Raw genomic sequence first — 53901 nt, 5'->3', positions numbered from 1 at the left:
GAGGTTCGGATCCTTTTCGGCTTCCGTGACCTTCTTGGCGGCGGCGGCGAGTTCGTCCCAGGTCTGCGGCGGCTGGATGCCGTGCTTATCAAGCAGATCCTTGCGGTAGTAGAGGAACATGGCATCGGCGAAGGCCGGCAGCGCGACAACCTTGCCGTCAACCGTGTTGGCTTCCGCATAAGCCGGGAGATAGCGCTTCATGTAGTTGGCGGCATCGCTACCGAGGGTATCATTGAAGGGAACGGTCCAGCCGGCGGCTGCATACTGAGCCGGGCGGATCACGTCGAGGATCATCACGTCGAGGGAGGAGTCCTTCGCGGTCATGACCGTATTGAGGTACTGAGCCTGCTGCTCGGAGGTGTTGCCGCCGGTCTCGATCGTCACCTTCACATTCGCGTTCTTGGCCTCGTACATATCGAAGGCCTTGCGCCACACGTCGGGGCGGTGCTGGCTCGAGACGAAAACCCGCAGGTTGGTCTGCGCCATCGCTACAGATGCGGACAAGGTCACAGCCGCACCTGCCAGAAGCAGTGTCATGGTCTTGTTCAAAGTCATCGTTTCCTCCGTCGAAGTTTGACGGCGCCGGTTCCTTGCCGACACCGTTTATTGACCCACGCCTTTCAGACCAGGGCCCGTTCCGTTGCCGCATCGAACAGGTGGATCCGGGAAGGATCGACACCGATGGAGAGGGTCTCGCCGGTGCTCGGCCGCATCTCCGGCGCTACACGTGCGGTCAGCATGGACGAGCCGAGCATGAAGTGTATGAGCGTGTCGGAGCCCAGCGGCTCGACGACCTGCACACGGCCCGACAGCGCGTGCCCCTCGCCGGCCGGCACGAAGTGCTCCGGTCGGATGCCGACAATGACATCTCGCCCCTCGAGGCCGGCGGACTTACCGGCGGAGTGGCTCTGGAGAGGAAGGCTGGCGCCACCATCGAATGTCACCCGACCGCTGTGGATCGTACCCTTCGCGAAGTTCATGGCAGGCGAGCCGATGAAGCCGCCGACGAAGACGCTGGCCGGAGAGTTGTAAACCTCGTCCGGAGTGCCGACCTGCTCGATCTCGCCGCCTTTGAGAATCACGATGCGGTCGGCGAGCGTCATCGCCTCCACCTGATCGTGGGTCACGTAGATAATGGTGGTTCCGATGGCTTGGTGGAGACGCTTGATCTCCGTGCGGACCTGGCCACGAAGCTTGGCATCGAGATTTGAGAGCGGCTCGTCGAACAAGAACACCTGGGGACGACGTACAATGGCGCGCCCCATGGCGACGCGCTGGCGTTGGCCGCCTGAGAGCTGAGACGGCTTACGATCGAGAAGCTGCGTAATCCCAAGCATCTCGGCCGCCTGAGAAATGCGCGGCTTGATCTCGGCCGATGGAATTCCGCGCACCTTCAGGCTGAACGCCATGTTCTCGAAGACGGTCTTGTGCGGGTAGAGCGCGTAATCCTGGAACACCATGGCGATGTCACGCTCGCGCGGTGGCAGCTTGTTCACCACCCTCTCGCCGATGCGGATCTCGCCCCCGCTGATGCTTTCGAGCCCCGCGAGCATGCGCAAAGTCGTCGACTTGCCACAACCCGACGGCCCCACAAGCACCACGAACTCACGGTCGGCAATTTCCAAGTCGATGCCCTTCACGATTTTCAAGGCACCATAGGTCTTCTCAAGCTTGCGGAAGCTGACGGACGACATGCTCCCTCCCTGTTGCTTCGCGGCACGCTCAGTTCCGGCACGCCTGCACATTCGCCCCTGCGATGAATCTCAGGTCATTCTGGCCTAATTTCACTATCATAGCGCTACGATCAACAGGTTGCAAGCTACTTTCAGAAGGACGTTTCAAGAGAATCTTCGAGCTTACCCAGCTAAGGAAATGCATATTTCCTTGGTTAAATGCCTTATAGGCGCTATATTGCTGGAAAGTTTTCTTTCGGAGCGCTACGAAAAGGAAGGCATATGGACGTCGGCAGCAGCTTGCAGAACCGGGTACCGCGTAAGCGGCGGAAGATGCAGCGCGTGACGATGATGGACGTGGCCAAGCTCGCTCAGGTCTCCCCTTCCACCGTCTCGCTCTACCTTCGCAAGCCTGCGGCCGTTTCCCCCGCCGCAGGCCAGGAAATCGCCCGTGCCATCTCGACCCTGGGCTATGTTCCCAATCTCGTGGCCGGAGGACTGGCGGCCGCCTCCTCGAAGGTCGTCAGCATCATCGTACCCTCGATCCGCAATGCCTTCTTCGCCGAGACGGTATCGACCCTACAATCCGAACTGGCGGCGGAGGGCCTGCAGGTCATCCTTGGTCATAGCGAGTATGGCGAGGAGCAGGAGGAGGCTCTGGTTCGGACAGCCCTCGCCTGGGCTCCGGCCGCCGTTGTCCTGACGGGCCTGTCCCACAGCGCCGAAACGCGCAAGCTTCTGCAGGCGAGTGGTGTTCCCGTCGTCGAGATGTGGGAGATCGGCGGCAACCCAATTGACATGGCCGTGGGTTTTTCCCATCCGCAAGTGGGCGCATCCGCCGCCCGGCACCTCCTGTCCAAGGGGCGGCGCTCCCTCGCCTTTTTGGGCGCCCGAATGCAGGAGGACCATCGTGCAGCCAAGCGTGCGAACGGCTTCGCCGAAGAGGCCAAGCGCACGGGGCACGCAACCTGCGAGGTCATCAACCATCCAGGGGCAGCCACGGTCGAGGCTGGGTCTCTCCTTCTGAACCGCGCCCTCCAGCAAGTCCCGAACCTCGACGCGATTGCCTGCTCGAATGATCTCATCGCCCTGGGGGCTCTGTTCGAATGCCAGCGCCAGGGGCTTGCTGTGCCAGACAAAATTGCCGTGGCCGGTTTCGGAGACCTCGATTTCAGCGCCTCATGTATTCCATCCCTGACGACGATCCGCCCTTCCGGCGACCTGATTGGAAAGGAGGTTGCCCGCCTGATTCTCGCCGGCATCCATGGCGCGCAACCTACAGGCCCCTCCCGCATCATCGACACGGGTCATGTTCTGGTCGAACGGCGGAGCACTTGAGCAAGCCTGAAGGTTCCACACATCTCAAAGACATCTCACAATCTATAGCCGCACTCCGCCTCTGGTGTTCCGGCATAATCTGCGGCAGCCTGTGCTCGGTTTGAAGCTGGAGGAGCCGTTCGCATGGCCAATCGCCTGATCGCAGACCGAGACCGCTTCGCGGCTCGCCACCCTGAGCAACGGATCCTGATCAACGGCCGCGAATGGGGATATGTGTCAGTAGGAGATTCTGGCCCGGCACTGCTGCTCATTCCGGGAACGTTGGGCCGCGGTGACATCTTCTGGCAGCAGATCGAGTCCTTGGAGGGCCGCACCCGCATTCTCGCCGTCACCTACCCTCAAAGCGGGGGCATTACCGAGTGGGCGAGCGATCTGGCGGAATTGTGCGGCAGGATCGGCCTCGACCGCCTCACGGTGCTCGGCTCCTCTCTCGGAGGGTACCTGGCTCAATACTTCGCGGCAGCGTACCCGCACATCACCGAACGGTTAATCGCGGCCAACACATTGAACTCGGTTGCCGGGATCGCGGCCCGACCACCCTACTCCTCCGACCTCGACAATGCGCCGATCGAGGAGCTCCGCGTCGGTTTCGGCCGTGGCCTCGGCGCCTGGCGGGACGCTCATCCGGATCAGGCGGAGCTGGTCGATCTTCTTATGGCTGAGGTTGGCGGGCGAATCTCCGAGCCGGAACTGCGCGCACGGCTCAACGCGCTTAAGCATGGGCCGGAACTGCCTCCCCTCAACCTACCGCGAGAAGGGATTGTGACAATCGAGAGCGCCGACGACCCTCTCATTCCGCCGCCGATGCGTGAAGCCGTGCGAGCCCGCCTGAAACCGACGTTCGCCTATCGTTTCGAATGGGGCGGGCACTTTCCCTATGTGGCGCGCCCGGATCTTTATGTGTCGCTGTTGGAAGAGCAACTCGGTCTGCCTGTTACACAGCAGAGCTGGGGCGAAGGAGAGATGCGGGCTAGGTGACTGCTCAGCCCTGCGGCTTGGCCTCATGGCAGAACTGCGGGGTGTTGATGTTCCAGTTACCGCACTTGTCACAGGCCGTGGCTAGAAGGCCGATGCTGATGATGAAAGCGGCACGAACAAATTGTTTCATGTGAAAGCCCCCAGATGTGCCGCAGCATATGGGAAACCATACCCCGCCGCCAGCACAGCAAGCCCCAAGCTTTATCATACAGTTGTGTGACACTGAGCGGCGGCCAGTTCAGGCCGCCAGTCTCGCCTGCTGCATGTGAACGATCCGGCGGACCTCGTCGCCCTCGATCGTCTCGTGCTCCAGCAACGCCTCCGTCAGGGCATCGACCGCATCGCGATTGTCTTTGATGCAAGTCTTGGCCGCCTCATACATCTCATCGATAATGCGCCGGATTTCCTGCTCGACCTCGCGCGGAAGATTGTCACCCGAGCGGGCGACGCGCACCATGCCGATGGCCGGGCTCATGCCCCACTCGGTCACCATGCGGGTCACGATGTTGGTGGCGTGCGCGATGTCGCTGGCGGCGCCCGTCGTGACCTTCTTCGGGCCGAATACGACCTCCTCGGCCGCCCGGCCGCCCATGGCGACGATGAGATCAGCCTCGAGCTTTTCTACCGGGATGCAGAATCGGTCATGCTCCGGCAGGCGCATCACGAGGCCAAGCGCTTGGCCGTGGGGGATGATGGTGGCGCTGTGCACTTGGTCGGAGGCGGGTAGCAGGGTCGCGCAGAGCGCGTGCCCGGCCTCGTGCACAGCCACCAGTCTGCGCTCCTCATCCGTGATCACAAGGGAGCGGCGCTCGAGTCCCATGATGATCTTGTTGCGGGCGGCCTCCAGATGCTCGCGGGTCACCGCTTCGACGCCCTCGCGCGCCGCGAAGATGGCAGCTTCGTTGAGAAGATTGCCGAGATCGGCGCCCGAAAAGCCGGGCGTGCCCTTGGCGATGGCGGCAAGGCTCACGCCATCCGCCATCCTGACATTGCGGGCATGAACGTTGAGGATGGCCTCACGCCCGCAGATGTCGGGCAGTCCGATATGAACCTGCCGGTCGAAGCGGCCGGGGCGTAGCAGCGCAGGATCGAGCACATCCACGCGGTTCGTTGCGCCGATGACGATGACTCCTGCCGTGGTATTGAACCCGTCCATCTCCACAAGGAGTTGGTTCAGGGTTGCCTCGAACTCGCGATCAGCGGCCGATCCCCCACCCCCGCGCTTGCGGCCGATGGCATCGATCTCGTCAATGAAGATCAGGCAGGGAGCCTTCTTGCGGGCCTGCTCGAAGAGCTTCGACACGCGGCCCTTGGCGATGCCGATCAGAGGCGCCGAGAAGTCGCTGCCCGACACGGCCATGAAGGAGACACCCGCCTCCCCAGCCAGCGCCTTGGCGATCAGGGTCTTGCCGGTCCCCGGAGGCCCCACCATCAGGAGGCCACGGGGAATACGGGCGCCGACCTTGGTGAAGGCTTCCGAATCTTTCAGGAAGGCGATCACCTCCTGCAGCTCGGCCTTGGCCTCCTCCTGGCCTGCCACGTCGTCGAAGCGGTTGGGAATGCTGCGAACCACCTTAGGCCAGCGGGAGGTTGGCTTGAAGTCGGTCTGGATCGCCAGCATGGCGAGCACGGCCAGAACCAGCACGATCGGCACGACGATGCTTGCCATATGGGCTGGATCGAAGCCGGGCTTCCTGAAGTCCACCTCGGCGCCGGATGCAGTGATCCGCTCGATGTAATCGGCGCTCACGAGCCCATTCGGCATACGGACGAAGACATTCCTGTCCGCTAGGGAGACTGAAAGTCCGCCGCTCTCGATCAAAACCTTCTGGACTTTCTTCTGGCCTAGCTCCCGAGTGAACTCCGAATAATTGATCTCGGCGACCGGCTGAGCCAAATAGCGGGGGGCAAGGAATACAGTGGCTGCGATCACCAGAGCAATGATGACGGCTGAAACAGCCACGCCTTTCTTGGACAGCAGCTGTCTGGCTTTTTCGAGAACGTTGGTCACCGGCGGCGCCCCCATAGCGCAGTTTGAATTTTTTGGAGGAGCCGCTGTTTAGTCTATTTTGACGCAGTTCGCAGTACGGCGAATGGGCACACCCGATAAACAGATAGTGTGCCGCTCAATTCAGGAGATCACTGTACTCCTTGTGGCGCCGGATCCAGGCGAAGGCATAACCGCACAAAGGCGTGATCTTCCGCCCCTCTGAACGGGCAATATCAGCTACACCTTTCATCAACTCGCCGGCAGCCCCGGTTCCGCGCAGGGGAATAGCCGCTTCAACGTGGCGAATCACGAGATCGGACCCGCGCCGCTCATAGGTCGCGAAGGCGATCTGCCCATTTCGCTCCAACTCGAAGCGATGACGGTCAACATTGTCCCGAATGTCGCTGCTCATCTCTCAACTCACCTGATGGATATTGCTAGAAGCCAACGTGATCCGCCGGGCGGCGTTCCGCAAGAGGCCAAGCTTGGACTCAGCCTGGCAGGAACAATCCCAATCCTGGTCGGTTTCGGCCTAGCAGATGGGAGGACGACCCAGCATGCCAACAGTGTTCCTGGATTGCGATGGTGTCCTGGCTGATTTTGACAAGGGTGCCGCCCGGATCCTCGGCATGCCGCCCGCCGAGTATGAGCGGCGGTTCGGCCTGAAGCGCTTCTGGTCGGAGCTCGCCTCAGCGGGGAATTTCTTCAACAACCTGGACACTCTGCCCGACGCCATGGAACTGTTCGAAGCCGTGAGGCACCTCGACCCTGTGATCCTGACGGGCCTGCCCCGCGGCAACTGGGCCGAGCCGCAGAAGCGGCGCTGGGCGGAGCGGCACTTTCCAGGCACCGAGGTGATCACGACAACGGCCGCTCTGAAGCGGGAGTATTGCCGCCCCGGAGACGCCCTGGTCGACGACCGCGACAAATATCGCCTCCTTTGGGAGAGCGCCGGCGGCGTCTTCATTCACCACAGCAGCGCGGCCACTTCCATCCGCCACCTACGGGAACACGGCTTCATCTGAGAAGCGGCTTCTACTCCACGGCCATCTTACGTTCGAGCCTGGCTTTCACCTCAGGCCACTCGTCACGGACGATGCTGTAAACCGCCGTGTCGCGGATGTGGCCATCAGACATGATCATGTGCTGCCGCAGAATCCCATCGAGCTTGGCGCCGAGGCGCTCGATGGCGGCACGCGATTGGTCATTGAGACGGTGGGTCCGCAGTTCCACGGCGTTGCAGCCTAGCCCCTCGAAGGCGTGCCGCAGCATGAGGAATTTCGCATGGGTGTTGACGAAGGTCCGCTGCCAGGACTGCGCGATCCAGGTGGTACCGATCTCGACCCGGTGATTGGCCGCATCGATGTTCATGTATCGCGTCGAGCCGACGACCCGGTTGCCCGCGTTGACAACGGTTGTGAAGGGTAGCGCAAGTCCGGCACCCTGAAGTTCCAGGGCCTTCTGAACATAGGCTTTGAAGCCTTCCGGCCGAGGCACCGTGGTGGTCTTCTTCTGCCAGAGCTCTCCGTCGCTGGCAGCCTCTCCTAGAGCCGGAACGTCGGCGAGGCACAAGGGGCGCAAGGTGAGACGGTCCGACGAGAGCGTCACGGGCTCGATATGCAGCATGGTGAGGGTGCCTTTATCCGATCTGCAGCTTTGTCTCCGATTCAGAGCAAGCCCGCAACGGCCAAGGCAGAATCAGGAGACGGTCAGTCTCCTGATTCTATGGTCGACATCCAATGCGATCCGGTCAGCCCAGCAGATAGACGAGGCCCGGCAGGCTCACGGCCAGAGCCGCTAGCACCCAGGCGCCAACCGCCGATTCCCAGGCGACGTTCCCAGTGGCGTTCCGCAATCTCTGCGCACAGGTCGAGGCGTCCATCGTCCGTCCGCTGAGGCACGAACACAGGGCATAATGGGCCTGTCCGTCGGAGAGAGCGAAATAGCGCATGACATCGCCGAGCCTGTCGCTGGCAAGACCATCGGCTCGCAAGATCGGATCCTCATAAGCGACCGTCAGCGGAGAGTTGTCCTCGCGGATCAGGGCTCTTTCCGCCGGCGGCTTGTACTCGATTTCACCAAGGGAGTTCAGGGAGCGCTTCGGATCGCGCTCGAGCAGGTCGATCCAACGCTGAAGTCGCTCCTCGCGGGACAAGGGTCTCGGCTGAACGTCGGCTACGCTACGGAGCTGATCAAGATGCTTGTGTTCCATCGATCTCCTCCTTGCCAGAGCATCGGACCCAAAAGTGTTGGCCACTTTCGGGATCCATCCGATGCTCACTCCATAATACTCAGACAACCGGATGGCTGAGTGAGACAATCAATGCTGCGCCTGCCGCACGGCGAAAGTGCGACGGGGTGGGAGATCGAATAGCCCTAAGCTAAGATGGATACCTCACGCATGGACGCAGCAGGCTATGGTGGCGGGGGCGGAAAACGGCAGTGGACAGCGCAGGCCATTGTGGAGGTTCGTGCCCTGGATGGTTGCGGCGCTGCTCTTGCCGCTGCCTTTGGCTGCGATGCGGTTCACCCATGAGGTGAACTGGGACAGAGCCGATTTCACAGTGTTCGGCGCCATGCTGCTCGGCGCCTGCGGGGCCCATGAACTGGCCACAAGGATGACGGGGAGTACCGCCTACCGAGCCGCCGTGGCTGTTGCGGTCATGTCGGCTTTCATCCTCATCTGGATGAACCTTGCCGTCGGCATCATCGGGTCTGAGGATAACCCGGCCAACCTCATGTATGCCGGAGTGCTCGCCGTAGCGGTTCTCGGCGGCCTTATTGTGCGTTTCCAGCCTCACGGCATGGCGCACGTTTTGGTCGCGACGGCGCTGGCTCAAGTGTTAGGCGGGGTCATCGCCCTGGCTGTCGGGCTGGGTTCCACTGGAGCGAACTGGCCACAGGCGATCGTCGTCCTGACCGGCTTCTTCTCCGCGCTATGGCTCCTGTCGGCTTGGCTGTTTCGGAGGGCGGCGCGGGAGCTCATGTCCGCAGGCGCAGCGCCTTAGTTTTGGCTGCCAACGCCTGCGCCTATCCTTCGAGTGTTAATCTTCCGGCGCCTCGACGATGGGGTCGTACTGGCTCGTATCCAGGCCGAGCAGGTTGAAGCTCTGCTGCATGTGCGGCGGCAGCGGCGCCGTCACGTCGATAGGCTTGCCCGTCCGCGGATGGGCAATGACGATGCGGCGCGCAAGCAGGTGCAGCTTGTTCTGGATGCCGCCGGGCAGCTCCCAGTTCTCGATGTCGAAATACTTCGGATCGCCGACGATGGGATGGCCGATATGCGCCGTGTGGGCGCGCAGCTGGTGCGTGCGTCCCGTGACGGGCTTCAACGACAACCAGGCGAGCTTCTGCGCCGCCGTATCAATGACCGCGTAATAGGTCAGCGCATGGCTTGCGCCCTCGTCGCCATGCTGGGCCACCTTCATGCGCGCATCGCCCTCCTCACCTTCCTTGGCGAGATAGGTCGACACCCTGCCCTGCCGCACCCGCGGCACACCGGCGACGAGCGCCCAGTAGATCTTGCGCGTGGTGCGGGCGCGGAAGGATTTCGCCATAGTGGAGGCAGCAAAGCGTGTCTTGGCGATCACGAGGCAGCCGGCCGTATCCTTGTCGAGGCGATGCACGAGGCGCGGCTTCTGGCCATCTTCGCCGGTGAGCGCATCCAGCATCCCGTCCACATGCCGCTTGGTGCCCGAGCCGCCCTGGACGGCAAGTCCCATCGGCTTGTTGATGATGAGGACGTCCTTGTCCTCGTAGAGCGTGATCGACTTCAGGAAATCGCGGTCGTCCTGATCCTTGGCCGGGCTGCGGGAGACCGGACGCTGCTGGTCGAGCTTCAGCGGCGGCACCCGGACCTTCTGGCCAGCCACAAGCCGCTCGTTGGGCTGCGCCCGCTTGCCGTCGATGCGCAGCTCCCCTTTGCGGACGATGCGCTGGATATGCGTGAAGGCAAGCTGCGGGAACCGCGCGACCAGGAAGCGGTCGACCCGCATATCGGCTTCATCGGGCTCGACCACGAGGGTCTGAACGCCCGTGGCCAGAACCCCCTGGGCCGCTGCCCTAGCCTGAGCCCGGGTCGGTCTGCGCGGAGCCTCTGCAATCGCGGGCTTTGCCTGTGGCTGCGCCGCGGCAGGTTTCTCGCGCACCGCCGAGGGCGCGCGCGTCTTGGCCGCAGCCGATTTCACGCCGCGTGGCTTCGCCGGCGCGGCCTTGCGCGCAGGCTTGTCCTCGCGCGAGCGAAAACCCTGCCGTGAGCCCGACCGCCCACCACGGGCACCATTCTGTCCTGAACCACTTTTTCTCATGACCCGTGGGTACCAGAGCGCCGCGCGGGCGGCAATCGAGGTTTAGGGCGTCAAGGCCCGGATGAAACCGAGGCCCGCGAGCAATCCGGCAACGGACAGGATCACCGAAGCGCCCACGTAAGCCGCGGCAAGTCCCGTCTGCCCCCGCTCCCAGATCAGAACGGCATCCAGGGAGAAAGCCGAGAAGGTGGTGAAGCCGCCAAGGATCCCTGTGGTCAGGAAGAGCCGCAGGGGCTGGCTCCACCCCTCACCTGCCTTGAACGCCAGCCATCCGGCAAGAGCTCCCATGACGAAGGAGCCGACGATGTTCACCGTCAGCGTACCCCAAGGAAATGCCGTGCCACACATACGGGCGCAACCGACATTCACCCCATGCCGGAGGGCACCGCCGATCCCGGCACCGAGGAAGACAAGGAGGTAGGCTTTCACCGACTAATCCTCGCCACCTTCGCCGCGCCGCGCCCGGCGCAGCCTTTCCCACCAGTCCAGCCGCTTGCGGACCTCCCGCTCGAAGCCGCGGTCCACGGGCTCGTAGAAGGATTGACGCCCCAGCTTCTCCGGCCAGTAATCCTGCCCTGAAAAGGCATCCGGCTCGTCGTGGTCGTAGGCATAGCTGTCGCCGTAACCGATCTGCTTCATGAGCTTGGTCGGGGCGTTGAGAATTGTTTTCGGGGGCATGAGGGAGCCGTGCTCCTTGGCCACCCGTGTGGCGCTCTTATAAGCCGTATAAAGGGCGTTCGACTTCGGGGCTGTGGCGAGATAGACCGCGGCCTGAGCCAGCGCCAACTCCCCTTCCGGCGAGCCGAGAAAATCGAAGGCGTCCTTGGCCGCATTCGCGATCACCAGCGCTTGCGGATCGGCTAGGCCGATATCCTCCACCGCCGCCCTCACCAGCCTGCGGGCAATGAAGAGCCGGTCCTCGCCGGCGTCGAGCATGCGGGTCAGGTAGTAGAGTGCCGCGTCAGGGTCGGAGCCGCGAATGGTTTTATGCAAGGCGGAGATGAGGTTGTAGTGCCCCTCCTGCCCCTTGTCGTAGATTGGCGCGCGGCGCTGGATGATCTCCTGGAGTTGCTCGGCATCGAAGACCTCGCCGGGCTTGGCCGAGCGCCAGACCTCCTCGGCCAGCGTCAGCACAGCCCTGCCGTCGCCGTCCGCCATGCGCACCAGGGACGCCCTCGCCTCTCCATCGAGCGGCAGGCTTTTCCCCGCAATCTCTTCGGCGCGAAGCAGAATCTTCTGGATCGCCTCCTCGTCCAGGGATTTGAAGAGGAGCACCCGGGCGCGGGAGAGGAGCGCTGCGTTCAGCTCGAAGGACGGGTTCTCGGTGGTCGCGCCCACCAGGGTGATCGTGCCATCTTCCATCACGGGCAGGAAGGCGTCGAGCTGGGCCCGGTTGAAGCGGTGGATCTCGTCCACGAAGAGCAGCGTGCCCTTGCCCATGGACCGGCGGTGACGGGCCGCCTCGAACACCTTCTTGAGGTCCGCCACGCCGGAGAAAATCGCCGAAATCTGGTCGAAATGCAGGTCCGTCTCATGGGCCATGAGCCGCGCCACGGTCGTCTTGCCGGTTCCGGGAGGCCCCCAGAAGATCAGGGAGCCGAGAGACTTCGAGGCGATGAGCCGGGTCAGGATACCGTCCGGCCCCACGAGATGGTCCTGGCCGACCACCTCGGACAGTTTGGTCGGCCGCATCCTGTCCGCCAGGGGACGGGGGGCGTTCTGGTCGAGGCCGGCGGAGGAGAACAGGTCGCTCATGATGAACAGGGACTCAAATCTTGTCCCTCACCCATAGCCCATCCGCGGGCCGCCGTCGCGCTTAACGGCCAAGCACGGTCGTGAAGATCCGCCCGCCGCGGCTGACCGTGATCTCCCAATAGCCGCCGTTGCGGTTGATCAGGCGATCCGCATCGCGGGTATTCGCAACGCGCTCGCCGTTGATGGCGACGATCTGATCCCCCTTCTCAAACCCGACGCTGGCGGCAACGCTGCGCTCCTCCAGCTCGGCCACGACGACGCCATCATCGGCCACATCGATCTGCAGCTCGTCGGCCACAGCCGGCGACATGTTGACGAGGGTCGCGCCGGCAAACGGTGTCCGTCCACGGCTGCGCACCGGATCCCGGGGCGGGTTCTCGGGCGGCGGCATCAGCCTGACCTGGATCGTAGTCTGTTTTCCGCCACGGAGAACTGTCAGGGGCGCCTGTCCCTGCGTTCCCTTGAGGGTGAAGCGGTAGCCGAAGGAATCCGGGTTATCGACGGGCTGCCCGTCAACTTCCAGAATGGCGTCCCCCCGCCTGAGGCCTGCTTCGGCCGCGGGTCCCTTGTCATAGACGGACGTGACCAGAACGCCAGTGGGGCGTTCCAAGCCCAAGCCGTTCGCGATGTCGCCATCGACCGGCTGCAGGCGAGCACCGAGCCAAGGTCGCACCACGTTCTTGGCGCCGCCCTTGGCCGAATTGAGCACCACCCGGACCATGCTGGACGGCACGGCAAAGCCGATGCCGATGCTGCCACCCGAGCGCGAATAGATCGCCGTATTGATACCCACCACCCGGCCGCTCATGTCGATAAGCGCGCCGCCCGAATTGCCCGGATTGATGGCAGCATCCGTCTGGATGAAGAACTGATAGTCTGAGATACCGACCTGAGTCCGCGCCAGGGCCGACACGATGCCCTGCGTCACCGTCTGGCCGACCCCGAAAGGGTTGCCGATGGCCAGCACGATGTCGCCCACCTGCAGGGCTTCCGAGTCGCCGAGTTCCACAGCCTGGAGGTTGGTAGCATCCTTCAGCTTGAGCACGGCGATATCGGTGCGGGAGTCGCGCAGCAGGATATCGGCCTCGAACTCCCGTCGGTCGGCAAGCGCCACCTTCACCTCGTTCATGTTCTCGATCACATGATTGTTCGTGATCACGAGGCCCGATGAGTCGACAATGACACCCGAGCCGAGGGAGCTCTGGGACCGGCCGCGGGGGACACCGGGTGCGTTGTCCCCAAAGAAGCGCCGGAAATACTCTTCGATGGCGGCGTTCTGCCGGCGATCGTTGCGTTTGGCATAGACGTTGACGACGGCCCCTGCCGTCTGCCTCACGACAGGCGCGAAGGAGAGCTGAACCTGAGCCTTGCTTTCAGGTATGACCCGTTGCGTCTGGGCCTGCGCTCCAGCAATTCCAATGGCCAGGGAGGCGGCGGCAATGGACAGGCGAAACAGCGAGAAGCGCATGGTGAGTCCCTTGATCAGCATTCCTCTTCGATAAAGCTCAGGGCACGAAAGTCCAAGCTCCACCGGGAATATGGGAAGACGAATGAGCAAACAAAAAGGGCGGCCCGAGGACCGCCCTTGATTGGATCGCCTTGGCCGAGATTACTCGGCGGCTTCGATGATCTCTTCCTTCATGGTCGGGCCCGAATCCTGGCCGCGCGCATCCACGTCGCGGTCCACGAACTCGATCACGGCCAGCGGGGCGTTGTCGCCGTAGCGGAAGCCGGCCTTCAGGACACGGGTGTAGCCACCATTGCGGTCACCGTAGCGCTTGCCGAGAACCTCGAAGAGCTTCTTGACCATGGCTTCGTCACGCAGCTTCGACATGGCGAGGCGGCGAGCGTGCATGTCACCGCGCTTGCCGAGCGTGATCAGCTTCTCGACGACCGGACGCAGGTCCTTGGCCTTCGGGAGAGTCGTGACGATCTGCTCGTGCTTGATCAGCGCAGCCGCCATATTGGCGAACATGGCCTTGCGGTGTTCGGTCGTGCGGTTGAAGCGACGACCACGGAATCCGTGACGCATTGGCTTTCTCCTAAATCTTCCGGCCGCCGTGCCAAGGGACGGACCGTCTCTCTTTTGATCCGCCGGTTCCCGACGGGGCTTGATTGAAGCCGCCCCTCACGAACGATGGGCGGCTTCGGAATCCTTAGTAGTGCTCTTCGAAACGCTTCGCGAGGTCTTCGATGTTCTCCGGCGGCCAGCCCGGCACGTCCATGCCGAGGTGCAGGCCCATGCCGGCGAGAACTTCCTTGATCTCGTTGAGCGACTTGCGGCCGAAGTTCGGGGTGCGGAGCATTTCCGCCTCGGACTTCTGGATCAGGTCGCCGATATAGACGATGTTGTCGTTCTTCAGGCAGTTCGCAGAACGGACCGACAGCTCGAGCTCGTCGACCTTCTTGAGGAGCGCCGGGTTGAACGGAAGCTGCGGCGCTGCAGCGGCCGCCTCTTCCTTGCGGGGCTCTTCGAAGTTGACGAAGACTTGGAGCTGGTCCTGCAGGATGCGGGCGGCATAGGCCACGGCATCCTCAGGCGTCACGGCGCCGTTGGTCTCGACCGTCATGATCAGCTTGTCGTAGTCGAGGATCTGACCCTCACGGGTGTTCTCGATACGATAGGAGACCTTCTTCACCGGGCTGTAGAGCGAGTCGACCGGGATCAGACCGATCGGAGCGTCCTCGGTGCGGTTGCGCTCGGCGGGAACATAGCCCTTGCCGGTGTCGACCGTGAACTCCATGCGGATCTCGGCGCCCTCGTCGAGGGTGCAGAGGACGAGCTCAGGGTTCAGGATCTGAACGTCGCCCACCGTGTTGATGTCGCCAGCGGTCACGGCGCCAGGGCCGGTCTTGCGTAGGGTCATGCGCTTGGCGCCTTCACCCTGCATCTTGATAGCGATCGTCTTCACGTTGAGGACGATGTCCGTCACGTCCTCGCGGACGCCCGGAATGGAAGAGAACTCGTGCAGCACACCGTCGATGTGGATCGCCGTGACGGCGGCGCCCTGGAGCGACGACAGCAGGACCCGACGCAGGGAGTTGCCGAGCGTCGTGCCGAAGCCACGCTCGAGCGGCTCCGCGACAACCGTTGCGATGCGCTTCGGATCGTCGCCCGGGGAGACTTCGAGCTTGTTCGGCTTAATCAGCTCTTGCCAGTTCTTTTGAATCACAACCACACCTCATGAGGTACGGCTTGAAGGGAGGCTTGGGGCCAGCCCTTTAAACCGGAACGCGCGTGGGCTTTGGACCCACGCGCCGGATAACCTTAGACGCGGCGACGCTTGCGCGGGCGGCAGCCATTGTGCGGGATCGGCGTCACGTCACGGATCGACGTGACGGTGAAGCCGGCCGACTGGAGGGCGCGCAGGGCGGACTCACGGCCGGAGCCGGGGCCGGACACCTCGACCTCGAGGGTGCGCATGCCATGCTCGGCAGCCTTGCGAGCCGCATCTTCAGCCGCGATCTGAGCGGCGTAAGGGGTCGACTTACGCGAGCCCTTGAAACCCATCGCGCCGGCCGAGGACCACGAGATCGTGTTGCCTTGGGCGTCGGTGATGGTGATCATGGTGTTGTTGAACGAGGCGTTCACATGCGCCACGCCGGAAACGATGTTCTTGCGTTCGCGGCGGCGGACGCGGGTAGCTTCTTTAGCCATTCCAAAGATCCTTCAAGCGCGCCCGTCATGCCAGGCGCTCGGGAGAAAGGGCCACCCGCCTGGGGTGGCCGTAAAACATTACTTCTTCTTGCCGGCGATCGGCTTCGCCTTGCCCTTGCGGGTACGGGCGTTCGTGTGGGTGCGCTGACCGCGGACCGGCAGGCTGCGGCGGTGGCGCAGGCCACGATAAGCGGCGAGATCCATCAGGCGCTTAATATTCATGGACACTTCGCGGCGCAGATCGCCTTCGACGATGTAGTCGCGGTCGATCGTCTCACGGATGGCCAGAACCTCGGCGTCGGTCAGCTGGTTCACGCGGCGCTCGGCCGGGATGTTGACCTTCTCGATAATCTCCTGGGCCTTCTTGGGCCCAATGCCGTGGATATACTGAAGCGCGATCACAACGCGCTTGGCAGTCGGAATGTTGACGCCTGCAATACGGGCCATCGTCCATCTCCATGTGAGAAGCAAACGCTTCGGTTTATGGTTATCGCGCGTCCGGTGGAGGCCGGCCCCTGCGCGGGTTCCTTATGCATCAAACACAACAAACCAGAAGGGCCTCCCCATCGAGACCCTCTGGATATGCAGGTTCCTGTGCAAGAGCTTGCGGTTATCGGAAATTAACCGGTCCGTCAAGCCCCTTCCCTTCAACGACCGAGGATTTCCTTGATCGCCTGGGTCACGTCGTCGATGGGCTTCATGCCATCGACCGTCTTCAGCATGCCCGTGCGCTCATAATAGGCCGAGAGCGGGGCCGTCTGGGTTCTGTAGGCATCAAGGCGGGTCTTGAAGACCTCCGGGTTATCGTCCTTGCGGACCGGCTCGCCCCGCGCCTCGGTGTCCTTGGCACGCTTGACGATTCGCTCAACCAGCTCGGCCTCGTTGACCTTGAACTCGATGACCGCGTCGAGCTTCAGGCCCTTGGCAGACAACATGGCGTCAAACGCCTCAGCCTGGGCGACCGTCCGCGGGAACCCGTCGAGGATGAAGCCGCCCTTGGCGTCCTGCTCCTCGATCCGGTCTGCGATGATGCCGACGACAATGTCATCCGACACCAACTCACCTCGGTCCATGACCGCCTTGGCCTTAAGGCCGACCGGCGTACCGGCAGCCACGGCTGCGCGGAGCATGTCGCCGGTGGAGAGCTGGGGGATTCCCAGCCGCTCGACCAGACGCACGGCCTGAGTGCCTTTTCCGGCCCCCGGCGGCCCCAGCAGGATAATCCTCATCGACGCCCCCCTGACTTCGTCGAGAATGCTCGCCCTCAGGCGAGGTGTCTATTGTTAGCGTCTGCGCGAGCCTTTGAGCTTCGCCTTTTTGACGAGGCCCTCATACTGGTGTGCGAGCAGGTGACCATGCACCTGAGCAACCGTGTCCATGGTAACAGACACCACGATCAGAAGCGAAGTGCCGCCAAAGTAGAATGGCAAAGCCGCATAGGACACCAGCAGTTCGGGAATCAGGCAGATGATCACCAGGTAAATGGCACCGAGCACCGTGATGCGGGTCAGAACCTGGTCGATGAAGTCCGCCGTACGCTCGCCAGGGCGAATGCCCGGGATGAAGCCGCCCTGCTTTTTCAGGTTGTCGGCCGTCTCCGTCGGATTGAAGACGATAGCCGTGTAGAAGAAGGCGAAGAACACGATCAGCGCCGCATACAGGAACATGTAGGCGGGCCGTCCGTGGCCGAGATAGGCGGTCAGCGTGGCAATAAACCCAGTTCCATCCGCGCCAGTCTGGAAGCTGGCGATGGTCGCCGGCAGAAGGAGCAGCGAGGAGGCAAAGATCGGCGGGATCACGCCCGAGGTGTTCAGCTTGAGCGGCAGAAACGAGGTCTGACCCTCATACATCCGGTTGCCGACCTGACGCTTAGGGTAGTTGATGAGGAGACGGCGCTGGGCGCGCTCCATGAACACCACGAAGTAGATGATGGCCACAGCCATCACGATCACGCCGATGATCAGGCCTGTCGAGATGGCGCCTTGGCGGCCGAGTTCGAGGGTGCCGGCGATGGCCGTCGGCAGGTTCGCCACAATGCCGGCGAAGATGATCAGCGACGTACCGTTGCCGATGCCGCGGGAGGTGATCTGCTCGCCAAGCCACATGAGGAACATGGTGCCGCCGGTCAGGGTGATCACGGTCGAGACCAGGAAGAACGGACCAGGTGCATCGACGATATTACCGGAACTCTGCAGACCTACCGCAATGCCCCAGGACTGGAACACAGCGAGCAGGACCGTAAGATAGCGGGTATACTGGTTCAGGATCTTGCGGCCAGCCTCCCCTTCCTTCTTCAGCGCCTCGAGAGAGGGGAGAACGGAGGTAAGGAGCTGGATGATGATCGAGGCCGAGATGTACGGCATGATGTTCAGGGCAAAGATCGCCATGCGCTCCACAGCACCGCCCGAGAACATGTTGAAGAGGCCGAGCACGCCGCCGCTGGCATTTTGGAAGCTCTGAGCCAGGGCTTCCGGGTTGATGCCGGGGAGCGGGATGTAGGTGCCGAGACGATAGATGATAAGCGCGCCCAAAGTGAACCAGATGCGCTTCTTCAGCTCATCGGCCTTGGCAATGGCGCCGAAATTGATGTTTGCCGCAAGTTGCTCGGCTGCTGAGGCCATAGTGGTGTCCCCGAAATACTTGAACCGTGACGGTTATCACGCAAACGGCGGCCACGCGATCATAACGCGGGCCGCCGCTTGGATCTTAGTCAATGTGGGCGCTGGCTCACGCCTGCGCAACGCCACCCAGCAGGGTGACAGAGCCACCGGCCTTCTCGATCGCTTCGACGGCCGACTTGGACGCGCCTGCAACCTGGAAGGAAAGCTTCGTCTTGAGCTCGCCAACGCCGAGGATCTTCACGCCGTCACGCGGCTTGGAGACAACACCGGCAGCGACCAGCGACTCGACGGTGACAGCAGCGCTCTTGTCGAGCTTGCCGGCTTCGATAGCCTGCTGGATGCGGCCGACATTGACCTCATTGAGGTCAATCTGGTTCGGCTTGTTGAAGCCGCGCTTCGGCAGACGACGGTGCAGAGGCATCTGACCGCCTTCGAAGCCCTTGATCGCCACGCCTGAACGGGACGTCTGTCCCTTCACGCCACGACCGCCGGTCTTGCCCTTGCCGGAGCCGATACCACGGCCGACACGCATGCGGTTCTTGGTGGAACCTTCGTTGTCACGAATTTCGTTGAGTTTCATGACGCTCTCCTCACTGCCCGTCGACAACGCGCACGAGGTGCTTGACCTTCTCGATCATGCCGCGAACCGCAGGCGTGTCTTCCAAGGTCGAAGTACGGTGAAGCTTGTTGAGCTTGAGGCCGATCAGCGTCTGGCGCTGCTTGGCCTCGCGGCGGATCGGGGAGCCGATCTGCTCAACGGTGACGGTGGATGCTGCAGTAGCAGGCTTCTTTGCCATGATTACAGCCTCCCTTACGCTTCAGCGCCAGCGGCTTCGCTGGTGTCGGCGTCACGGCGGCGAGCCTGCAGCGTCGACACCTTCAGGCCACGGCGAGCGGCGACCGAACGCGGGCTGTCCTCGTTCTTGAGCGCGTCGAAGGTAGCGCGGACGAGGTTGTACGGGTTCGACGAGCCGAGCGACTTGGCGACCACGTCCTGCATGCCCACGACCTCGAAGACGGCGCGCATCGGGCCGCCGGCGATGATGCCGGTACCCTGGGGAGCGGCACGGAGCACGACCTTGCCGGCGCCATGGCGGCCGTTCACGTCGTGATGCAGCGTGCGGCCCTCGCGGAGAGCGACGCGGATCATGGAGCGCTTGGCAGCGTCCGTGGCCTTGCGAATGGCTTCCGGCACTTCACGGGCCTTGCCGTGGCCGAAGCCGACGCGGCCCTTCTGGTCGCCGACGACGACGAGAGCAGCAAAGCCGAAGCGACGGCCGCCCTTCACCACCTTGGCGACGCGGTTGATGTGGACCAGGCGGTCCACGAATTCGCTGTCGCGCTCTTCGCGATCAGCACGTTCTCTTGGTTCTCTAGCCATGAGACCTCTCACTTGCGCGGGCGGCGGGCCCGCTCGCTAAGGGTTGCTTGGATTAAACCCGCCGTTAGAAATCCAGACCGCCTTCGCGGGCAGCGTCGGCCAGAGCCTTGACGCGGCCGTGATAGAGGTAGCCTGAGCGGTCGAAGATGACCTGTTTCACGCCGGCAGCAACCGCGCGCTCAGCCACGAGCTTGCCCACTTCCTTCGCCGCATCGACAGTGGCGCCGGTCTTGAGCTTGCCCTTCAGGTCAGCCTCGAGGGTCGAAGCCGCAGCGACCGTATGGCCGCGCACGTCGTCGATGACCTGGGCGTAGATCTGCTTGGACGAACGGAAGACCGACAAACGCGGACGACCGTTCGCTGCTTTCTTGATCGCACGGCGCACACGAGCCTTGCGGCGATCTTCAGCGCCTTTCTTCTCAGCCATGATACGTCGTCCTTACTTCTTCTTGCCTTCCTTGCGGAAGATGAACTCGTTGGCATACTTGACGCCCTTGCCCTTGTAGGGCTCCGGACCGCGGTATTCGCGGATCTCGGCGGCGGTCTGTCCAACGACCTGCTTGTCGATACCGGCCACAACGACTTCGGTCGGCTTCGGGGTCGTGATCGTCACGCCAGCCGGGATCGCATAGTCGATGTCATGGCTGTAGCCCAGCGAGAGCTTCAGCACCTTGCCTGCAACGGCGGCCTTGTACCCGACGCCGTTGATCTCAAGGCGCTTCTCGAAGCCCTTGGACACGCCTTCGACCAGATTCGCAACCTGGGCGCGGGACATGCCCCACTTCGCACGGGCCGTCTTAGACTCGTCGCGCGGGTTTACCGACACGGCGCCGTCCTCGAAAGCAACCGATACTTCTTCGGGAACGAGGAACGAGAGTTCGCCCTTCGAGCCCTTAACCTTCACCATCTGTCCGTCGACGGTCGCCGTCACACCTGACGGAACCGGAACGGGCTTCTTGCCTACTCGTGACATTTTCGAATCCTCGTGGTTCTGTGCGGGTGCCTGGCCTTAGAAGACCTTGCAGAGCACTTCGCCGCCCACGTTCTTCTCACGGGCCTCGTGATCGGCCATCACGCCCTGGGGCGTCGAGAGAATGGTGATGCCGAGACCGTCGGCCACGCGAGGCATGGTGTCGACGGAAGCATACACGCGGCGGCCCGGCTTGGAGACGCGCTCGATGGAGCGGATGACCGGCTGGCCGTCATAGTACTTCAGCTCGATCGAGAACTCGGTCCGGCCATTGCCGAACTCGGTCTGCGAGTAGTCGCGGATGTAACCCTCGGACTTGAGGACTTCGAGAACGCGAGCGCGCAGCTTCGAGCCGGGGGTGGAGACGGACCCGCGACGGCGCATCTGCGCGTTGCGGATACGGGTGAGCATATCGCCCAACGGATCGTTGATCATATGATGCCCCTCCCCTTACCAGCTGGACTTCACGAGGCCCGGGATCAGGCCCTTGTTGCCGAGCTCGCGCAGAGCGATACGGGACATGCCGAGCTTGCGGTAGTAAGCCCGGGGACGGCCCGTGATCTCGCAACGGTTACGGATGCGGGTCGGGCTCGCGTTGCGCGGCAGCTCGGCCAGCTTGAGGCGCGCCTCGAAGCGCTCCTCCATGGACTTCGACTCGTCGTTGGCGACCGCCAGGAGGCGCTCGCGACGACCGGCGAACTTCTTCACCAGGTCACGACGGTGCTTGTTCTTCTCAATAGCGCTTTTCTTAGCCATGCTTTTATCTCCAGTGTCCGCGTTTGAGGACAGTTATCCTCACTGCCGGAACGGGAAGTTGAAGTGACGCAGCAGGGCGCGGGCTTCGTCGTCAGTCTTCGCCGTGGTGGTGATGATGACGTCCATGCCCCAAACCTGCTCGACCCTGTCGTAATTGATCTCAGGGAACACCAGGTGCTCCTTGATACCCATTGCGTAGTTGCCACGGCCGTCGAACGACTTCGGGTTCAGACCCCGGAAGTCACGGACGCGCGGGAGAGCGATGGTCACGAAGCGGTCAAGGAACTCGTACATGCGAGCCTTGCGCAGGGTGACCTTGGCGCCGATCGGCATATTCTCGCGGACCTTGAACTGCGAGATAGCCTTACGGGCCTTCGTGATCACCGGCTTCTGGCCGGCGATGAGAGCCAGATCGGCAGCGGCGACCGAAGCCTTCTTCGAGTCCGCAGTCGACTCGCCAACGCCCATGTTCAGGACGATCTTTTCGATCGCCGGCACTTCCATGGGGTTCTTGTAGCCGAATTCTTCAATCAGCTTCGGACGCACCACTTCCTCGTAGTGCTTCTTCATCCGCGGCGTGTAGCCGTCCACCTGAGCCTTAGCCATCGATCAGGTCCCCCGAACGCTTGGCGAAACGGACCTTGCGGCCGTCTTCGAGAACTTTGAAACCAACCCGGGTCGGCTTGCCGTCCTTCGGGTCTGCGTAAGCCAGGTTCGACAGGTGGATGGCAGCCTCTTTCGAGACGATGCCAGCTTCCTGGTTTGCCGTCTGGCGCTGATGGCGCTTCACGACGTTGACGCCGCGGACGACCGCGCGCTCTTCCTTCGGAAGCACCTGGACAACTTCACCGGTCTTGCCCTTGTCGCGACCGGTCAGGACGACGACCTTATCGCCCTTCTTGATCTTCGCGGCCATTAGAGCACCTCCGGCGCAAGCGAAATAATTTTCATGTGGTTCTTGGCACGCAGTTCACGGGGAACGGGGCCGAAGATACGGGTGCCGACCGGCTCCTTCTGATTGTTGATCAGAACGGCAGCGTTACGGTCGAAACGGATGACCGAACCGTCGGCACGGCGGATGTCCTTGGCGGTGCGCACGACGACGGCCTTCATGACGTCGCCCTTCTTCACGCGGCCGCGCGGGATAGCTTCTTTCACGGATACGACGATGATATCGCCCACGGAAGCGTACTTACGCTTCGAACCGCCGAGAACCTTGATGCACATCACGCGACGGGCGCCGGAATTATCGGCGACGTCAAGATTCGTCTGCATCTGGATCATGGCTTTGATCCTTTCCTTTGTTTCAGACAGGTTTCCGGGCCAAGGCAGGATTGCCCCCCGGACTACGCCTGACGGGGATCTGATGTCCCCTGCCCTTCAAATGTCGAGAGAGGCGGCCGTATACACGAACCGCCCCCGTAAGACAACCCCTAGGGAAGGCTTTTTAGGCCTTCGCTTGGTCGACGAGCACCCAGGTCTTGAGTTTGGAGAGCGGCTTGGTCTCTTCGATGAAGACCGTGTCGCCCACCTTGGCTGTGTTGTTTTCGTCATGAGCGTGGTAGTTCTTCGTCTTACGCACGGTCTTTTTCATGACCGGGTGCGTAAAGCGACGCTCCACCTTCACAACGACCGTCTTGTCCTGCTTATCGCTGACAACGACGCCCTGCAAAACGCGCTTCGGCATCTTGATTTCCTCTTAAGCCTTGGCCGCAGCGGCCTTCTGGCGCTGCAGTGTCTTAACGCGGGCGACGTCCCTGCGGACCTCACGGACGCGTCCGGTGTTCTCGAGCTGGCCCGTGGCACGCTGGAAGCGGAGGTTGAACTGCTCCTTCTTCAGGTTCAGCAGCTCATCCGACAATTGGTCGGCGGACATTGCCTTAAGGTCAGAGAATCTCTGCTTCGACTTCATGATCCCCTCCTTATTCGGCGATGCGCTGGATGAAGCGCGTCTTGATCGGAAGCTTCGCAGCGCCGAGACGCAGGGCCTCGCGAGCGATATCCTCCGGCACGCCGTCGATCTCGAACATGATACGGCCAGGCTTCACCTTGGCCGCCCAAAACTCGGGAGCGCCCTTACCCTTACCCATACGCACTTCGGTCGGCTTCGACGACACCGGCACGTCCGGGAAGATGCGGATCCACACCCTGCCCGCACGCTTCATGGCGCGAGTGATGGCGCGGCGAGCCGCCTCGATCTGGCGAGCGTTGACACGCTCGGGTTCCATCGCCTTCAGACCGAACTGGCCGAAGTTGAGGTCCGTGCCGCCCTTCGCAGTGCCGGAAATACGGCCCTTGAACTGCTTACGGAACTTGGTTTTCTTCGGTTGCAACATGGCAAACCTCTCCTGACCTCTCGGTTACGCCGCTTGCTCGCGGCGGCCACCGGAGCGGCCTCCTTCGTCGTTCATCCGCTTGTCCTGGGCCATCGGGTCGTGCTCAAGGATTTCGCCCTTGAAGATCCAGACCTTGATGCCGCAGGTGCCATAGGTCGTGAAGGCCGTGGACGTTCCGTAATCCACATCCGCACGCAGGGTGTGCAGCGGAACGCGGCCCTCGCGGTACCACTCCAGGCGGGCGATTTCAGCGCCACCCAGACGACCCGAGCAGTTGATACGGATGCCCTCGGCGCCCAGACGCATCGCCGACTGAACGGCGCGCTTCATGGCGCGGCGGAACGCAACGCGGCGCTCGAGCTGCTGGGCGATAGAATCGGCCACCAGTGTCGCGTCGACTTCCGGCTTGCGGACTTCGACGATGTTGATCGCCACATCCGCGTCGGTCATCTTGGCGACGAGCTTGCGGAGCTTCTCGATGTCGGCACCCTTTTTGCCGATCACCACTCCCGGACGACCCGAGTGGATGGTGACGCGGCACTTCTTGTGCGGACGCTCGATGACGATCTTCGAGACGGCGGCCTGCTTCAGCTGCTTCATGAGAGCTTCGCGGATCGCCATATCCTCATGCATCAGCTTGGCGTACTCGCCCTTGCCGGCGAACCAGCGCGAGTCCCAGGTCCGGTTGATGCCGAGCCGAAGACCGATCGGGTTAACTTTCTGACCCATCTGGTTCTCCTTTATGCCTGTTCGGCAACTTCCCGAACCACGATCGTGAGGTTCGAGAACGGCTTTTCGATACGAGCACCCCGGCCACGGGCCCGGGCGTGGAAGCGCTTCATCACAAGCGCCTTGCCGACGAAGGCCTGGCTGACGACGAGATCGTCCACATCGAGATTGTGGTTGTTCTCGGCGTTGGCAATGGCGCTCTCGAGGCACTTCTTCACGTCGCGAGCAATACGCTTGCGGGAGAACTCGAGATCGGCGAGAGCCGCAGAAACCTTCTTGCCGCGGATAAGGGCCGCAACAAGGTTGAGCTTCTGGGGGCTGACGCGCAGCATGCGAGCGACGGCTTGTGCCTCTGTGTCGCTCAGTGCGCGAGGAGTCGCGGCCTTACCCATCTTACTTCCTCTTCGCCTTCTTGTCCGCCGCGTGGCCGTGGAAGGTGCGGGTCGGCGAGAACTCGCCGAACTTGTGACCCACCATTTCCTCGCTCACGTTGACGGGAATGTGCTTCTGACCGTTGTAGACCCCGAAGGTGAGGCCTACGAACTGCGGGAGGATCGTGGAGCGGCGGCTCCAGATCTTGATAACCTCGTTGCGGCCCGAGGAACGGGCAGCCTCGGCCTTCTTGAGGAGGTAGCCGTCGACGAACGGACCCTTCCAAAGCGAACGTGCCATGACGTGCCTCTATCCTTACTTCTTCCGAGCGTGACGGCTCGACACGATGAACTTGTCGGTCCGCTTGTTCGAACGGGTTTTCTTGCCCTTGGTCGGGACGCCCCATGGGGACACCGGATGGCGACCACCGGAGGTACGACCCTCACCACCACCGTGCGGGTGGTCGATCGGGTTCATGGAAACGCCGCGGTTGTGCGGACGCTTGCCAAGCCAGCGGTTACGACCAGCCTTACCGATCGAGGTGTTCATGTGGTCCGGGTTCGACACCGCCCCGACACTGGCGAAGCACTGGCCATGGACCAGACGCTGCTCGCCGGAGTTCAGGCGGATCGTCACGTAGCCCTGGTCACGACCCACGATCTGAGCGTAGGTGCCGGCGGAGCGGGCGAGTGCGCCACCCTTGCCGACCTTCAGCTCCACATTGTGGATGATCGTTCCCACCGGCATGTTGCCGATCGGCATCGCGTTGCCCGGCTTAATGTCGACCTGCTCGCCAGCCGACACCTGATCGCCGACAGCAAGACGCTGCGGGGCCAGGATGTAGGACTGCTCGCCGTCAGCGTAGCCGATGAGCGCGATGAAGGCGGTGCGGTTCGGATCGTACTCGATCCGCTCCACGGTCGCCACATCGCCCAGACGGGCGCGACGCTTGAAGTCGACCAGGCGCAGGGTGCGCTTGTGACCACCGCCACGGAAACGGACGGTCACGCGACCCAGGTTGTTACGGCCACCGGAGGAGCTCTTGCCCTCCGTCAGCTTCTTGACCGGCTTGCCCTTGTAGAGCTCGCTGCGGTCCACGATCACCAGCTGGCGCAGGCCGGGGGTGATTGGTTTGAAGGTTTTCAAAGCCATCGGATCACTCTCTCAACCGATCAGAGGCCCGTCGTGACGTCGATGGTCTGGCCCTCAGCGAGGGTTACAACCGCCTTCTTCACGTCCGACCGCTGGCCGCGGGTGCCGCGGAACATCTTCACTTTGCCCTTGGTGAGGATCGTATTCACGCTCTTCACCTTGACATCGAACAGCTTCTCAACCGCTTCCTTGATCTGCGGCTTCGTCGCATCCAGTCGAACCTTGAAGACGACCTTGTTCTGTTCGGACAGGGCCGTGGCCTTCTCGGTGATGACCGGGCTCACGATCACATCGTAATGGCGCGGGTCCAGGCTCATTTGAAGCGCGCCTCCAGCGCATCGACAGCCGCCTTCGTGAGAACGAGCTTCTCGCGACGCAGGATGTCATAGACGTTGATGCCCTGCACCGGCAGGACGTCGATGTTCGGGATGTTGCGAGCAGCCCGCTGGAAGTTCGTCTCGATCTCAGCGCCGCCGATGATCAGGGCGTTGCCGAGGCCGAGCTTGCCGAAGCGCTCGACGAGAGCCTTCGTCTTTGCCTCGGAGAGCGTCACATCGTCGATCACGACGAGCGAAGCGTCCTTGGCCTTGGACGAGAGCGCATGCCTCAGAGCCAGAGCGCGGACCTTCTTGGGCAGGTCGTGCGCATGGCTGCGAACCTGCGGGCCGAAGGCGCGACCGCCGCCCCGGAACTGGGGAGCGCTCGCGGCGCCGTGACGGGCGCTGCCGGTGCCCTTCTGCTTGTAGACCTTCTTCGTGGTCCGATCGATGAGCGAGCGGTTCTTCACGGCGTGCGTACCGGCCTGACGCTTCGCGAGCTGCCAGCGGACGCAGCGGGCCAGAAGATCGGCGCGCGGCTCGAGACCGAAGATGGCCTCGTTCAGGTCGACCGAACCTGCGTTTTTGCCCTCAAGCGTGGTGACATCAAGTTTCATCACGCATTCTCCTCTTGGGCCTGCTCAGCCTGGGCGGCCGGCGCAGCATCGTTGGCCGTGCGGAACGAACCGGGCATCGGCACTTCTGCAGGCAGCTTGCGCTTCACCGCGTCGCGGACGAAGATCCAGCCGCCGGCAACGCCGGGAACGGCGCCTTCGACGAGGATCAGACCGCGCTCGACATCGGTCGACACCACACGCAGATTCTGCGTCGTGACGCGCTCGACACCCAGGTGACCCGGCATCTTCTTGTTCTTGAACGTCTTGCCCGGATCCTGGCGGCCGCCGGTCGAACCGATCGAGCGGTGGGAGACCGACACGCCGTGCGTGGCGCGCAGTCCGCCGAAGTTCCAGCGCTTCATGCCGCCCGCGAAGCCCTTACCGGTGGTGATGCCCGTGACGTCCACGAACTGACCGGCAATGAAGTGATCAGCGGTGATCTCGGCGCCGACCGGGATGACAGCATCCTCGGAGACGCGGAATTCCGCGAGCTTGCGCTTCGGCTCGACCTTGGCGACGGCAAAGTTGCCGCGCTCGGCCTTCGAAACGTTCTTCACCTTGGCCTTGCCGACGCCGACCTGCAGCGCGGTGTAGCCGTTCTTTTCCTTGGTCCGGTGGGCGACGACCTGGCAGCTGTCGACCTTCAGAACCGTGACGGGGATGTGTTCGCCGGCATCCGTGAAGATGCGGGTCATCCCGACTTTCTGTGCAATGACGCCTGAGCGCATGTGCGTATCCTCTCGGCGTGTCTACCGAAAGCTCCAGCCTAACGGCTTAGAGCTTGATTTCCACGTCCACACCAGCAGCGAGATCGAGCTTCATAAGGGCGTCAACCGTCTGCGGGGTGGGGTCCACGATATCGAGAACACGCTTGTGAGTGCGCATCTCGAACTGCTCGCGCGACTTCTTGTCGATGTGCGGCGAGCGAAGCACCGTAAAGCGCTCGATGCGCGTCGGCAGCGGGATGGGCCCGCGAACCTGAGCGCCGGTCCGTTTCGCGGTCGACACGATTTCCCGTGTCGAAGCGTCGAGGATCCGATGGTCGAACGCCTTAAGGCGAATACGAATGTTTTGACCGTTCATGGCTTATCCATTCAACAAGGGAAGCGGCCGAGCCGAAACCCGGCCGCTGTCCTTTGATCCTCTTTCAATTAATCCATCACGGCGGCGACGACGCCGGCGCCGACGGTGCGGCCGCCCTCACGGATGGCGAAGCGCAGCTTCTCCTCCATGGCGATCGGCGCAATCAGCTCCACTTCCATCGTGATGTTGTCGCCCGGCATCACCATCTCGGTGCCCTCAGGCAGCTTCACCACGCCCGTCACGTCCGTCGTGCGGAAGTAGAACTGCGGACGGTAGTTGCCGAAGAACGGCGTATGACGACCGCCCTCTTCCTTCGTCAGGATGTAGGCCTCGGCCTTGAACTTCGTGTGCGGCTTGATCGAGCCCGGCTTGCACAGCACCTGGCCGCGCTCCACGTCCTCGCGCTTCGTGCCCCGCAGCAGAACGCCCACGTTGTCGCCCGCCTGGCCCTGGTCGAGCAGCTTGCGGAACATCTCAACGCCCGTCACCGTCGTCTTGACCGTGTCCTTCAGGCCCACGATCTCCACTTCCTCGCCGACCTTCACCACGCCGCGCTCCACGCGACCCGTCACCACCGTGCCGCGGCCCGAGATCGAGAACACGTCCTCGATCGGCATCAGGAACGGCTGGTCGATCGGACGCTCCGGCTGCGGGATGTAGGCATCCACCTCGGCCATCAGCTTGAGCACCGCATCGCGGCCGATCTCAGGCTGGCGGTCCTCAAGAGCGCACAGAGCCGAGCCCTTCACGATCGGAATGTCGTCGCCGGGGAAGTCGTACTTCGACAGAAGCTCGCGCACCTCAAGCTCAACCAGGTCGAGCAGCTCGGCGTCGTCGACCATGTCGACCTTGTTCATGAACACCACCAGGGCCGGCACGCCCACCTGGCGGGCCAGAAGGATGTGCTCGCGGGTCTGCGGCATCGGGCCGTCGGCCGACGACACCACCAGGATCGCGCCGTCCATCTGCGCCGCACCCGTGATCATGTTCTTCACGTAGTCGGCGTGGCCGGGGCAGTCCACGTGGGCATAGTGACGGTTGGCCGTCTCGTACTCCACGTGCGCCGTCGAGATCGTGATGCCGCGCGCCTTCTCTTCCGGCGCCTTGTCAATCTGGTCGTACGCCGTGAACTGCGCACCGCCCGACTCCGCCAGAACCTTCGTGATCGCCGCCGTCAGAGACGTCTTGCCATGGTCCACGTGACCAATCGTCCCAATGTTGCAGTGCGGCTTAGTCCGCTCAAACTTTTCCTTCGCCATCGTGGCACCCGTTCCTTTGATCGTTCAATATTCGCTTAGTGGGTTCAGGCGTACTTCGCCTGAACCTCGGCAGCCACGTTCGACGGCACCTGCTCGTAGTGGTCGAACTGCATGGTGTAGCTCGCACGACCCTGGCTCATGCCGCGCAGGGTGTTAACGTAGCCGAACATGTTGGCGAGCGGGACCATCGCGTTGATGACCACCGCATTGCCGCGCATGTCCTGGCCCTGGATCTGACCACGGCGGGAGTTCAGATCGCCGATCACCGAACCCGTGTAATCTTCGGGGGTCGTGACCTCGACCTTCATCACCGGCTCGAGCAGAACCGAAGCGCCCTTCTGGAGCGCTTCACGGAGCGCCGCACGAGAGGCGATTTCGAAGGCCAGCGCCGACGAGTCGACTTCGTGGAAGGCACCGTCGACGAGCTCGACCTTGAGGTCGACCACCGGGAAGCCGGCGACGACGCCAGCACCCACGACCGACTGCAGGCCCTTTTCGACGCCCGGGATGTACTCCTTCGGCACCGCGCCACCGACGATCTTCGACTCGAAGGAGAAGCCGGCACCCTGGTCGTTCGGCTGAACGACGAGCTTGACGCGGGCGAACTGGCCCGTACCGCCGGTCTGCTTCTTGTGGGTGTAGTCCACCTCGGCCTTCCGCGAGATCGTCTCACGATAAGCGACCTGTGGGGCGCCGATATTCGCGTCGACCTTGTAGGTGCGGCGGAGAATGTCGACCTTGATGTCGAGGTGAAGCTCGCCCATGCCCTTCAGGATCGTCTGGCCCGACTCCTGGTCGGTCGAGACACGGAACGACGGGTCCTCGGCGGCCAGCTTCGACAGGGCAAGGCCCAGCTTCTCCTGGTCGGCCTTCGACTTCGGCTCGATGGCGATCTCGATGACCGGCTCCGGGAACTCCATGCGCTCAAGGATAACGGGCTTAGCCGGATCGCAGAGCGTGTCACCCGTGCGGACTTCCTTGAGACCAGCCAGAGCGACGATGTCGCCGGCATAAGCCTCCTTGATGTCTTCGCGGTTGTTCGCATGCATCAGCAGCATGCGGCCGACGCGCTCTTTCTTGTCGCGGGACGAGTTCAGAAGTGTCTCACCAGCATTCACCTTGCCCGAGTAGACGCGGCAGAAGGTGATGGTGCCCACGAAGGGATCGTCCATGATCTTAAAGGCGAGCATGGAGAAGCCTTCGTCGTCCTTTGGCTTGCGGGTGGTCGGCTCTTCGGTCTTGAAGTCGATGCCCTGGATAGCCTCACGGTCTGCCGGGGACGGCAGGAAGTCGACGACGGCGTCGAGCAGGGGTTGAACGCCCTTATTCTTGAACGCGGAGCCGCAGAGCACCGGGTGGAAGGCGCGACGCTGCACGGCCGTACGGATCAGCCGGCGCAGAGTAGCCTCGTCCGGCTCCTGGCCGTCGAGGTAGGCCATCATGGCCTCGTCGTCCATCTCCACAGCGGCTTCGACGAGCTTTCCGCGATACTCGGCGGCCTGATCCTTCAGGTCAGCCGGAATCTCGACTTCGTCGAAGCTGGCGCCGAGCGCCTCACCCGACCAGACAAGGGCCTTCATCTTGATAAGGTCGACCATGCCCTTGAAGTCGCTCTCAGCCCCGATCGGGATCTGAAGGCAGACGGGCTTGCCGGCCACGCGCTTGATGATGTCGTCGACGCAGTTGAAGAAGTTCGCGCCGGTCTTGTCCATCTTGTTGACGAACACGACACGCGGAACATCGTACTTGTCGGCCTGACGCCACACGGTCTCGGTCTGGGGCTCGACGCCCTGGTTGCCATCGAGAACGCAGACGGCGCCGTCGAGCACGCGCAGCGAGCGCTCGACTTCGATGGTGAAGTCGACGTGGCCGGGGGTGTCGATGATGTTCAGACGCTTGTCGCGCCAGAAGCAGGTGGTCGCAGCGGACGTGATCGTGATGCCACGCTCCTGCTCCTGCTCCATCCAGTCCATGGTGGCGGCACCCTCGTGCACTTCACCGATCTTGTGGGACTTACCGGTGTAGTAAAGGATGCGCTCGGTCGTGGTGGTCTTGCCGGCATCGATGTGGGCCATGATGCCGAAGTTGCGGTAGTCCTCAATCGCGTGCGTGCGGGGCATCGCTCAGCTCCTCAGGCCTTTACCAGCGGTAATGCGAGAACGCACGGTTGGCTTCCGCCATACGGTGGGTGTCTTCGCGCTTCTTCACGGCATTGCCGCGGTTGTTCGAGGCATCGAGCAGCTCGGCGGAGAGGCGCTCGACCATGGTCTTGTCGTTACGGCCGCGTGCGGCCTGGATGATCCAGCGGATCGCGAGAGCCTGACGGCGCTCGGCGCGAACCTCGACCGGGACCTGGTAGGTCGCACCGCCGACGCGGCGGGAGCGGACCTCGATCGCCGGAGCGACGTTGTCGAGGGCCTGCTTGAAGACCTCGAGCGGGTTCGCCTTGGCGCGGCTCTCGATGCTGTCGAACGCACCGTAGACGATGCTCTCGGCAGCGGACTTCTTGCCGTCGTACATGATGGAATTCATGAACTTCGTGACGACGACATCACCGAACTTGGCGTCCGGGATGATCTCACGCTTTTCGGCGCTATGGCGACGGGACATGAGCTGACCTCAATGACAGTTGACGGCTTACTTCGGCCGCTTCGCGCCGTACTTCGAACGACGCTGCTTACGATTCTTCACGCCCTGGGTGTCGAGGACACCGCGGAGGATGTGATAACGGACACCCGGAAGGTCCTTCACGCGACCGCCGCGGATCATGACCACGGAGTGCTCCTGAAGGTTGTGACCCTCACCCGGGATGTACCCGATGACTTCGAACCCGTTCGTCAGACGAACCTTGGCGACCTTACGCAGAGCCGAGTTCGGCTTCTTCGGGGTCGTTGTATAAACGCGCGTGCACACGCCACGCTTCTGCGGGCAGGCCTCAAGCGCGGGAACCTTATTCCGGCTCTTTTGCGCAGTCCGCGGCTTGCGGATCAGCTGAGAGATCGTTGGCATCCTGTGCCCTCTTTGACCGACCACCCAATAGGTGGCCATGAATGTGTCTTCAACGGTTGAACGCCGCCCTTCGCTTCTGCGAACCTTTTCAGGCTGCACAAAACGAAGCCACGCCATTGACTTGGGTAAGCCCCTGGCGCGGTGCGATTGCAGAGGACCACGATCTGGTTACCGCGGTCGTGCCCTAAATCTGACGAGTGTCAGTCAAGGTTGAGTTCGGCAGCGTTTAGGTGGCATCCGTCGAAGCTAGGCGCTTCGACTGGCTAAAACCTACGGCCAGCCGGAAAGTCCGGTCTCTCTAGCGTCCGAGTCGCGCAAAGTCAACACTTTTCGGTAAGGATCCAGAAAGGCGCCTCCAAACGACAGAGCGCTGTCTGGCCTGTCCCTTCTATATCGGTTTCTTCCCGACCGCCATAAGGTTATGTAGTAACTTCCTTGGAGGAGGCGGATCGTGACGGCGGCGATACATTTCGAAACTGAGGCTTATGATGTGACCCATGGGAAGCCGATGGGTCGCCACTTCGCCGGCCATGGCTTCCTCTCAGCCTTCGCCCGCTACACTTCTGACGATTCCCCCATCGGGTATGTGGGCAATGCCAAGCTCGGCGGAGAATTCTGCAACTTCATCAAGACCTTCCGTCTGGAGAGTTCGCCGCGCTTTATCGTTAGCGCCAAGGCTGGGGCTCTCAGGCAGGTCGGCTGCCTGTTCACTCCCAGTCCTATCAGCGCAGCGCAAACGTGGCAGCGGGAGCTTCATGGGCCCAGGTCCTGGAGCCTCTGTGGGGTGAACCATACCCTGTCCTCTGCCCGTGCCATGGATGGGCTCACCTCCCTACTCACCGCCGCGGTGCAGCCCTGGGATGCGATCATCTGCACATCTACAGCCTCTCGTACCGTCATCGAGACACTGTTCACGCGACAGGAGGATCATCTTTCGCGACGCCTGGGTGCTTCCCGCTTCGTCAGGCCGCAACTCCCTGTGATTCCTCTTGGGGTCGATTGCGAGAGCCAGGCGAAGCGGACAGAGCGCGGGGACGGCGCACGGGCATCCCTCGGCATAGAACCAGGCGACTTCGTCGTCCTGTTCCTTGGACGCCTTTCCTTCCACGCCAAGGCGAACCCGGCTCCTATGTACCTGGCTTTGGAGAAGGTTGCCCAGCGCCATCGTGTGGTGCTGATCGAGTGCGGGTGGACCGCCAACGATCAGATCGCCCGGGCCTTCTCGGAAGCAAGGGCCAAGCTTTGTCCTTCCGTTCGGTCCATCGTGCTCGATGGGCGGATCAATGATGTGAGGGACACGGCCTGGGCAGCGGCGGATGTGTTCTGTTCCCTGTCCGACAACATTCAGGAGACTTTCGGCCTTACGCCCATCGAGGCCATGGCCGCCGGTCTGCCCGTGGTGGTCACCGACTGGGATGGATACAGGGATACCGTCAGGAACGGCATCGACGGCTTTGCCGTTCCGACCATCGCTGCTCCTCCGGGAGCGGGACAGCCTCTCGCCGTGCGCTACGCACTCGAGGTCGACAGCTACGATTCGTATATCGGCCAAGCGTCGACTGCCATTGCGGTAGACGTTGATGCGGCGGCGGCAGCCTTCGAGCGCCTCGCAGCGGATCCGGACCTGCGCCGACGCATGGGTGCGAACGGTGCGGCTCGGGCTAGAGAGCGCTTCGACTGGAAGGTCATCGTCAAAGCCTATGAGGAGCTCTGGCAGGAACTGGCCGCCGTGAGAAAAGCCGGGCAGGCAGCGCCCTCCCCTGAGACCATGCGCGGTTTCTGGCCGGCTCGCCCCGACCCCTTCGAGCTCTTCGCTAGTTTCCCTTCGCTTCCCTTCTCCAGTCAGCACGTTGTCTCGCAGTCAGCGGAGATCGGTGAGGCCGAAGTGCTGGAACGGCTGAACCTGAAGGTGGCCCTGGTGAATGCCTCACCGGATATCTCTTCCACCTTCCTTCTCGCGATGTGGAAGCAGGTTAGTGACCAGGGCACGTCGGTCCGGGAGGTCCTTACCGCGCACAGAGACGCCTCGCCTGCCCTTACGGCCAGAGCCCTCATGTGGCTGGCGAAGCTCGGCTTGCTCAAGATTAACCCCAGGGACGAGCGTTCCTGAGCACCCGCTCACGAAAAAGGCCGCCCGGAGGCGGCCTTTTCATTCTCGCAAGGTCTTCGCAGCTTACTCGGCCGCCGGAGGCAGCTCGCTGACCTGAGCCTGAGACTCGGAGCGCTTCTGCTGCAGGATCAGCTCGTCGCGATGGGTCGCAACGGCCTTGATCTGAGCGGTGAGCGCGCCTGTGCCGGCCGGGATCAGGCTGCCGACGATGACGTTCTCCTTGAGGCCCTCAAGGGTATCGACCTTGCCGTTGACCGCCGCCTCGGTGAGGACGCGGGTGGTCTCCTGGAAGGACGCCGCCGAGATGAAGGAGCGGGTCTGCAGCGAGGCCTTGGTGATGCCGAGCAGAACCGGCACGCCTTCGGCGGGCTTCTTCTTCTCGGACACGAGGCGCTCGTTGATCTCCTCGAACTCGAGACGATCGACCTGCTCGCCGGTGAGCAGCTCGGAATCGCCGCCCTCCGTGATCTCGACCTTCTGCAGCATCTGGCGAACGATCACCTCGATGTGCTTGTCGTTGATGAGCACGCCCTGGAGGCGGTAGACCTCCTGGATCTCGTTCACGAGATAGGCTGCGAGCTCCTCGACGCCCTTGATCGCCAGGATGTCGTGCGGTGCCGGGTTGCCGTCGACAATGAAGTCTCCGGTCTCGACCACGTCGCCATCCTGCAGGTGGATGTGCTTGCCCTTCGGGATCAGGTACTCCACCGGCTCCGAGCCATCGTGCGGGTTCAGCGTCAGGCGACGCTTGCTCTTGTAGTCACGGCCGAACTGAATCGTGCCCGACTTCTCCGCAATGATGGCCGCATCCTTCGGACGACGGGCCTCGAACAGCTCCGCCACGCGCGGCAGACCGCCTGTGATGTCGCGGGTCTTGGCGCTCTCGGTCGAGACACGGGCGAGGATATCGCCAGCCTTGACCTTCGAGCCCGGATCGGCCGCCAGGATCGCGTCCACGGGCAGCAGGTAACGGGCGTCACCACCGCGGGCAACCTTGGCCACCTTGCCGCCGGCGCCCTGGATGACCACCGCCGGACGCAGGTCGGCTGTGCGCGGAGAACCGCGCCAGTCGATGACCACGCGCTTGGCGATGCCGGTCGACTCGTCCATCGACTCGATCATCGATGCACCGTCCACGAGGTCCTCGTAGCCCACTGTACCGTCGATCTCGGTGAGGATCGGACGGGAATAGGGATCCCACTCGGCAATACGCTGACCGCGCTTGATCGTGTCGCCCTCGTCCACCTTCAGGCGGGAGCCGTATTGCAGGCGGTGAACCGCCCGCTCGGTGCCGTCCTGGCCGATGATCACAACAGCCACGTTGCGGCCCATGACGACGAGGTCGCCGTCGGAGTTGCGCGCAATGTTCTTGTTGCGGAAGCCGATCTTGCCCTCGAAGCTCGACTCGATGAAGGACGAGTCCGCGATCTGAGCCGCACCACCGATGTGGAAGGTACGCATGGTCAGCTGCGTGCCGGGCTCGCCGATGGACTGCGCCGCGATCACGCCGACGGCCTCGCCGTGGTTGACCGGGGTACCTCGGGCCAGATCGCGGCCGTAGCAGGTAGCGCAGACGCCGTTCTTCGACTCGCAGACGAGCACGGAGCGGATCTTCACCTCCTGGATGCCGGCAGCGCCGATCGCCTCGAGGTGATGCTCCTCGATCATCGTGCCGGTCGGAACGATGACGGTACCGTCCTGGGCCACCAGGTCCTCAGCCGTGGAGCGGCCGAGAATACGCGAGGCCAGCGACGCGACCACCTGGCCGGCGTCGATGATGGCGCGCATCTTGATGCCCTTCTCGGTGCCGCAATCCGGCTCACGGATGACCGCGTCCTGCGCCACGTCGACGAGGCGGCGGGTCAGGTAGCCCGAGTTCGCGGTCTTGAGCGCGGTGTCGGCCAGACCCTTACGGGCGCCGTGGGTCGAGTTGAAGTACTCGAGAACGTCGAGGCCTTCCTTGAAGTTTGAGATGATCGGCGTCTCGATGATCTCGCCCGACGGCTTGGCCATGAGGCCGCGCATGGCCGCGAGCTGCTTCATCTGGGCCGGCGAACCACGGGCGCCCGAGTGGGACATCATGTAGATCGAGTTGACCGGCTTATCGCGGCCGTTCTCGTCCTTCTGCACCGTGGAGATGCGGTTCATCATCTCGCCGGCGAGGCGGTCCGAGCACTTCGCCCAGGCGTCGACGACCTTGTTGTACTTCTCGCCCTGGGTGATGAGGCCGTCCTGGTACTGCTGCTCGTAGTCCTTCGCGAGAGCACGGGTCTCCTCGACGATGGCCCACTTGTTCTCCGGGATCACCATGTCGTCCTTGCCGAACGAGATGCCGGCCTTGAACGCATTGTAGAAGCCGAGGCCCATGATGCGGTCGCAGAAGATCACCGACTCCTTCTGACCGCAATGCCGGTACACGGCATCGATCATGTTGGAGATCTCCTTCTTGGTCATGAGCTTGTTCACGACGTCGAAGGGCAGCATCGGGTGCTTCGGCAGGAGGCGCGAGAGCATCACGCGGCCGGCCGTGGTGTCGACGATCTTCGACACCGGCTTGCCGTCCTCGTCCAGGCCTTCCCAGCGGTAGCGGATCTTCGTGTGGAGCGTGATGACCTTCTCGTTCAGGGCATGCTCGATCTCGCCCATGTCGGCGAAGGCCTTGCCCTGGCCGGGCTGGCCATCGGACACGATGGAGAGATAGTAGAGGCCGAGAACGATGTCCTGCGACGGCACGATAATCGGCTGACCGTTGGCCGGGTGCAGGATGTTGTTGGTCGACATCATTAGCACGCGGGCTTCAAGCTGAGCCTCGAGCGAGAGCGGCACGTGGACGGCCATCTGGTCGCCATCGAAGTCCGCGTTGAACGCGGCGCAGACGAGCGGGTGCAGCTGGATCGCCTTGCCTTCAATGAGGGTGGGCTCGAAAGCCTGGATGCCGAGACGGTGCAGCGTGGGCGCGCGGTTCAGGAGAACCGGGTGCTCGCGGATGACCTCGTCCAGGATGTCCCAAACCTCGGGCTTCTCCTTCTCGACGAGCTTCTTCGCCTGCTTGACGGTGGCGGAGAGACCGCGCGCGTCGAGCTTGGCGTAGATGAACGGCTTGAAGAGCTCGAGCGCCATCTTCTTCGGCAGGCCGCATTGGTGCAGCTTGAGCTCGGGGCCCACCACGATGACCGAGCGGCCCGAGTAGTCGACGCGCTTGCCGAGCAGGTTCTGGCGGAACCGGCCCTGCTTGCCCTTCAGCATGTCGGCGAGCGACTTCAGCGGACGCTTGTTGGCGCCTGTGATGACGCGGCCGCGGCGGCCGTTGTCGAACAGGGCGTCGACCGCCTCCTGGAGCATGCGCTTCTCGTTGCGGACGATGATATCCGGCGCACGCAGCTCCATGAGCCGCTTCAGGCGGTTGTTGCGGTTGATGACGCGGCGATAGAGGTCGTTCAGGTCCGAGGTCGCGAAGCGGCCGCCGTCGAGGGGCACGAGCGGGCGCAGATCCGGCGGGATCACCGGAACGACCGTCATGATCATCCACTCGGGCTTGTTGCCCGACTGGACGAAGGCCTCGATGATCTTGAGGCGCTTCATGAGCTTCTTGGGCTTCAGCTCGGACGTGGTGACGGCGATCTCCTCGCGGATCTCCTGCGCGGTCTTCTCGAGGTCGAGTTCCTGCAGGATCCGGCGGATGGCTTCCGCGCCGATCATGGCCGTGAACGAGTCCTCACCGAACTCGTCCTGAGCGCGGATGTACTCCTCCTCGGTGAGGAGCTGACGGTCCTTGAGCGGCGACAGACCCGCATCGACGACGATGTAGGATTCGAAATAGAGGATGCGCTCCAGATCCTTCAGGGTCATGTCGAGCAGCAGACCGATGCGGCTCGGCAGGGACTTGAGGAACCAGATGTGAGCCACGGGCGCGGCGAGCTCGATGTGGCCCATGCGGTCGCGACGGACGCGGGCCAGCGTCACCTCGACGCCGCACTTCTCGCAGATCACGCCCTTGTACTTCATGCGCTTGTACTTGCCGCACAGGCACTCGTAGTCCTTGATCGGGCCAAAGATGCGCGCGCAGAACAAGCCGTCACGCTCGGGCTTGAACGTACGGTAGTTGATGGTCTCCGGCTTCTTGATCTCGCCGTAGGACCAGGACAGAATCTTCTCAGGGCTCGCGATCGAAATCTTGATCTGATCGAAGCTCTGCGGCTGGGCCGTCTGGTTGAAGAGATTCATGACCTCTTGATTCATCGCCGTCTCCTGGGCTGGAGGGCGCTAGATAAGCACCCTCACCGGCAATTGCATGGGGCCGCGGCATCATCGCCGCGGCCAAACGTCAAACTTGAAGCGCTTACTCGGCGGCCTCGGACGGAGGCAGCTGCTCCGCCTCGTTGGCGGCGCGCTTGGAATTGGTCAGCTCCACGTTGAGGCCGAGCGAACGCATTTCCTTCACGAGAACGTTGAAGCTCTCCGGAATGCCCGACTCGAAGGTGTCGTCGCCACGAACGATGGCTTCGTAGACCTTGGTACGGCCGGCCACGTCGTCCGACTTGACCGTGAGCATTTCCTGCAGGGTGTAGGCGGCGCCGTAGGCCTCCAGAGCCCAGACCTCCATTTCGCCGAAGCGCTGGCCGCCGAACTGGGCCTTGCCGCCCAGCGGCTGCTGGGTGACGAGGCTGTAGGGGCCGATGGAGCGGGCGTGGATCTTGTCGTCCACAAGGTGGTGGAGCTTCAGCATATAGATGTAGCCCACGGTCACCTTGCGGTCGAAAGCCTCGCCGGTCTTGCCGTCATAGAGCGTGACCTGACCCGACGGGTCGAGGCCGGCCTTCTGCAGCATGACCTCGATGTCCGATTCCTTCGCGCCGTCGAAGACGGGCGTGGCGAACGGAACGCCGCGGCGCAGCTTGTTGCCAAGCTCGGCCAGCTCATCGTCGGAAGCCTGCTCGATTTCCGGCAGGTTGCCGTAGATCGACACCAGCTGATCGCGAAGCCCCTTGGACTGGCCCGACCGCATATAGGCATCGACCGCCTGGGCGACCTGCTTGCCGAGACCGGCAGCAGCCCAGCCGAGATGCGTCTCGAGGATCTGACCCACGTTCATGCGGCTCGGCACGCCCAGCGGGTTGAGCACGATGTCCGCGTGGGTACCGTCCTCGAGGAACGGCATGTCCTCGATGGGAACGATGCGCGACACGACACCCTTGTTGCCGTGGCGGCCGGCCATCTTGTCGCCCGGCTGGATCTTGCGCTTCACGGCCACGAAGACCTTGACCATCTTCATGACACCCGGAGGAAGCTCGTCGCCGCGCTGCAGCTTCTCGACCTTGTCGAGGAAGCGCTGCTCAAGGCGCTTCTTCGACTCGTCGTACTGCTTCTGCATGGCCTCGATCTCGGTCATCAGAGCATCGTCTTCGACCGCGAACTGCCACCACTGCGACCGCGGGTGCTCGTTGAGGAGCTCGCGGGTGATCTTCGTGTCCTTCTTGAAGCCCTTCGGGCCAGCAACGGCGCTCTTGCCCGAGAGGATCTCGGCCAGACGCGCATAGGTGTTGCGGTCGAGGATCGCCTGCTCGTCGTCGCGGTCCTTCGCGAGACGCTCGATTTCCTCACGCTCGATGGCCTGGGCGCGCTCGTCCTTGTCCACACCGTGACGGTTGAACACACGGACTTCCACGATGGTGCCGGTCACGCCCGGGGGCACGCGCAGCGAGGTGTCGCGAACGTCCGAGGCCTTCTCGCCGAAGATGGCGCGCAGAAGCTTCTCTTCCGGCGTCATCGGGCTCTCGCCCTTCGGCGTGATCTTGCCGACCAGGATGTCGCCCGCATGGACCTCGGCGCCGATATACACGATGCCGGCTTCGTCCAGGTTCTTCAGCGCCTCTTCCGACACGTTCGGAATGTCGCGCGTGATTTCCTCAGGACCCAGCTTCGTGTCGCGGGCCATCACCTCAAACTCCTCGATGTGGATCGAGGTGAAGACGTCTTCCTTCACGATCCGCTCGGAGAGCAGGATCGAGTCTTCGAAGTTATAGCCGTTCCACGGCATGAACGCGACGAGCACGTTCCGGCCGAGCGCCAGCTCGCCATATTCGGTCGACGGACCGTCGGCGATGATGTCGCCCTTGCGCACGAGGTCGCCGGCGCGGACCAGCGGCTTCTGCGTGATGCAGGTCGACTGGTTGGAGCGCTGGAACTTCTGCAGGCGGTAGATGTCGACGCCCGGACGGGTTGGATCCGTGTTCTCCGTCGCGCGGATAACGATACGGGTCGCGTCCACCTGGTCGACGACGCCGGTGCGGCGGGCCGCAATGGCAGCACCCGAGTCGCGGGCTACGACCGCTTCCATGCCGGTGCCGACGAACGGAGCGTCCGCCTGCACGAGCGGCACGGCCTGACGCTGCATGTTCGAGCCCATGAGCGCGCGGTTCGCGTCGTCGTTCTCGAGGAACGGGATGAGCGCGGCCGCAACCGACACGAGCTGCTTCGGCGACACCTCCATGAGGTCCACCCGGTCCGGAGCCACGACGATGTTGTCACCGGCGCGGCGGCAGATCACGAGCTCTTCCGTCAGCGTGCCGTTGGCGTCGAGGGTCGAGTTGGCCTGGGCGATGTTGTACTTCGCCTCTTCCATGGCCGAGAGGTAGATCACCTCGTCGGTCACGCGGCTATCGCGCACGCGGCGGAACGGCGTCTCGATGAAGCCGTATTTGTTGACGCGGGCGAAGGTAGCCAGCGAGTTGATCAGACCGATATTCGGGCCTTCCGGCGTCTCGATCGGGCAGATGCGGCCGTAGTGCGTCGGGTGCACGTCGCGCACCTCGAAGCCGGCGCGTTCGCGGGTCAGACCGCCCGGGCCAAGCGCCGAGAGACGACGCTTGTGCGTGACCTCGGAGAGCGGGTTGGTCTGGTCCATGAACTGCGAGAGCTGCGAGGAGCCGAAGAACTCGCGCACCGCGGCAGCCGCGGGCTTCGCGTTGATCAGGTCCTGCGGCATGACGGTGTCGATATCGACCGACGACATGCGCTCCTTGATCGCGCGCTCCATGCGGAGCAGGCCCAGGCGGTACTGGTTCTCCATGAGCTCGCCGACCGAACGCACACGGCGATTGCCGAGGTGGTCGATGTCGTCGATCTCGCCCTTGCCATCACGCAGGTCCACGAGCGCCTTCGTCACCGCCAGGATGTCCTCGCGACGCAGGGTGCGCACGGTGTCCTCGGCGTCGAGATCGAGGCGCATGTTCATCTTCACGCGGCCGACCGCCGAGAGGTCGTAGCGCTCGGCGTCGAAGAACAGCGAGTTGAACATCGCTTCCGCCGTGTCGAGGATCGGCGGCTCGCCCGGACGCATCACGCGATAGATGTCGAACAGGGCGTCCTCACGAGAGGAAGCCTTGTCGATGGCCAGCGTGTTTCGGATGTAGGGGCCTACGGTGACATGGTCGATGTCGAGCACCGGGATCTCGGTGAAGCCGGCTTCGTCCAGACCCTTCAGCAGCTTCTCGGTGATCTCGTCGCCGGCCTCGGCGTAGATCTCGCCGGTGGACGGATTGACGAGGTCCTCGCCGATATACTGACCGTAGAGGTCCTCATCGGTCGCGCGCAGGTTCTTGAGGCCCTTCTCGGCCAGCTGGCGGGCCGTACGGGCGGTCAGCTTCTTGCCGGCCTCGAGCACGACCTCGCCCGACTTGGCGTCGATCAGGTCCACGGAGGCCTTGAAGCCTTTCATGCGCTCCGCATCGAACGGCACCGACCAGGCGTCGCCGTCTCGGGTGTAGGCGATGCGGTTGTAGAAGGTGGTGAGGATCTCCTCGCCGTCGAGACCGAGAGCGTAGAGCAGCGACGTGACCGGAAGCTTACGCTTGCGGTCGATACGGGCGTAGACGATGTCCTTGGCGTCGAACTCGATGTCGAGCCATGAACCGCGGTACGGGATGATGCGGGCAGCGAACAGCAGCTTGCCGGAGGAGTGCGTCTTGCCCTTGTCGTGGTCGAAGAACACGCCCGGCGAACGGTGCATCTGCGAGACGATCACGCGCTCGGTGCCGTTCACGATGAAGGTACCGTTGTCGGTCATGAGCGGCATGTCGCCCATGTAGACGTCCTGCTCCTTGATGTCCTTCACGGAGCGGGCGCCGGTATCCGGGTCCACATCGAACACGATGAGGCGCAGCGTGACTTTCAGCGGCGCAGCGAAGGTCATGCCCCGCTGGCGGCACTCGTCCACGTCATACTTCGGCGGCTCGAACGTGTACTTCACGAACTCGAGCAAGGCAGTATTCGAAAAGTCCGAAATCGGGAAAACCGATTTGAAGACGGCTTGCAAGCCCTCTTCCGGCCGGCCACCCTTTGGCTCTTCGACCATCAGGAACTGGTCGTAGGATGCCTTCTGAACCTCGATGAGGTTCGGCATCTCCGCCACTTCCTTGATTTTTCCGAAGAACTTGCGAATGCGCTTCCGGCCGATCAGTGTGTTGGCCATCTGGACCTCGTTCCTCATACACGGCTAATCGAGAACCCCGGGATCGGGCCTCTGGAGTAGCCGCCCGGCGAAAGCGCCGGTTTTCGAACCAATCAGGGCTCTCTGCGAGCCCTTTCAGACATCGTCAAAGAAGCCCGGCCTCTTTGACGACACAACGGCCCCAGGCAAAAACGCCTGGGACCGTGTGTTTTGAACCCCGATTTCTCGGGGGTAACCCTGCGGCCTTGAAGGCCGCAAAATTACTTAAGCTCGACCTTGGCGCCGACCTTCTCGAGGGTCGCCTTGATCTTCTCGGCTTCGTCCTTGGCAACGCCTTCCTTAACCGGCTTCGGCGCACCTTCGACGAGGTCCTTAGCTTCCTTGAGGCCCAGGCCCGTGATACCACGGACTTCCTTGATGACCTCGATCTTCTTGTCGCCGGCCGAAGCGAGAACGACCGTGAACTCGGTCTGCTCTTCAGCAGCCGGAGCACCGGCGCCGGCGCCCGGAGCAGCAGCAACGGCAACAGCCGCAGCAGCGGAAACGCCCCACTTCTCTTCGAGCATCTTCGAGAGCTCAGCGGCCTCGAGAACGGTCAGCGACGACAGATCGTCAACGAGCTTGGCAAGATCAGCCATTTCTTAGTTCCTTAGGTTCAGTTCGAACGATTGATTGTGTTGAGGTACGGCCTCACGCCGCTTCGCCTGTTTTGGCATAGGCCCCGAATACGCGGGCGAGCTTCGCCGCCGGCGCAGTGCTGAGCTGAGCGATCTTGGTCGCCGGAGCCTGGATAAGGCCGACGAGCTTGCCGCGCAGTTCATCAAGGGACGGCAGAGTGGCAAGCGCCTTCACTCCGTCCACGTTCAGGGCGGTCGTGCCCATTGCGCCGCCGAGGATCACGAGCTTGTCGTTCCCCTTAGCGAAATCAACAGCGACCTTGGGCGCCGCGACCGGATCGCTCGAATAAGCGATCAGGGTCGGACCTTTCATGAGGCCCGAGATGGACGCGACGTCCTTGCCTTCGAGAGCGATTTTGGCGAGGCTGTTTTTGGCGACCTTCACGGTGGCGCCGGCCTGCTTCATCTGCGCGCGCAGCTTCTGCATGTCGGCGACCGTGAGGCCGGCATAGTGGGCGACGACGACAACGCTCGTGGTGTTAAACACGTCGTTGAGAGTCGAGACGAGCTCGCGCTTTGCTGCTCTTTCCACTGGGCTCTCTCCGGTTGGCGGAAATTTCCGCCGGTTGCATTTGCCGTTCAAGGCCCGGACTTGCGCCCGGAGCATCCTGAACGACGCTCTCGCAAGCCCTGTCCCCCAAATGACGCCTGGCGGCGCACCGGGTGAGATGGTTCGAACCGACTCCCTTCATCTGCGTTAGCAGATGGCAAACTCGGCTTCCCCGTCTATGCAGGCCCTTACGAATTAAACCGGCAAGCCGGCACCTGCAGTCTTGGACAGGACATAGCCGGAACGCGCCAAAAGTTGCCTCTTGGCTCGCCGGCCTGTCACCGCCCCGTCTCCGGGACGGATTCTCAGCCTACCGCCCGCGCAAAAGCGGAGCCTCGGCCTATGTTGGAAACTCAAAGAATCCCTATAATCCTTTTTCCCCCTCTTGCCAAGGGGCAGGGTAGGATAAGTTTAAGGATTTCGTGGTCGCCCTGGCAGCAGGGCACATGGATCCCCTTCCCGAGGCCGATGCCAAGTAGCACGGACGAAGGTGTAAAACATTCAATTCTTGCCAAGGAAGTTCCGAATAGTCAGCCCGCCCGTAACGACGAGGCCGATAGCACTAAGTGCGCTGATCACCTGCCCTAGATCGGCGATAAAGTCGATCATGTCGAGAATGGCATACATGCTCCACGGCCCTCGCCTGTAACAATGTGATAGCCAACGGCCTTATGCGCAAGAGCCCTGAAATAAAAGAGCCCGGCACGGGTGCCGGGCTCTGTAATGTCTATGTCCTGAGCCTTAGGCGTTGAGGACCGAAGCGGGGTCGACCTTCACACCGGGGCCCATCGTCGAGGAGACGGCGACGCGCTGGATGTAGGTGCCCTTGGCGCCCGTGGGCTTCGCCTTGGAGACGGCATCGGCGAAAGCCTTGATGTTCTCCACGAGCTTGGCCTCGTCGAAGGACGCCTTGCCGATGCCGGCATGGACGATGCCAGCCTTCTCGACACGGAACTCCACGGCGCCGCCCTTGGCAGCTTCCACGGCACCCTTCACGTCCATGGTGACCGTTCCGACCTTCGGGTTCGGCATCAGGCCGCGCGGGCCGAGCACCTTACCGAGACGGCCGACGAGCGGCATCATGTCCGGGGTGGCGATGCAGCGGTCGAAGTCGATCGTGCCGCCGTTGACGGTCTCGAAGAGTTCCTCGGCGCCCACGATATCGGCACCGGCAGCCTTGGCCTCGTCGGCCTTGGCGCCGCGGGCGAACACGGCCACGCGAACCGTACGGCCGGAGCCGTTCGGCAGGTTGCAGACGCCGCGGACCATCTGGTCGGCGTGGCGGGGATCGACGCCGAGGTTCATCGAGATCTCGATTGTCTCGTCGAACTTCGCCTTGGCGCGTTCCTTGATCAGCTTCACCGCGTCCTGGATCGGGTAGAGCTTGGTGGCATCAACGCCCTCGCGGGCGGCGCGGATGCGCTTACCTTCTTTCACAGCCATCATGCCCTCCTTATGCCACTTCCATGCCCATCGAGCGCGCGGAGCCCTCGATCATGGCCATGGCGGATTCAACGGTGTCGCAGTTGAGATCGACCATCTTCTTCTCGGCAATCTCGCGGATCTGGTCGCGGGTCACGCGGCCGACATTGCCGCCCTTGCCGGGGGTCTGCGAACCCTTGTCGATCTTCGCGGCCTTCTTGAGCCAGTACGAGACCGGGGGCTGCTTCATCTCGAAGGTGAAGGAACGGTCCTGATACGCGGTGATGATCACCGGAATCGGGGTGCCCTTCTCCATCTGCGCGGTCTTCGCGTTGAAGGCCTTGCAGAATTCCATGATGTTCAGGCCGCGCTGACCGAGCGCCGGACCGATCGGCGGCGACGGGTTGGCTGCGCCTGCGGGCACTTGAAGCTTAACGTAGCCCGAGATTTTCTTTGCCATAGGACTGCTCCTAATGGACCACCCGCCCGGAGCCTACCGAACGGAATGGCAGTTGCAGATCGCGGTCCAGTCCCAAAACCCCGGCTGGCAACCGGGCAGACCTCCCGCGGATGAAAGGCCCTCTCGGAGAGCCTGGAAAGTGCCACCAGAAAGGTGCCACTTCCCGCCGATCAGACCTTTTCGACCTGACCGTATTCGAGTTCGACCGGCGTCGCGCGGCCGAAGATGGACACTGCTACCTTGAGGCGGGCCCGGGCGTGGTCGACTTCCTCGACGACGCCATTGAACGAGGCGAACGGCCCGTCGGAGACGCGGACCTGCTCGCCGATCTCGAAGCTGACGGAGGGCTTCGGGTGGTCGACACCCTCGGCCACCTGGCCCTTGATCCGCTCGGCCTCACGATCCGGGATCGGAACCGGCTTGGACTTGTCGGCGCCCAGGAAGCCCGTCACCTTCGGGGTATTCTTGATGAGGTGGTAAACCTCGTCGGTCAGGTCGCACTTCACCAGCACATAGCCCGGGAAGAACTTGCGCTCGGTATCGACCTTGCGGCCGCGGCGTACCTCGACGACCTTCTCGGTCGGAACCATGACCTCGTCGAACTTGTCCTCAAGGCCACGCTGGGCGGCCTGGTCCTTGATCGACTGGGCGACCTTGTTCTCGAAGTTGGAATAGGCGTGGACGATGTACCAACGCTTCGTCATTGCATCCACCCCTTAACCGCCAAGCCCAAGAATCACCGAGCGGACGCCCCAGCCGATCGCCTGATCGACGACCAGAAAAAAGATGCTGGCAACCACCACCATCACGAACACCATGGCGGTCGTGATCATGGTCTCCTTGCGCGTCGGCCAGGTCACCTTCGCGGCTTCCGAGCGGACCTGCTGTATGAAATCGAACGGGTTCGTCTTCGCCATTTCTCTGCGCCCGCCCCGCCTTAAGAGCGGCAGCGAACGTCCTCTGAGGGCACGCTTGAGCCCAAATTGAAGGGGCGCGAGGCTGTTTCTCAAGCCTCGCGCCACCTGTTCAAACCATCTGCGGAGCGCTCTTTAGAGCAAAACGCCCGCTTTGTCGACCGCTGGCAGGAGTGGAGGGACTCGAACCCCCAACCCCCGGTTTTGGAGACCGGTGCTCTAGCCGATTGAGCTACACTCCTCCGGCGGTCAACAGGTGGCGGAAACCCGCCACCTGGATCTCATTAATCCATCACGGCGGCGACGACGCCGGCGCCGACGGTGCGGCCGCCCTCACGGATGGCGAAGCGCAGCTTCTCCTCCATGGCGATCGGCGCAATCAGCTCCACTTCCATCGTGATGTTGTCGCCCGGCATCACCATCTCGGTGCCCTCAGGCAGCTTCACCACGCCCGTCACGTCCGTCGTGCGGAAGTAGAACTGCGGACGGTAGTTGCCGAAGAACGGCGTATGACGACCGCCCTCTTCCTTCGTCAGGATGTAGGCCTCGGCCTTGAACTTCGTGTGCGGCTTGATCGAGCCCGGCTTGCACAGCACCTGGCCGCGCTCCACGTCCTCGCGCTTCGTGCCCCGCAGCAGAACGCCCACGTTGTCGCCCGCCTGGCCCTGGTCGAGCAGCTTGCGGAACATCTCAACGCCCGTCACCGTCGTCTTGACCGTGTCCTTCAGGCCCACGATCTCCACTTCCTCGCCGACCTTCACCACGCCGCGCTCCACGCGACCCGTCACCACCGTGCCGCGGCCCGAGATCGAGAACACGTCCTCGATCGGCATCAGGAACGGCTGGTCGATCGGACGCTCCGGCTGCGGGATGTAGGCATCCACCTCGGCCATCAGCTTGAGCACCGCATCGCGGCCGATCTCAGGCTGGCGGTCCTCAAGAGCGCACAGAGCCGAGCCCTTCACGATCGGAATGTCGTCGCCGGGGAAGTCGTACTTCGACAGAAGCTCGCGCACCTCAAGCTCAACCAGGTCGAGCAGCTCGGCGTCGTCGACCATGTCGACCTTGTTCATGAACACCACCAGGGCCGGCACGCCCACCTGGCGGGCCAGAAGGATGTGCTCGCGGGTCTGCGGCATCGGGCCGTCGGCCGACGACACCACCAGGATCGCGCCGTCCATCTGCGCCGCACCCGTGATCATGTTCTTCACGTAGTCGGCGTGGCCGGGGCAGTCCACGTGGGCATAGTGACGGTTGGCCGTCTCGTACTCCACGTGCGCCGTCGAGATCGTGATGCCGCGCGCCTTCTCTTCCGGCGCCTTGTCAATCTGGTCGTACGCCGTGAACTGCGCACCGCCCGACTCCGCCAGAACCTTCGTGATCGCCGCCGTCAGAGACGTCTTGCCATGGTCCACGTGACCAATCGTCCCAATGTTGCAGTGCGGCTTAGTCCGCTCAAACTTTTCCTTCGCCATGTGATTTCTACCTTACAGAGGCCAGGAACAAAAAACCTAGGGCGTCCCGATATTGCGGTTGCGCTCTTTGCGCAAGAGCGAATTTCGATATTGCAGAACCTAATGCCCGATAACCTGATCCTTCACGTAATGAAGGCAAGATCGCCGCCCCCTCCCTTTGAGGAGTGTTTGGTCTGCATAAAGGCACTTCAGCCGCAAATTACAAGGGAGGCAGGGCATGCAGAGGAAGGTGGAGCGGCTGACGGGAAGCGACCCCGTATTCAGCATGGAAAGCTGGCCAACATCGCTTCAAGTCCCTCTCATCGGCCTAACACCCATAATAAACCCTTGTGCTTCCTGGCATTTTCCACAATCCGGGCTCCCCTGCCCGGTTGCCGGCGATTCGTGGCTCGTGTTTATCACTGCGGATCTACCTGTCGAACCTTCGAATGTCCTCCGAGCCCAGCTTGGGAACGTACACCCGAGAACGCTTCAAGTTGACCGTGGGTCACATTAAGTGGGCGGAGGCAATAGTCGTGAACGGGCGTGTCCAGGATCGCGGCCACCAGTTGGTCGATACGACCTCCCCAGGCCTCCTGCTACGCGTAACGCGAAAGGCTCGCTGACGAATCGGTTGCGCGATTCACGGCACGTGGGAGGGGACGCCTTGCCGGACGATCCCGCTTCCCTCTCTGGTAAGGAACACCGGGAAAGGCACTTGGGTCTCCAAGCCGGCGAACGCGAAACAGCCGAGCTATCCACTACGGGAGCCCCGGCTAGGGCTTCGACAAAGATGGCTTAAGCGCTTGGTTACAGCTGTGATCCGACTCGGGTATCTCCTTACCACAGGAAAGGCGGCCCCATGGCCACGTAGTCTCCCGGCGGGATCCATTTTGGTCACCAAGCCAGCTATCGCCCGGATGCCTTGTGCCGGTCATGGTTCTTCGAGACCGCGCAAAGAGCACGAGGAGGAGTTCATCCGGTTCTGGAACGAAGTTGTCGGCAAGGGCGACGAAGTCTGGCAGAAGGGGCAAGCGCGGCTTCCGCAACCCTCACCACTCCAGAAACTGCCGAGTTAAGCGCAGCGGGGAAGCTTCGGTGTCGGGTCAGGGGACAGCGACGGACAGCCGCTCGCCCACTGGCCGGGCTGTGACACTTCACAGAGGAACGGGCTTGCCAGCCTACGGGTTGATTGTCTGACGCAGATCCGCGTCTGATCTCCCCGGAGGAAGCCATGCCGATGGACAAAGATCGTGTGAAGGGCGCCGCCACCCGCGCCGGCGGCAAGATGAAGCAAGCCGCCGGCGACATGACCGGCGACACCAAGATGCAGACCGAAGGCAAGCTGGACCAAGCCAAGGGCAAAGCCCAGAATGCCATGGGCAGCGCCAAGGACGCGCTCAAGAAGTAGGCCGCCAAGCGGAAGAACGCGTAGCAGCCCTACCGAACCGAGGTGGGGCTGCTAACAGGCTTTGGCCCGCTCCTGACAATCTGGTTTCCCTACCCGCCGGCGGATTCGCCTGCTACCTAGCAGACCCTGACCCGCCAGGGTCAGTCTACGCTCCGCCTCCCACGTTTCTCCTATTGCGGCCATCACCAGGGGGAGCTGCTCGTCCGACATAGATCCGTGCGCCTCAGTCACAAGGCGCCGTGTAGCATCGGCGGAAATGCTCCACCGGAGCACGCGTCTGGGTCATTGCGGGCATGAAGCAACGAGGCCTCGTGGGCCAGTTAATCTTCAACCCTTGCAGCCAAGCCCACTCCACGGGGATCACTCGTCAGCTTACGCCAATAGGAGTATGCTAGATATATTAGTCGCACGTTGACAGGAGTGAGCCATGAACAGGCATCACACCCTCGCTTGGTTCGCGTGCAGCGTTCTGTCGGTGGCTACGCTTAGCTCAGTCTCGGCACAGCAGCACACGATGCCCAGGTCATCCAGTGACCAGGAAATTATCAGAAGTGCCATGGCGGCGGCCCCACCTGCCATTGCCAAGGACGCGACCATTATTGACGTGTCCAAAGAAGGCAAGATACGCAGTGTCCGGAAGGGGACGAATAACTTCACCTGCATGGCGGACAATCCTAGCACCCCAGGTCCCGATCCCATGTGCGGTGATGAGAACGCCATGGCTTGGGCGCAGGCTTGGATCGAGCATAAGGACCCGCCCGCCGGGAAGGTCGGCTTCATGTACATGTTGGCAGGGGGCACGGACGCCAGCAATACCGATCCCTATGCGCAACAGCCCGAACCGAACAACAATTGGGTCAAGACTGGTCCTCACGTCATGGTGGTCGGAGCCAAGGGCATGATGGAAGGCTATCCGCGTGCTGCGATGCCAGACACCTCTCGGCCCTACGTCATGTGGGCGGGCACACCCTACGAACACCTGATGCTGCCGGTGCAGACTTCCAAGCCGATGGGCAAAACGGCAAGAAGATAGGTTTGCTCCAGCCGCCGCCTCGAATGAAAGGCACTTTTCCTCAGCATCCATTCAGGATCAGAAGGAGATCATTGTGCTTATGACGCAATGAAGTGAAGCTGTGGTCGCACACCGTACCCTCATAGGGCCCGTGCAGCTCCTCTTGGCGCTCCCGCTCACTGCAGACATAGCGCAGTCCGAGCCTGCGACATTTAAGCATGACGGCCACTTGCGGGTGGTGGAGCACTCGTACACGCAAATCGCTCGGTCAGTCGAGCAAACAGACCTCGCACGCCACCGGGACGCCGCCGTGGGGAAGCGCGAGCACGACCGGGTGCTGCGCAGCATAGGACATCAAATGGGGGACAAGCGCACGTCCGGCGTCGGCCCGGTTCCTAAAGCTCAGATCCTCCGGATGCATGGATCTTCCTCTACGGTTTCCAAGACCTCTGGCGCACCGTGACAGGGAATGATGTCCCGGAGCGATTTCACGACGGGCCTCGATCTATCGCGATGTGGTTCGTGTCCACGCGGGCGGATCGCTGGCTGGGAACGACTCGAGATCGGCTTCCTCGACAGCATCCGGAGCCTCCTCAAAGTCGTCGGAAATGCTGACCAGATCGGAGTGTCCGAAGCCCTTGGAGTAGTCGAGCACCGAGATGACCGTCGGTGTCACGCGGAAGATGCGGATCTCACCCGGGCTCGGCATTGGTCCTGACAGGGAGGTCTGTTCGGGATACTTCCGCACCAGCATCTTCATCACCCTACCCGCATCGGCCGGGTCAGTCACCGCCTGCGCATGCCCCGCCAGCGACAGGCCGGAGATCGCCATGATGTCCGACGTGTCGTGGTCAATCGTCAGAGACACGCGATCATCCCGCGACAGGTTGGCTGCCTTCTGGCTGTCCAGGCCGCACAGGAAGTAGAGGGTGAGGCCCTCGCTGGCGTAGCCGACGGTGGTCGCCTGGGGCCAGCCGTCGGGTCTCAGGGTGGCAACCGTCATGATCCGGTGCTGGTCCAGCAGCGTCAGGATCTTCCGTCTGATGTCCTCGTGCATCTGCCGCCTCCATGATGGCGCGCAATCCAACGCGGAATGAACTGATAGGGGTCAGCTATCGGGACCTCTGCAGGCGATTCAGCCGGATCGTCCAGTGGGACGGCCAGAACGCCAGTACGGCCACGATGAGGGTCAGCAGCAGGAGCCCCACCATCATTTGGACGACGCCGAAGTTCACGGCGTCTTTGGCCACGAACCAGCTCGTCACGGCACCTGCCGCAATCATCAAGAGGCGAACGACCCATCCGATCATGTCTTCCTCCCCTGCAGGTTGGAGATCACAAAGCCTAATGCTGCATCAGCACCAAGACACGCGTCGAGTATACCACCTTTTCATCGGCTTTTTTTGATCGGGATCAAGGCTGGTGCGAACGAACCGGCTCAACATCGACCGGCCCTGTTCTACAGAGACGACCGCCAAGCTGCCTCAGGTTAATCCAATTATCCTGCTTAACTTAGATTAACAGCGCAAAAGGAAGCGTCTCAAGAACGAGAACACCAGCGAGGAAGCCATGTCTACAGATGTGCAGCACCCGCGCTTTCAGGAAATATCGAGCACGGATCGTGTGTATTCGCCTGACATTCTACCCAGGCTCCAGTCGCTCCTGGCCGACTTGGCCGACATCGACTTTGCCTGTGAGAAGAGCCTCAAAGCCATCGAACGCGGCCTGGGCGATGAGAGCCTCAAGCGCAGGAGGATCGCCCAGCTTTGGCGGGACCGCCAGGAACGCCGTGCACCCTACGTTGCGGCGCTCGAAGAGCTGCAGGAGCAGGTCAAAGCCTGCTTCGACTAGCCGACGCGGCCCTGAGGTTGCAGGCTGACACGAGGTCCGGTCCATGAAGGCGATGGTCCTCCACGAGGTGCGCACGCCACTCCTTCTTGAGGAGCGGCCCCTGCCCTCTCCGAACTTGGGCGAGATCCGCCTCGCGGTGGAGGCATGCGCCGTGTGCCGCACCGATCTCCATGTGGTCGATGGAGACCTTCCCAACCCGAAACTGCCCGTTATTCCCGGCCACGAGATCGTCGGTCGGATTGATGCTCTCGGTAAGGGCGTGACAGGCTTTCACATCGGCGAGCGGGTCGGCGTTCCTTGGCTCGGCCACACCTGCGGCCATTGCCCCTACTGCGCCTCTGGGCGGGAGAACCTATGCGACGAACCGCTGTTCACAGGCTACACCCGAGATGGGGGCTTCGCGTCCCACGCGGTCGCCGACGCGGCCTATGCCTTCCCCCTGCCGGACACCGGCATTCCCGTCGCTCTGGCTCCCCTTCTCTGTGCCGGCCTGATCGGATGGCGCTCCCTCGTGGCAACGGGATCCGCCAGGACGGTCGGCATCTACGGCTTCGGGGCGGCCGCCCACATCATCACCCAGGTCTGCACGTGGCAGGGCCGGCGCGTCTTCGCCTTCACGCGTCCGGGCGACGATGCTGCCCAAGACTTCGCCCGCTCGCTCGGTGCGGCCTGGACCGGGGGCTCGGACGAAAGCCCGCCCGAGCGGCTCGATGCAGCAATCATCTTTGCCCCTGTCGGGGACCTCGTGCCCAGCGCCCTCCAGGCTGTGGACAAGGGCGGTCGGGTCGTCTGCGGCGGCATCCATATGAGCGACATCCCGCAATTTCCTTACCGATTGCTGTGGGAGGAGCGGCAGATCCTGTCGGTGGCGAACCTCACCCGCCAGGACGCCCGTGATTTTCTGGCCATTGCGCCGAAGGCCCGGATCAGGACGGAAACGGTGACATACAGGCTCGAGGCCGCCAACGAGGCACTGGACGATCTTCGAGCCGGGCGCCTCCGGGGTGCCGCCGTTCTGATCCCATGATCGAGAAGTGCGGCTGCATTCATGAAGTGCGATTTTACTATGGAGGGAGAATACCATGCTGCAGAACATCCACAGCGTTCTGATCGGGATCACCGAGGAAGGCGAGGCCGAGGAGCGCTCCTCAGCCTTGGCCTATGGGCTCTCGCTCGCCCGTACGGCTGGAGCCCATGTCACGGTTCAGGCCGCCTCGCTGAAGCTGACCGTAACCCATGCCTTCATCAGCAACTTCGCCGAAGGGCTTGTCGCGGCCGAGAACCGCCGGC

The 53901-nt window shown here is 62.7% G+C and carries 64 protein-coding genes and 1 tRNA gene (2 of these 65 running past the window's edge); 10 read left to right on the top strand and 55 right to left on the bottom strand.

Going from position 1 to position 53901, the window contains the following annotated elements:
- Positions 1 to 486: the start of an ABC transporter substrate-binding protein gene (locus tag FHR70_RS13450; protein ID WP_246408191.1), read on the bottom strand. It extends 705 nt beyond the left edge of the window; the window shows 486 of its 1191 coding nt (coding positions 1-486); it begins with the start codon at positions 484 to 486; its stop codon lies beyond the left edge, outside the window.
- A 134-nt stretch (positions 487 to 620) separates the two neighbouring features.
- Positions 621 to 1694 carry an ABC transporter ATP-binding protein gene (locus FHR70_RS13445; protein ID WP_183450925.1) on the bottom strand — a complete coding sequence of 358 codons (1074 nt, stop codon included), beginning with the start codon at positions 1692 to 1694 and terminating at the stop codon, positions 621 to 623.
- Positions 1695 to 1955: 261 nt separating this feature from the next.
- Here FHR70_RS13445 and FHR70_RS13440 point away from each other — a divergent pair, with 261 nt between their 5' ends.
- On the top strand, positions 1956 to 3011 hold the full coding sequence (locus tag FHR70_RS13440) for a LacI family DNA-binding transcriptional regulator (protein WP_183450923.1): 1056 nt from the start codon (positions 1956 to 1958) through the stop codon (positions 3009 to 3011).
- Between the two features lie 123 nt (positions 3012 to 3134).
- Positions 3135 to 3989 (top strand): alpha/beta fold hydrolase, encoded by an 855-nt coding sequence (locus FHR70_RS13435; protein ID WP_183450921.1) that lies wholly within the window; start codon positions 3135 to 3137, stop codon positions 3987 to 3989.
- Between the two features lie 4 nt (positions 3990 to 3993).
- Here FHR70_RS13435 and FHR70_RS24345 read toward each other — a convergent pair whose 3' ends face one another.
- From FHR70_RS24345 to FHR70_RS13425, 3 genes are all read right to left on the bottom strand, one after another.
- Positions 3994 to 4119, bottom strand: coding sequence for a hypothetical protein (locus FHR70_RS24345; protein WP_281381338.1), 126 nt, complete (start codon positions 4117 to 4119; stop codon positions 3994 to 3996).
- Positions 4120 to 4227: 108 nt separating this feature from the next.
- Positions 4228 to 6000, bottom strand: a complete 1773-nt coding sequence (gene ftsH / locus FHR70_RS13430) for an ATP-dependent zinc metalloprotease FtsH (protein WP_343058804.1) — start codon at positions 5998 to 6000, stop codon at positions 4228 to 4230.
- Between the two features lie 115 nt (positions 6001 to 6115).
- On the bottom strand, positions 6116 to 6391 hold the full coding sequence (locus FHR70_RS13425; protein ID WP_183450917.1) for a GNAT family N-acetyltransferase: 276 nt from the start codon (positions 6389 to 6391) through the stop codon (positions 6116 to 6118).
- Positions 6392 to 6536: 145 nt separating this feature from the next.
- Here FHR70_RS13425 and FHR70_RS13420 point away from each other — a divergent pair, with 145 nt between their 5' ends.
- Complete coding sequence (locus FHR70_RS13420) at positions 6537 to 7004, top strand: HAD family hydrolase (protein ID WP_183450915.1); 468 nt, start codon at positions 6537 to 6539, stop codon at positions 7002 to 7004.
- A gap of 10 nt (positions 7005 to 7014) precedes the next feature.
- Here the strand turns inward: FHR70_RS13420 and FHR70_RS13415 are convergent, their stop codons facing one another.
- Together FHR70_RS13415 and FHR70_RS13410 are read right to left on the bottom strand one after the other, a co-directional pair.
- Complete coding sequence (locus FHR70_RS13415; RefSeq protein WP_183450913.1) at positions 7015 to 7605, bottom strand: GNAT family N-acetyltransferase; 591 nt, start codon at positions 7603 to 7605, stop codon at positions 7015 to 7017.
- Between the two features lie 124 nt (positions 7606 to 7729).
- Positions 7730 to 8191 carry a hypothetical protein gene (locus FHR70_RS13410; protein ID WP_183450911.1) on the bottom strand — a complete coding sequence of 154 codons (462 nt, stop codon included), beginning with the start codon at positions 8189 to 8191 and terminating at the stop codon, positions 7730 to 7732.
- A gap of 205 nt (positions 8192 to 8396) precedes the next feature.
- Between FHR70_RS13410 and FHR70_RS13405 the strand changes: the two genes are divergently transcribed.
- A complete protein-coding gene (locus FHR70_RS13405; protein WP_183450909.1) occupies positions 8397 to 8987 on the top strand; it encodes a hypothetical protein in 591 nt (196 codons plus the stop codon).
- A 36-nt stretch (positions 8988 to 9023) separates the two neighbouring features.
- Here the strand turns inward: FHR70_RS13405 and FHR70_RS13400 are convergent, their stop codons facing one another.
- The 35 genes from FHR70_RS13400 to rpsL form a co-directional block, all read right to left on the bottom strand.
- On the bottom strand, positions 9024 to 10286 hold the full coding sequence (locus tag FHR70_RS13400) for an RluA family pseudouridine synthase (protein WP_183450907.1): 1263 nt from the start codon (positions 10284 to 10286) through the stop codon (positions 9024 to 9026).
- Positions 10287 to 10328: 42 nt separating this feature from the next.
- Positions 10329 to 10715, bottom strand: a complete 387-nt coding sequence (gene crcB, locus FHR70_RS13395; protein ID WP_183450905.1) for a fluoride efflux transporter CrcB — start codon at positions 10713 to 10715, stop codon at positions 10329 to 10331.
- A gap of 3 nt (positions 10716 to 10718) precedes the next feature.
- Positions 10719 to 12041 carry a replication-associated recombination protein A gene (locus tag FHR70_RS13390; protein WP_183450903.1) on the bottom strand — a complete coding sequence of 441 codons (1323 nt, stop codon included), beginning with the start codon at positions 12039 to 12041 and terminating at the stop codon, positions 10719 to 10721.
- A 61-nt stretch (positions 12042 to 12102) separates the two neighbouring features.
- Positions 12103 to 13509, bottom strand: coding sequence for a Do family serine endopeptidase (locus tag FHR70_RS13385; RefSeq protein ID WP_183451651.1), 1407 nt, complete (start codon positions 13507 to 13509; stop codon positions 12103 to 12105).
- 141 nt (positions 13510 to 13650) lie between these two features.
- Positions 13651 to 14073 (bottom strand): 50S ribosomal protein L17, encoded by a 423-nt coding sequence (rplQ, locus tag FHR70_RS13380; protein ID WP_183450901.1) that lies wholly within the window; start codon positions 14071 to 14073, stop codon positions 13651 to 13653.
- A 124-nt stretch (positions 14074 to 14197) separates the two neighbouring features.
- On the bottom strand, positions 14198 to 15220 hold the full coding sequence (locus FHR70_RS13375; protein WP_425487864.1) for a DNA-directed RNA polymerase subunit alpha: 1023 nt from the start codon (positions 15218 to 15220) through the stop codon (positions 14198 to 14200).
- An 89-nt stretch (positions 15221 to 15309) separates the two neighbouring features.
- The gene (gene rpsK / locus FHR70_RS13370; protein ID WP_009764323.1) at positions 15310 to 15699 is read right to left on the bottom strand and encodes a 30S ribosomal protein S11; all 390 of its coding nucleotides are present in this window, start codon (positions 15697 to 15699) and stop codon (positions 15310 to 15312) included.
- Positions 15700 to 15777: 78 nt separating this feature from the next.
- The gene (gene rpsM / locus FHR70_RS13365) at positions 15778 to 16146 is read right to left on the bottom strand and encodes a 30S ribosomal protein S13 (protein WP_183450896.1); all 369 of its coding nucleotides are present in this window, start codon (positions 16144 to 16146) and stop codon (positions 15778 to 15780) included.
- A gap of 200 nt (positions 16147 to 16346) precedes the next feature.
- Positions 16347 to 16928 carry an adenylate kinase gene (locus FHR70_RS13360; protein ID WP_183450894.1) on the bottom strand — a complete coding sequence of 194 codons (582 nt, stop codon included), beginning with the start codon at positions 16926 to 16928 and terminating at the stop codon, positions 16347 to 16349.
- 54 nt (positions 16929 to 16982) lie between these two features.
- Entirely contained in the window at positions 16983 to 18320 is a 1338-nt protein-coding gene (gene secY / locus FHR70_RS13355) for a preprotein translocase subunit SecY (protein ID WP_183450891.1), read from the bottom strand.
- Between the two features lie 106 nt (positions 18321 to 18426).
- Positions 18427 to 18900: a 50S ribosomal protein L15 gene (rplO, locus tag FHR70_RS13350; protein ID WP_183450889.1), complete on the bottom strand. Its 474-nt coding sequence runs from the start codon at positions 18898 to 18900 to the stop codon at positions 18427 to 18429.
- A 10-nt stretch (positions 18901 to 18910) separates the two neighbouring features.
- Positions 18911 to 19117, bottom strand: a complete 207-nt coding sequence (rpmD, locus tag FHR70_RS13345; protein WP_183450887.1) for a 50S ribosomal protein L30 — start codon at positions 19115 to 19117, stop codon at positions 18911 to 18913.
- A 14-nt stretch (positions 19118 to 19131) separates the two neighbouring features.
- On the bottom strand, positions 19132 to 19701 hold the full coding sequence (gene rpsE, locus FHR70_RS13340) for a 30S ribosomal protein S5 (RefSeq protein ID WP_099511403.1): 570 nt from the start codon (positions 19699 to 19701) through the stop codon (positions 19132 to 19134).
- A 64-nt stretch (positions 19702 to 19765) separates the two neighbouring features.
- Entirely contained in the window at positions 19766 to 20128 is a 363-nt protein-coding gene (gene rplR / locus FHR70_RS13335) for a 50S ribosomal protein L18 (RefSeq protein WP_183450885.1), read from the bottom strand.
- A 12-nt stretch (positions 20129 to 20140) separates the two neighbouring features.
- Positions 20141 to 20674 carry a 50S ribosomal protein L6 gene (gene rplF / locus FHR70_RS13330; RefSeq protein WP_183450883.1) on the bottom strand — a complete coding sequence of 178 codons (534 nt, stop codon included), beginning with the start codon at positions 20672 to 20674 and terminating at the stop codon, positions 20141 to 20143.
- 36 nt (positions 20675 to 20710) lie between these two features.
- Positions 20711 to 21106: a 30S ribosomal protein S8 gene (gene rpsH / locus FHR70_RS13325; protein WP_173945696.1), complete on the bottom strand. Its 396-nt coding sequence runs from the start codon at positions 21104 to 21106 to the stop codon at positions 20711 to 20713.
- A gap of 15 nt (positions 21107 to 21121) precedes the next feature.
- Positions 21122 to 21427, bottom strand: coding sequence for a 30S ribosomal protein S14 (rpsN, locus tag FHR70_RS13320; RefSeq protein ID WP_183450881.1), 306 nt, complete (start codon positions 21425 to 21427; stop codon positions 21122 to 21124).
- A gap of 39 nt (positions 21428 to 21466) precedes the next feature.
- Positions 21467 to 22033 (bottom strand): 50S ribosomal protein L5, encoded by a 567-nt coding sequence (gene rplE, locus FHR70_RS13315; RefSeq protein ID WP_183450873.1) that lies wholly within the window; start codon positions 22031 to 22033, stop codon positions 21467 to 21469.
- Positions 22026 to 22343 (bottom strand): 50S ribosomal protein L24, encoded by a 318-nt coding sequence (rplX, locus tag FHR70_RS13310; RefSeq protein WP_036352982.1) that lies wholly within the window; start codon positions 22341 to 22343, stop codon positions 22026 to 22028. Before rplX ends, rplE begins: the two co-directional genes overlap by 8 nt.
- Positions 22343 to 22711, bottom strand: a complete 369-nt coding sequence (gene rplN / locus FHR70_RS13305) for a 50S ribosomal protein L14 (RefSeq protein WP_009764309.1) — start codon at positions 22709 to 22711, stop codon at positions 22343 to 22345. The genes rplX and rplN overlap by 1 nt, the downstream gene beginning before the upstream one ends.
- Positions 22712 to 22874: 163 nt before the next feature.
- A complete protein-coding gene (gene rpsQ / locus FHR70_RS13300) occupies positions 22875 to 23114 on the bottom strand; it encodes a 30S ribosomal protein S17 (RefSeq protein ID WP_099511396.1) in 240 nt (79 codons plus the stop codon).
- Positions 23115 to 23126: 12 nt separating this feature from the next.
- Positions 23127 to 23339, bottom strand: a complete 213-nt coding sequence (rpmC, locus tag FHR70_RS13295) for a 50S ribosomal protein L29 (protein WP_027317111.1) — start codon at positions 23337 to 23339, stop codon at positions 23127 to 23129.
- 10 nt (positions 23340 to 23349) lie between these two features.
- Positions 23350 to 23763 (bottom strand): 50S ribosomal protein L16, encoded by a 414-nt coding sequence (gene rplP, locus FHR70_RS13290; protein ID WP_036352973.1) that lies wholly within the window; start codon positions 23761 to 23763, stop codon positions 23350 to 23352.
- Positions 23764 to 23787: 24 nt separating this feature from the next.
- A complete protein-coding gene (rpsC, locus tag FHR70_RS13285; protein WP_036352970.1) occupies positions 23788 to 24492 on the bottom strand; it encodes a 30S ribosomal protein S3 in 705 nt (234 codons plus the stop codon).
- 11 nt (positions 24493 to 24503) lie between these two features.
- Entirely contained in the window at positions 24504 to 24884 is a 381-nt protein-coding gene (gene rplV / locus FHR70_RS13280) for a 50S ribosomal protein L22 (protein WP_036352967.1), read from the bottom strand.
- 1 nt (position 24885) lies between these two features.
- Positions 24886 to 25164 (bottom strand): 30S ribosomal protein S19, encoded by a 279-nt coding sequence (rpsS, locus tag FHR70_RS13275; protein ID WP_036352963.1) that lies wholly within the window; start codon positions 25162 to 25164, stop codon positions 24886 to 24888.
- Positions 25165 to 25179: 15 nt separating this feature from the next.
- The gene (gene rplB / locus FHR70_RS13270) at positions 25180 to 26016 is read right to left on the bottom strand and encodes a 50S ribosomal protein L2 (RefSeq protein WP_183450872.1); all 837 of its coding nucleotides are present in this window, start codon (positions 26014 to 26016) and stop codon (positions 25180 to 25182) included.
- A gap of 20 nt (positions 26017 to 26036) precedes the next feature.
- Positions 26037 to 26333, bottom strand: a complete 297-nt coding sequence (locus FHR70_RS13265; protein WP_027317106.1) for a 50S ribosomal protein L23 — start codon at positions 26331 to 26333, stop codon at positions 26037 to 26039.
- A complete protein-coding gene (rplD, locus tag FHR70_RS13260) occupies positions 26330 to 26950 on the bottom strand; it encodes a 50S ribosomal protein L4 (protein WP_183450871.1) in 621 nt (206 codons plus the stop codon). Before rplD ends, FHR70_RS13265 begins: the two co-directional genes overlap by 4 nt.
- Positions 26950 to 27678, bottom strand: coding sequence for a 50S ribosomal protein L3 (rplC, locus tag FHR70_RS13255; RefSeq protein ID WP_183450870.1), 729 nt, complete (start codon positions 27676 to 27678; stop codon positions 26950 to 26952). Before rplC ends, rplD begins: the two co-directional genes overlap by 1 nt.
- 46 nt (positions 27679 to 27724) lie before the next feature.
- Positions 27725 to 28033, bottom strand: a complete 309-nt coding sequence (gene rpsJ / locus FHR70_RS13250; RefSeq protein WP_009764298.1) for a 30S ribosomal protein S10 — start codon at positions 28031 to 28033, stop codon at positions 27725 to 27727.
- A 68-nt stretch (positions 28034 to 28101) separates the two neighbouring features.
- Complete coding sequence (gene tuf, locus FHR70_RS13245; RefSeq protein ID WP_183450857.1) at positions 28102 to 29292, bottom strand: elongation factor Tu; 1191 nt, start codon at positions 29290 to 29292, stop codon at positions 28102 to 28104.
- Positions 29293 to 29336: 44 nt separating this feature from the next.
- Positions 29337 to 31412: an elongation factor G gene (fusA, locus tag FHR70_RS13240; protein WP_183450869.1), complete on the bottom strand. Its 2076-nt coding sequence runs from the start codon at positions 31410 to 31412 to the stop codon at positions 29337 to 29339.
- A gap of 19 nt (positions 31413 to 31431) precedes the next feature.
- Positions 31432 to 31902 carry a 30S ribosomal protein S7 gene (gene rpsG, locus FHR70_RS13235; protein ID WP_183450868.1) on the bottom strand — a complete coding sequence of 157 codons (471 nt, stop codon included), beginning with the start codon at positions 31900 to 31902 and terminating at the stop codon, positions 31432 to 31434.
- A 27-nt stretch (positions 31903 to 31929) separates the two neighbouring features.
- A complete protein-coding gene (gene rpsL / locus FHR70_RS13230) occupies positions 31930 to 32301 on the bottom strand; it encodes a 30S ribosomal protein S12 (protein WP_009764294.1) in 372 nt (123 codons plus the stop codon).
- Positions 32302 to 32752: 451 nt separating this feature from the next.
- Between rpsL and FHR70_RS13225 the strand changes: the two genes are divergently transcribed.
- Positions 32753 to 34411, top strand: a complete 1659-nt coding sequence (locus FHR70_RS13225) for a glycosyltransferase (protein ID WP_183450867.1) — start codon at positions 32753 to 32755, stop codon at positions 34409 to 34411.
- Positions 34412 to 34474: 63 nt separating this feature from the next.
- Here the strand turns inward: FHR70_RS13225 and rpoC are convergent, their stop codons facing one another.
- From rpoC to tuf (FHR70_RS13175), 11 genes are all read right to left on the bottom strand, one after another.
- Complete coding sequence (gene rpoC / locus FHR70_RS13220) at positions 34475 to 38650, bottom strand: DNA-directed RNA polymerase subunit beta' (protein WP_183450865.1); 4176 nt, start codon at positions 38648 to 38650, stop codon at positions 34475 to 34477.
- 100 nt (positions 38651 to 38750) lie between these two features.
- On the bottom strand, positions 38751 to 42881 hold the full coding sequence (gene rpoB, locus FHR70_RS13215; RefSeq protein ID WP_183450863.1) for a DNA-directed RNA polymerase subunit beta: 4131 nt from the start codon (positions 42879 to 42881) through the stop codon (positions 38751 to 38753).
- A gap of 239 nt (positions 42882 to 43120) precedes the next feature.
- Complete coding sequence (gene rplL, locus FHR70_RS13210; RefSeq protein ID WP_091139863.1) at positions 43121 to 43498, bottom strand: 50S ribosomal protein L7/L12; 378 nt, start codon at positions 43496 to 43498, stop codon at positions 43121 to 43123.
- A 52-nt stretch (positions 43499 to 43550) separates the two neighbouring features.
- Positions 43551 to 44069: a 50S ribosomal protein L10 gene (gene rplJ / locus FHR70_RS13205; RefSeq protein ID WP_099511381.1), complete on the bottom strand. Its 519-nt coding sequence runs from the start codon at positions 44067 to 44069 to the stop codon at positions 43551 to 43553.
- 519 nt (positions 44070 to 44588) lie between these two features.
- A complete protein-coding gene (locus FHR70_RS24340) occupies positions 44589 to 44714 on the bottom strand; it encodes a hypothetical protein (RefSeq protein WP_281381337.1) in 126 nt (41 codons plus the stop codon).
- Between the two features lie 114 nt (positions 44715 to 44828).
- Positions 44829 to 45530, bottom strand: a complete 702-nt coding sequence (gene rplA, locus FHR70_RS13200) for a 50S ribosomal protein L1 (protein WP_183451649.1) — start codon at positions 45528 to 45530, stop codon at positions 44829 to 44831.
- 10 nt (positions 45531 to 45540) lie between these two features.
- A complete protein-coding gene (rplK, locus tag FHR70_RS13195) occupies positions 45541 to 45969 on the bottom strand; it encodes a 50S ribosomal protein L11 (protein WP_099511377.1) in 429 nt (142 codons plus the stop codon).
- Between the two features lie 170 nt (positions 45970 to 46139).
- A complete protein-coding gene (gene nusG / locus FHR70_RS13190) occupies positions 46140 to 46673 on the bottom strand; it encodes a transcription termination/antitermination protein NusG (RefSeq protein WP_183450861.1) in 534 nt (177 codons plus the stop codon).
- Between the two features lie 12 nt (positions 46674 to 46685).
- Positions 46686 to 46886: a preprotein translocase subunit SecE gene (gene secE / locus FHR70_RS13185; protein WP_183450859.1), complete on the bottom strand. Its 201-nt coding sequence runs from the start codon at positions 46884 to 46886 to the stop codon at positions 46686 to 46688.
- Between the two features lie 162 nt (positions 46887 to 47048).
- Positions 47049 to 47125: transfer RNA gene (locus FHR70_RS13180), tRNA-Trp, on the bottom strand.
- 42 nt (positions 47126 to 47167) lie between these two features.
- On the bottom strand, positions 47168 to 48358 hold the full coding sequence (gene tuf / locus FHR70_RS13175) for an elongation factor Tu (protein ID WP_183450857.1): 1191 nt from the start codon (positions 48356 to 48358) through the stop codon (positions 47168 to 47170).
- 1219 nt (positions 48359 to 49577) lie between these two features.
- Between tuf (FHR70_RS13175) and FHR70_RS13170 the strand changes: the two genes are divergently transcribed.
- Together FHR70_RS13170 and FHR70_RS13165 are read left to right on the top strand one after the other, a co-directional pair.
- Positions 49578 to 49748, top strand: coding sequence for a CsbD family protein (locus tag FHR70_RS13170; RefSeq protein ID WP_183450855.1), 171 nt, complete (start codon positions 49578 to 49580; stop codon positions 49746 to 49748).
- 427 nt (positions 49749 to 50175) lie between these two features.
- Positions 50176 to 50781, top strand: coding sequence for a hypothetical protein (locus FHR70_RS13165; protein WP_183450853.1), 606 nt, complete (start codon positions 50176 to 50178; stop codon positions 50779 to 50781).
- Between the two features lie 484 nt (positions 50782 to 51265).
- Here FHR70_RS13165 and FHR70_RS13160 read toward each other — a convergent pair whose 3' ends face one another.
- Complete coding sequence (locus FHR70_RS13160) at positions 51266 to 51817, bottom strand: pyridoxamine 5'-phosphate oxidase family protein (protein ID WP_183450851.1); 552 nt, start codon at positions 51815 to 51817, stop codon at positions 51266 to 51268.
- A 55-nt stretch (positions 51818 to 51872) separates the two neighbouring features.
- Positions 51873 to 52070: a hypothetical protein gene (locus tag FHR70_RS13155; RefSeq protein ID WP_183450849.1), complete on the bottom strand. Its 198-nt coding sequence runs from the start codon at positions 52068 to 52070 to the stop codon at positions 51873 to 51875.
- A gap of 259 nt (positions 52071 to 52329) precedes the next feature.
- Here FHR70_RS13155 and FHR70_RS13150 point away from each other — a divergent pair, with 259 nt between their 5' ends.
- The 3 genes in view from FHR70_RS13150 to FHR70_RS13140 are tightly spaced (at most 55 nt apart) and all read left to right on the top strand, a layout consistent with a single transcriptional unit that may run on beyond the window.
- Entirely contained in the window at positions 52330 to 52611 is a 282-nt protein-coding gene (locus FHR70_RS13150) for a hypothetical protein (protein ID WP_183450847.1), read from the top strand.
- A 43-nt stretch (positions 52612 to 52654) separates the two neighbouring features.
- Positions 52655 to 53638, top strand: a complete 984-nt coding sequence (locus FHR70_RS13145) for a zinc-dependent alcohol dehydrogenase family protein (protein WP_183450845.1) — start codon at positions 52655 to 52657, stop codon at positions 53636 to 53638.
- Positions 53639 to 53693: 55 nt separating this feature from the next.
- On the top strand, positions 53694 to 53901 hold the start of the coding sequence (locus tag FHR70_RS13140) for a universal stress protein (RefSeq protein ID WP_183450843.1). Its footprint extends 635 nt past the window's final position; 208 of the gene's 843 nt are visible here — the first part of the coding sequence; it begins with the start codon at positions 53694 to 53696; its stop codon lies off the right edge, out of view.

The sequence above is a fragment of the Microvirga lupini genome (genome assembly GCF_014191055.1).
Taxonomy (GTDB): Bacteria; Pseudomonadota; Alphaproteobacteria; order Rhizobiales; family Beijerinckiaceae; genus Microvirga; species Microvirga lupini_A.
Note: the sequence above shows the minus strand (reverse complement) of the source record. Positions and strands in the feature narration are given on the sequence as shown.

What these genes read in the sequence shown, in the direction of transcription:
- FHR70_RS13445 (WP_183450925.1), bottom strand. Translation starts at nt 1,694, where the DNA reads ATGTCGTCCGTCAGCTTCCGCAAGCTTGAGAAGACCTATGGTGCCTTG.
- FHR70_RS13440 (WP_183450923.1), top strand. Translation starts at nt 1,956, where the DNA reads ATGGACGTCGGCAGCAGCTTGCAGAACCGGGTACCGCGTAAGCGGCGG.
- FHR70_RS13435 (WP_183450921.1), top strand. Translation starts at nt 3,135, where the DNA reads ATGGCCAATCGCCTGATCGCAGACCGAGACCGCTTCGCGGCTCGCCAC.
- FHR70_RS24345 (WP_281381338.1), bottom strand. Translation starts at nt 4,119, where the DNA reads ATGAAACAATTTGTTCGTGCCGCTTTCATCATCAGCATCGGCCTTCTA.
- FHR70_RS13425 (WP_183450917.1), bottom strand. Translation starts at nt 6,391, where the DNA reads ATGAGCAGCGACATTCGGGACAATGTTGACCGTCATCGCTTCGAGTTG.
- FHR70_RS13420 (WP_183450915.1), top strand. Translation starts at nt 6,537, where the DNA reads ATGCCAACAGTGTTCCTGGATTGCGATGGTGTCCTGGCTGATTTTGAC.
- FHR70_RS13415 (WP_183450913.1), bottom strand. Translation starts at nt 7,605, where the DNA reads ATGCTGCATATCGAGCCCGTGACGCTCTCGTCGGACCGTCTCACCTTG.
- FHR70_RS13410 (WP_183450911.1), bottom strand. Translation starts at nt 8,191, where the DNA reads ATGGAACACAAGCATCTTGATCAGCTCCGTAGCGTAGCCGACGTTCAG.
- FHR70_RS13405 (WP_183450909.1), top strand. Translation starts at nt 8,397, where the DNA reads ATGGTGGCGGGGGCGGAAAACGGCAGTGGACAGCGCAGGCCATTGTGG.
- FHR70_RS13400 (WP_183450907.1), bottom strand. Translation starts at nt 10,286, where the DNA reads ATGAGAAAAAGTGGTTCAGGACAGAATGGTGCCCGTGGTGGGCGGTCG.
- FHR70_RS13390 (WP_183450903.1), bottom strand. Translation starts at nt 12,041, where the DNA reads ATGAGCGACCTGTTCTCCTCCGCCGGCCTCGACCAGAACGCCCCCCGT.
- FHR70_RS13385 (WP_183451651.1), bottom strand. Translation starts at nt 13,509, where the DNA reads ATGCGCTTCTCGCTGTTTCGCCTGTCCATTGCCGCCGCCTCCCTGGCC.
- rplQ (WP_183450901.1), bottom strand. Translation starts at nt 14,073, where the DNA reads ATGCGTCACGGATTCCGTGGTCGTCGCTTCAACCGCACGACCGAACAC.
- rpsK (WP_009764323.1), bottom strand. Translation starts at nt 15,699, where the DNA reads ATGGCTAAAGAAGCTACCCGCGTCCGCCGCCGCGAACGCAAGAACATC.
- rpsM (WP_183450896.1), bottom strand. Translation starts at nt 16,146, where the DNA reads ATGGCCCGTATTGCAGGCGTCAACATTCCGACTGCCAAGCGCGTTGTG.
- FHR70_RS13360 (WP_183450894.1), bottom strand. Translation starts at nt 16,928, where the DNA reads ATGAGGATTATCCTGCTGGGGCCGCCGGGGGCCGGAAAAGGCACTCAG.
- secY (WP_183450891.1), bottom strand. Translation starts at nt 18,320, where the DNA reads ATGGCCTCAGCAGCCGAGCAACTTGCGGCAAACATCAATTTCGGCGCC.
- rplO (WP_183450889.1), bottom strand. Translation starts at nt 18,900, where the DNA reads ATGAAACTCAACGAAATTCGTGACAACGAAGGTTCCACCAAGAACCGC.
- rpmD (WP_183450887.1), bottom strand. Translation starts at nt 19,117, where the DNA reads ATGGCAAAGAAGCCTGCTACTGCAGCATCCACCGTCACCGTTGAGCAG.
- rpsE (WP_099511403.1), bottom strand. Translation starts at nt 19,701, where the DNA reads ATGGCTAGAGAACCAAGAGAACGTGCTGATCGCGAAGAGCGCGACAGC.
- rplR (WP_183450885.1), bottom strand. Translation starts at nt 20,128, where the DNA reads ATGGCTGAGAAGAAAGGCGCTGAAGATCGCCGCAAGGCTCGTGTGCGC.
- rplF (WP_183450883.1), bottom strand. Translation starts at nt 20,674, where the DNA reads ATGTCACGAGTAGGCAAGAAGCCCGTTCCGGTTCCGTCAGGTGTGACG.
- rpsH (WP_173945696.1), bottom strand. Translation starts at nt 21,106, where the DNA reads ATGATCAACGATCCGTTGGGCGATATGCTCACCCGTATCCGCAACGCG.
- rpsN (WP_183450881.1), bottom strand. Translation starts at nt 21,427, where the DNA reads ATGGCTAAGAAAAGCGCTATTGAGAAGAACAAGCACCGTCGTGACCTG.
- rplE (WP_183450873.1), bottom strand. Translation starts at nt 22,033, where the DNA reads ATGGCTAAGGCTCAGGTGGACGGCTACACGCCGCGGATGAAGAAGCAC.
- rplX (WP_036352982.1), bottom strand. Translation starts at nt 22,343, where the DNA reads ATGGCCGCGAAGATCAAGAAGGGCGATAAGGTCGTCGTCCTGACCGGT.
- rplN (WP_009764309.1), bottom strand. Translation starts at nt 22,711, where the DNA reads ATGATCCAGATGCAGACGAATCTTGACGTCGCCGATAATTCCGGCGCC.
- rpsQ (WP_099511396.1), bottom strand. Translation starts at nt 23,114, where the DNA reads ATGCCGAAGCGCGTTTTGCAGGGCGTCGTTGTCAGCGATAAGCAGGAC.
- rpmC (WP_027317111.1), bottom strand. Translation starts at nt 23,339, where the DNA reads ATGAAGTCGAAGCAGAGATTCTCTGACCTTAAGGCAATGTCCGCCGAC.
- rplP (WP_036352973.1), bottom strand. Translation starts at nt 23,763, where the DNA reads ATGTTGCAACCGAAGAAAACCAAGTTCCGTAAGCAGTTCAAGGGCCGT.
- rpsC (WP_036352970.1), bottom strand. Translation starts at nt 24,492, where the DNA reads ATGGGTCAGAAAGTTAACCCGATCGGTCTTCGGCTCGGCATCAACCGG.
- rplV (WP_036352967.1), bottom strand. Translation starts at nt 24,884, where the DNA reads ATGGGTAAGGCCGCGACTCCTCGCGCACTGAGCGACACAGAGGCACAA.
- rpsS (WP_036352963.1), bottom strand. Translation starts at nt 25,164, where the DNA reads ATGGCACGTTCGCTTTGGAAGGGTCCGTTCGTCGACGGCTACCTCCTC.
- rplB (WP_183450872.1), bottom strand. Translation starts at nt 26,016, where the DNA reads ATGGCTTTGAAAACCTTCAAACCAATCACCCCCGGCCTGCGCCAGCTG.
- FHR70_RS13265 (WP_027317106.1), bottom strand. Translation starts at nt 26,333, where the DNA reads ATGAGCCTGGACCCGCGCCATTACGATGTGATCGTGAGCCCGGTCATC.
- rplD (WP_183450871.1), bottom strand. Translation starts at nt 26,950, where the DNA reads ATGAAACTTGATGTCACCACGCTTGAGGGCAAAAACGCAGGTTCGGTC.
- rplC (WP_183450870.1), bottom strand. Translation starts at nt 27,678, where the DNA reads ATGCGCTCAGGCGTCATTGCACAGAAAGTCGGGATGACCCGCATCTTC.
- rpsJ (WP_009764298.1), bottom strand. Translation starts at nt 28,033, where the DNA reads ATGAACGGTCAAAACATTCGTATTCGCCTTAAGGCGTTCGACCATCGG.
- tuf (WP_183450857.1), bottom strand. Translation starts at nt 29,292, where the DNA reads ATGGCGAAGGAAAAGTTTGAGCGGACTAAGCCGCACTGCAACATTGGG.
- fusA (WP_183450869.1), bottom strand. Translation starts at nt 31,412, where the DNA reads ATGCCCCGCACGCACGCGATTGAGGACTACCGCAACTTCGGCATCATG.
- rpsG (WP_183450868.1), bottom strand. Translation starts at nt 31,902, where the DNA reads ATGTCCCGTCGCCATAGCGCCGAAAAGCGTGAGATCATCCCGGACGCC.
- rpsL (WP_009764294.1), bottom strand. Translation starts at nt 32,301, where the DNA reads ATGCCAACGATCTCTCAGCTGATCCGCAAGCCGCGGACTGCGCAAAAG.
- rpoC (WP_183450865.1), bottom strand. Translation starts at nt 38,650, where the DNA reads ATGAATCAAGAGGTCATGAATCTCTTCAACCAGACGGCCCAGCCGCAG.
- rpoB (WP_183450863.1), bottom strand. Translation starts at nt 42,881, where the DNA reads ATGGCCAACACACTGATCGGCCGGAAGCGCATTCGCAAGTTCTTCGGA.
- rplL (WP_091139863.1), bottom strand. Translation starts at nt 43,498, where the DNA reads ATGGCTGATCTTGCCAAGCTCGTTGACGATCTGTCGTCGCTGACCGTT.
- FHR70_RS24340 (WP_281381337.1), bottom strand. Translation starts at nt 44,714, where the DNA reads ATGTATGCCATTCTCGACATGATCGACTTTATCGCCGATCTAGGGCAG.
- rplA (WP_183451649.1), bottom strand. Translation starts at nt 45,530, where the DNA reads ATGGCTGTGAAAGAAGGTAAGCGCATCCGCGCCGCCCGCGAGGGCGTT.
- rplK (WP_099511377.1), bottom strand. Translation starts at nt 45,969, where the DNA reads ATGGCAAAGAAAATCTCGGGCTACGTTAAGCTTCAAGTGCCCGCAGGC.
- nusG (WP_183450861.1), bottom strand. Translation starts at nt 46,673, where the DNA reads ATGACGAAGCGTTGGTACATCGTCCACGCCTATTCCAACTTCGAGAAC.
- secE (WP_183450859.1), bottom strand. Translation starts at nt 46,886, where the DNA reads ATGGCGAAGACGAACCCGTTCGATTTCATACAGCAGGTCCGCTCGGAA.
- tuf (WP_183450857.1), bottom strand. Translation starts at nt 48,358, where the DNA reads ATGGCGAAGGAAAAGTTTGAGCGGACTAAGCCGCACTGCAACATTGGG.
- FHR70_RS13170 (WP_183450855.1), top strand. Translation starts at nt 49,578, where the DNA reads ATGGACAAAGATCGTGTGAAGGGCGCCGCCACCCGCGCCGGCGGCAAG.
- FHR70_RS13165 (WP_183450853.1), top strand. Translation starts at nt 50,176, where the DNA reads ATGAACAGGCATCACACCCTCGCTTGGTTCGCGTGCAGCGTTCTGTCG.
- FHR70_RS13160 (WP_183450851.1), bottom strand. Translation starts at nt 51,817, where the DNA reads ATGCACGAGGACATCAGACGGAAGATCCTGACGCTGCTGGACCAGCAC.
- FHR70_RS13155 (WP_183450849.1), bottom strand. Translation starts at nt 52,070, where the DNA reads ATGATCGGATGGGTCGTTCGCCTCTTGATGATTGCGGCAGGTGCCGTG.
- FHR70_RS13150 (WP_183450847.1), top strand. Translation starts at nt 52,330, where the DNA reads ATGTCTACAGATGTGCAGCACCCGCGCTTTCAGGAAATATCGAGCACG.
- FHR70_RS13145 (WP_183450845.1), top strand. Translation starts at nt 52,655, where the DNA reads ATGAAGGCGATGGTCCTCCACGAGGTGCGCACGCCACTCCTTCTTGAG.